Origin of the sequence: Devosia sp. Root413D1 (genome assembly GCF_001425235.1) — a bacterium.
In the GTDB taxonomy this organism is placed as follows: Bacteria; Pseudomonadota; Alphaproteobacteria; order Rhizobiales; family Devosiaceae; genus Devosia_A.
Genome location: NZ_LMEA01000011.1, coordinates 607,424 through 664,734, shown reverse-complemented (window position 1 = coordinate 664,734; position 57,311 = coordinate 607,424). Strand labels below are relative to the sequence as shown.

At 66.1% G+C, this 57,311-nt stretch carries 51 protein-coding genes (1 of these 51 cut by a window edge); 33 read left to right on the top strand and 18 right to left on the bottom strand.

The features are described from left to right. From xdhA to ASC89_RS20555, 10 genes are all read left to right on the top strand, one after another. Nucleotides 1-893, top strand: partial view of a xanthine dehydrogenase small subunit gene (gene xdhA / locus ASC89_RS20600; protein ID WP_055880897.1) — the 3' portion only. It extends 571 nt beyond the left edge of the window; 893 of the gene's 1,464 nt are visible here — the last part of the coding sequence; the start codon falls outside the window, past its left edge; it ends in the stop codon at nt 891-893. Further along, nucleotides 890-3,220, top strand: coding sequence for a xanthine dehydrogenase molybdopterin binding subunit (xdhB, locus tag ASC89_RS20595; protein ID WP_056001294.1), 2,331 nt, complete (start codon nt 890-892; stop codon nt 3,218-3,220). Before xdhA ends, xdhB begins: the two co-directional genes overlap by 4 nt. Nucleotides 3,221-3,362: 142 nt before the next feature. After that, nucleotides 3,363-4,244, top strand: coding sequence for a xanthine dehydrogenase accessory protein XdhC (gene xdhC / locus ASC89_RS20590; RefSeq protein ID WP_056001291.1), 882 nt, complete (start codon nt 3,363-3,365; stop codon nt 4,242-4,244). Beyond that, on the top strand, nt 4,231-5,796 hold the full coding sequence (locus ASC89_RS20585) for an ABC transporter ATP-binding protein (protein WP_244488520.1): 1,566 nt from the start codon (nt 4,231-4,233) through the stop codon (nt 5,794-5,796). The genes xdhC and ASC89_RS20585 overlap by 14 nt, the downstream gene beginning before the upstream one ends. Further along, entirely contained in the window at nt 5,786-6,880 is a 1,095-nt protein-coding gene (locus ASC89_RS20580; protein WP_056001288.1) for an ABC transporter permease, read from the top strand. The genes ASC89_RS20585 and ASC89_RS20580 overlap by 11 nt, the downstream gene beginning before the upstream one ends. 3 nt (nt 6,881-6,883) lie before the next feature. Continuing rightward, a complete protein-coding gene (locus tag ASC89_RS20575; protein WP_056001285.1) occupies nt 6,884-7,819 on the top strand; it encodes an ABC transporter permease in 936 nt (311 codons plus the stop codon). 29 nt (nt 7,820-7,848) lie between these two features. Beyond that, nucleotides 7,849-8,934, top strand: a complete 1,086-nt coding sequence (locus tag ASC89_RS20570; RefSeq protein ID WP_056001282.1) for a BMP family ABC transporter substrate-binding protein — start codon at nt 7,849-7,851, stop codon at nt 8,932-8,934. 235 nt (nt 8,935-9,169) lie between these two features. Beyond that, a complete protein-coding gene (locus ASC89_RS20565; RefSeq protein ID WP_056001279.1) occupies nt 9,170-10,390 on the top strand; it encodes a urate hydroxylase PuuD in 1,221 nt (406 codons plus the stop codon). A gap of 2 nt (nt 10,391-10,392) precedes the next feature. Next, complete coding sequence (guaD, locus tag ASC89_RS20560) at nt 10,393-11,727, top strand: guanine deaminase (protein WP_156384731.1); 1,335 nt, start codon at nt 10,393-10,395, stop codon at nt 11,725-11,727. A 257-nt stretch (nt 11,728-11,984) separates the two neighbouring features. Then, a complete protein-coding gene (locus tag ASC89_RS20555) occupies nt 11,985-14,144 on the top strand; it encodes a malate synthase G (protein ID WP_056001276.1) in 2,160 nt (719 codons plus the stop codon). 354 nt (nt 14,145-14,498) lie between these two features. Here ASC89_RS20555 and ASC89_RS20550 read toward each other — a convergent pair whose 3' ends face one another. Beyond that, complete coding sequence (locus tag ASC89_RS20550) at nt 14,499-16,142, bottom strand: CocE/NonD family hydrolase (RefSeq protein WP_056001273.1); 1,644 nt, start codon at nt 16,140-16,142, stop codon at nt 14,499-14,501. Further along, nucleotides 16,139-17,851, bottom strand: coding sequence for an adenine deaminase (gene ade, locus ASC89_RS20545; protein ID WP_056001270.1), 1,713 nt, complete (start codon nt 17,849-17,851; stop codon nt 16,139-16,141). Before ade ends, ASC89_RS20550 begins: the two co-directional genes overlap by 4 nt. A 120-nt stretch (nt 17,852-17,971) precedes the next feature. Here ade and ASC89_RS28535 point away from each other — a divergent pair, with 120 nt between their 5' ends. Continuing rightward, entirely contained in the window at nt 17,972-18,145 is a 174-nt protein-coding gene (locus tag ASC89_RS28535; RefSeq protein ID WP_156384700.1) for a hypothetical protein, read from the top strand. A gap of 6 nt (nt 18,146-18,151) precedes the next feature. Next, nucleotides 18,152-19,150, top strand: coding sequence for a DNA topoisomerase IB (locus ASC89_RS20540; protein ID WP_056001267.1), 999 nt, complete (start codon nt 18,152-18,154; stop codon nt 19,148-19,150). 176 nt (nt 19,151-19,326) lie between these two features. On the opposite strand, the gene ASC89_RS20535 is transcribed toward ASC89_RS20540, so the two are convergent. After that, entirely contained in the window at nt 19,327-21,510 is a 2,184-nt protein-coding gene (locus tag ASC89_RS20535; RefSeq protein WP_082533497.1) for a bifunctional diguanylate cyclase/phosphodiesterase, read from the bottom strand. 115 nt (nt 21,511-21,625) lie between these two features. Continuing rightward, on the bottom strand, nt 21,626-22,870 hold the full coding sequence (locus ASC89_RS20530; protein ID WP_056001264.1) for an ROK family transcriptional regulator: 1,245 nt from the start codon (nt 22,868-22,870) through the stop codon (nt 21,626-21,628). 344 nt (nt 22,871-23,214) lie between these two features. On the opposite strand from ASC89_RS20530, the gene ASC89_RS20525 reads away from it, so the two are divergent. From ASC89_RS20525 to ASC89_RS20505, 5 genes are all read left to right on the top strand, one after another. Continuing rightward, nucleotides 23,215-24,219, top strand: a complete 1,005-nt coding sequence (locus tag ASC89_RS20525) for a substrate-binding domain-containing protein (RefSeq protein ID WP_407065080.1) — start codon at nt 23,215-23,217, stop codon at nt 24,217-24,219. 98 nt (nt 24,220-24,317) lie between these two features. After that, a complete protein-coding gene (locus ASC89_RS20520; RefSeq protein ID WP_056001261.1) occupies nt 24,318-25,433 on the top strand; it encodes an ABC transporter permease in 1,116 nt (371 codons plus the stop codon). Beyond that, nucleotides 25,430-26,293: an ATP-binding cassette domain-containing protein gene (locus ASC89_RS20515; protein ID WP_082533496.1), complete on the top strand. Its 864-nt coding sequence runs from the start codon at nt 25,430-25,432 to the stop codon at nt 26,291-26,293. Before ASC89_RS20520 ends, ASC89_RS20515 begins: the two co-directional genes overlap by 4 nt. Continuing rightward, complete coding sequence (locus ASC89_RS20510) at nt 26,290-27,336, top strand: NAD(P)-dependent alcohol dehydrogenase (protein ID WP_055880857.1); 1,047 nt, start codon at nt 26,290-26,292, stop codon at nt 27,334-27,336. Before ASC89_RS20515 ends, ASC89_RS20510 begins: the two co-directional genes overlap by 4 nt. Nucleotides 27,337-27,528: 192 nt before the next feature. Then, on the top strand, nt 27,529-28,311 hold the full coding sequence (locus tag ASC89_RS20505) for an SDR family NAD(P)-dependent oxidoreductase (RefSeq protein WP_056001258.1): 783 nt from the start codon (nt 27,529-27,531) through the stop codon (nt 28,309-28,311). A gap of 295 nt (nt 28,312-28,606) precedes the next feature. Here ASC89_RS20505 and ASC89_RS20500 read toward each other — a convergent pair whose 3' ends face one another. After that, nucleotides 28,607-29,953: an MFS transporter gene (locus ASC89_RS20500; protein WP_056001254.1), complete on the bottom strand. Its 1,347-nt coding sequence runs from the start codon at nt 29,951-29,953 to the stop codon at nt 28,607-28,609. A gap of 175 nt (nt 29,954-30,128) precedes the next feature. Here ASC89_RS20500 and soxR point away from each other — a divergent pair, with 175 nt between their 5' ends. The 3 genes from soxR to ASC89_RS20485 are packed head-to-tail and all read left to right on the top strand — an operon-like array spanning nt 30,129 to nt 31,389. Further along, nucleotides 30,129-30,593: a redox-sensitive transcriptional activator SoxR gene (gene soxR, locus ASC89_RS20495; protein WP_056001968.1), complete on the top strand. Its 465-nt coding sequence runs from the start codon at nt 30,129-30,131 to the stop codon at nt 30,591-30,593. Between the two features lie 55 nt (nt 30,594-30,648). Beyond that, the gene (locus ASC89_RS20490; RefSeq protein WP_056001250.1) at nt 30,649-31,167 is read left to right on the top strand and encodes an MgtC/SapB family protein; all 519 of its coding nucleotides are present in this window, start codon (nt 30,649-30,651) and stop codon (nt 31,165-31,167) included. A gap of 27 nt (nt 31,168-31,194) precedes the next feature. Beyond that, a complete protein-coding gene (locus ASC89_RS20485) occupies nt 31,195-31,389 on the top strand; it encodes a DUF3008 family protein (RefSeq protein ID WP_056001248.1) in 195 nt (64 codons plus the stop codon). 165 nt (nt 31,390-31,554) lie between these two features. On the opposite strand, the gene ASC89_RS20480 is transcribed toward ASC89_RS20485, so the two are convergent. Both ASC89_RS20480 and ASC89_RS20475 read right to left on the bottom strand, forming a co-directional pair. Then, nucleotides 31,555-32,055: a hypothetical protein gene (locus tag ASC89_RS20480; protein ID WP_156384699.1), complete on the bottom strand. Its 501-nt coding sequence runs from the start codon at nt 32,053-32,055 to the stop codon at nt 31,555-31,557. A gap of 653 nt (nt 32,056-32,708) precedes the next feature. Continuing rightward, nucleotides 32,709-33,125 carry a response regulator gene (locus ASC89_RS20475; protein WP_056001242.1) on the bottom strand — a complete coding sequence of 139 codons (417 nt, stop codon included), beginning with the start codon at nt 33,123-33,125 and terminating at the stop codon, nt 32,709-32,711. Between the two features lie 297 nt (nt 33,126-33,422). Here ASC89_RS20475 and ASC89_RS20470 point away from each other — a divergent pair, with 297 nt between their 5' ends. Both ASC89_RS20470 and ASC89_RS20465 read left to right on the top strand, forming a co-directional pair. Next, nucleotides 33,423-35,168 (top strand): tetratricopeptide repeat protein, encoded by a 1,746-nt coding sequence (locus tag ASC89_RS20470; RefSeq protein WP_156384698.1) that lies wholly within the window; start codon nt 33,423-33,425, stop codon nt 35,166-35,168. 33 nt (nt 35,169-35,201) lie between these two features. After that, nucleotides 35,202-36,203, top strand: a complete 1,002-nt coding sequence (locus tag ASC89_RS20465; RefSeq protein ID WP_056001236.1) for an MDR family oxidoreductase — start codon at nt 35,202-35,204, stop codon at nt 36,201-36,203. Nucleotides 36,204-36,345: 142 nt separating this feature from the next. Here ASC89_RS20465 and ASC89_RS20460 read toward each other — a convergent pair whose 3' ends face one another. The 4 genes from ASC89_RS20460 to ASC89_RS20445 all read right to left on the bottom strand — a co-directional run bounded on the left by ASC89_RS20460 (nt 36,346) and on the right by ASC89_RS20445 (nt 40,354). Then, the gene (locus ASC89_RS20460) at nt 36,346-36,678 is read right to left on the bottom strand and encodes an SMR family transporter (protein ID WP_156342787.1); all 333 of its coding nucleotides are present in this window, start codon (nt 36,676-36,678) and stop codon (nt 36,346-36,348) included. 142 nt (nt 36,679-36,820) lie between these two features. After that, the gene (gene murD, locus ASC89_RS20455; protein WP_056001225.1) at nt 36,821-38,140 is read right to left on the bottom strand and encodes a UDP-N-acetylmuramoyl-L-alanine--D-glutamate ligase; all 1,320 of its coding nucleotides are present in this window, start codon (nt 38,138-38,140) and stop codon (nt 36,821-36,823) included. Further along, on the bottom strand, nt 38,130-39,458 hold the full coding sequence (locus ASC89_RS20450) for a hypothetical protein (protein WP_056001222.1): 1,329 nt from the start codon (nt 39,456-39,458) through the stop codon (nt 38,130-38,132). The genes murD and ASC89_RS20450 overlap by 11 nt, the downstream gene beginning before the upstream one ends. Nucleotides 39,459-39,460: 2 nt before the next feature. Further along, the gene (locus tag ASC89_RS20445; protein ID WP_056001219.1) at nt 39,461-40,354 is read right to left on the bottom strand and encodes a metallophosphoesterase; all 894 of its coding nucleotides are present in this window, start codon (nt 40,352-40,354) and stop codon (nt 39,461-39,463) included. Nucleotides 40,355-40,439: 85 nt separating this feature from the next. Here ASC89_RS20445 and ASC89_RS20440 point away from each other — a divergent pair, with 85 nt between their 5' ends. Next, nucleotides 40,440-40,931, top strand: a complete 492-nt coding sequence (locus ASC89_RS20440; protein WP_244488508.1) for an NUDIX domain-containing protein — start codon at nt 40,440-40,442, stop codon at nt 40,929-40,931. A 91-nt stretch (nt 40,932-41,022) separates the two neighbouring features. Here the strand turns inward: ASC89_RS20440 and ASC89_RS20435 are convergent, their stop codons facing one another. Then, on the bottom strand, nt 41,023-41,412 hold the full coding sequence (locus ASC89_RS20435; protein ID WP_055880823.1) for a nuclear transport factor 2 family protein: 390 nt from the start codon (nt 41,410-41,412) through the stop codon (nt 41,023-41,025). A 68-nt stretch (nt 41,413-41,480) separates the two neighbouring features. On the opposite strand from ASC89_RS20435, the gene ASC89_RS20430 reads away from it, so the two are divergent. Further along, nucleotides 41,481-42,065 (top strand): TetR/AcrR family transcriptional regulator, encoded by a 585-nt coding sequence (locus ASC89_RS20430; RefSeq protein WP_055880822.1) that lies wholly within the window; start codon nt 41,481-41,483, stop codon nt 42,063-42,065. Between the two features lie 177 nt (nt 42,066-42,242). On the opposite strand, the gene ASC89_RS20425 is transcribed toward ASC89_RS20430, so the two are convergent. After that, nucleotides 42,243-42,755, bottom strand: coding sequence for a putative immunity protein (locus tag ASC89_RS20425; protein ID WP_055880819.1), 513 nt, complete (start codon nt 42,753-42,755; stop codon nt 42,243-42,245). Nucleotides 42,756-42,844: 89 nt separating this feature from the next. On the opposite strand from ASC89_RS20425, the gene ASC89_RS20420 reads away from it, so the two are divergent. Next, nucleotides 42,845-43,825, top strand: coding sequence for an alpha/beta fold hydrolase (locus ASC89_RS20420; protein WP_082533535.1), 981 nt, complete (start codon nt 42,845-42,847; stop codon nt 43,823-43,825). On the opposite strand, the gene ASC89_RS20415 is transcribed toward ASC89_RS20420, so the two are convergent. Then, nucleotides 43,775-45,373 carry a winged helix-turn-helix domain-containing protein gene (locus tag ASC89_RS20415; RefSeq protein ID WP_055880816.1) on the bottom strand — a complete coding sequence of 533 codons (1,599 nt, stop codon included), beginning with the start codon at nt 45,371-45,373 and terminating at the stop codon, nt 43,775-43,777. The two genes, ASC89_RS20420 and ASC89_RS20415, sit on opposite strands and share 51 nt — an antisense overlap. 178 nt (nt 45,374-45,551) lie before the next feature. On the opposite strand from ASC89_RS20415, the gene ASC89_RS20410 reads away from it, so the two are divergent. Beyond that, nucleotides 45,552-48,251, top strand: coding sequence for an autotransporter domain-containing protein (locus ASC89_RS20410; protein ID WP_162247973.1), 2,700 nt, complete (start codon nt 45,552-45,554; stop codon nt 48,249-48,251). Nucleotides 48,252-48,253: 2 nt separating this feature from the next. Here ASC89_RS20410 and ASC89_RS20405 read toward each other — a convergent pair whose 3' ends face one another. Further along, nucleotides 48,254-48,826, bottom strand: coding sequence for a TetR/AcrR family transcriptional regulator (locus ASC89_RS20405; RefSeq protein WP_082528194.1), 573 nt, complete (start codon nt 48,824-48,826; stop codon nt 48,254-48,256). A gap of 51 nt (nt 48,827-48,877) precedes the next feature. On the opposite strand from ASC89_RS20405, the gene ASC89_RS20400 reads away from it, so the two are divergent. The 6 genes from ASC89_RS20400 (at nt 48,878) to ASC89_RS20375 (ending at nt 53,777) form a co-directional block, all read left to right on the top strand. Next, entirely contained in the window at nt 48,878-49,573 is a 696-nt protein-coding gene (locus ASC89_RS20400; RefSeq protein WP_055880811.1) for a DUF4336 domain-containing protein, read from the top strand. A 389-nt stretch (nt 49,574-49,962) separates the two neighbouring features. After that, complete coding sequence (locus ASC89_RS20395; protein WP_055880808.1) at nt 49,963-50,523, top strand: GNAT family N-acetyltransferase; 561 nt, start codon at nt 49,963-49,965, stop codon at nt 50,521-50,523. 144 nt (nt 50,524-50,667) lie between these two features. Further along, on the top strand, nt 50,668-50,952 hold the full coding sequence (locus ASC89_RS20390) for a hypothetical protein (RefSeq protein ID WP_055880805.1): 285 nt from the start codon (nt 50,668-50,670) through the stop codon (nt 50,950-50,952). Nucleotides 50,953-51,024: 72 nt separating this feature from the next. Next, nucleotides 51,025-51,822 (top strand): ADYC domain-containing protein, encoded by a 798-nt coding sequence (locus ASC89_RS20385; RefSeq protein WP_055880803.1) that lies wholly within the window; start codon nt 51,025-51,027, stop codon nt 51,820-51,822. 90 nt (nt 51,823-51,912) lie between these two features. Beyond that, nucleotides 51,913-52,581 carry a CoA pyrophosphatase gene (locus ASC89_RS20380; protein ID WP_055880800.1) on the top strand — a complete coding sequence of 223 codons (669 nt, stop codon included), beginning with the start codon at nt 51,913-51,915 and terminating at the stop codon, nt 52,579-52,581. Beyond that, complete coding sequence (locus ASC89_RS20375; protein WP_056001211.1) at nt 52,578-53,777, top strand: CCA tRNA nucleotidyltransferase; 1,200 nt, start codon at nt 52,578-52,580, stop codon at nt 53,775-53,777. The genes ASC89_RS20380 and ASC89_RS20375 overlap by 4 nt, the downstream gene beginning before the upstream one ends. A gap of 171 nt (nt 53,778-53,948) precedes the next feature. Here ASC89_RS20375 and ASC89_RS20370 read toward each other — a convergent pair whose 3' ends face one another. Next, nucleotides 53,949-54,137: a DUF1059 domain-containing protein gene (locus tag ASC89_RS20370; protein ID WP_055880795.1), complete on the bottom strand. Its 189-nt coding sequence runs from the start codon at nt 54,135-54,137 to the stop codon at nt 53,949-53,951. Between the two features lie 172 nt (nt 54,138-54,309). Between ASC89_RS20370 and ASC89_RS20365 the strand changes: the two genes are divergently transcribed. Beyond that, nucleotides 54,310-55,485 (top strand): HD-GYP domain-containing protein, encoded by a 1,176-nt coding sequence (locus tag ASC89_RS20365; protein WP_162247972.1) that lies wholly within the window; start codon nt 54,310-54,312, stop codon nt 55,483-55,485. Here the strand turns inward: ASC89_RS20365 and ASC89_RS20360 are convergent, their stop codons facing one another. Both ASC89_RS20360 and ASC89_RS20355 read right to left on the bottom strand, forming a co-directional pair. Next, entirely contained in the window at nt 55,486-56,655 is a 1,170-nt protein-coding gene (locus tag ASC89_RS20360) for an AAA family ATPase (RefSeq protein ID WP_055880789.1), read from the bottom strand. It abuts the gene before it with no gap. A gap of 98 nt (nt 56,656-56,753) precedes the next feature. Further along, complete coding sequence (locus tag ASC89_RS20355) at nt 56,754-57,185, bottom strand: hypothetical protein (protein ID WP_055880787.1); 432 nt, start codon at nt 57,183-57,185, stop codon at nt 56,754-56,756. Between the last annotated feature and the right edge of the window lie 126 nt (nt 57,186-57,311).

The following is a 57,311-nucleotide window of genomic DNA, read 5'->3' as shown; positions in this document are numbered from 1 at the left end:
GGCGGCGCGTGGAAATCGGCGAAGGCAGGGGCCGGCTGATCGTGCCGGCTTCGGCCGACGATCTCGCCGAGGTCTATGCTGCCAACCCTCAGGGGACGCTGGTGTCGGGCGCTACCGATGTCGGGCTCTGGGTGACCAAGTTCATGCGCGATATCGGGCCGATGATCTTCATCGGCGATATCGCTGAGCTGCACGGCATCGAGGCAAGCGAAAGCGCGCTGAAACTCGGGGCAGGGGTGACCTATTCCGCCGCCACCGCCGCGGTGACGGGGAGTTTCCCGCAGCTTACCGAACTCTGGATGCGCATCGGCGGCCAGCAGGTGCGCAATATGGGCACCATCGGCGCCAATATCGCCAATGGCTCGCCGATCGGCGACACGCCGCCGCCGTTGATCGCGCTCGGCGCCTCGATCACGCTGAGGAAAGGCGAGACCCGCCGGGAGGTGAAGCTCGAGGATTTCTTCATCGCCTACGGCAAGCAGGACCGGCAGCCCGGCGAGTTCGTCGAGGCCGTCACCATCCCGTCGCTTCCCGAGGGCGAGCAGTTCGCCTGCTACAAGATCACCAAGCGCAAGGACGAGGACATCTCGGCTCTCTGTGGCGCCTATCGACTGAAGCTCGAGGGCGGCAAGGTCGCCGCCATCACCATCGCCTATGGCGGCATGGCGGCAACGCCGAAGCGGGCCAAGGCGGTGGAAGCGGCGCTCGTGGGCAAGGCGTGGACTGTGGCGACAGTCGAGGCGGCAATCCCGGCTTTTGCCGAGGACTACCAGCCCCTCACCGATATGCGCGCCTCGGCGGAATATCGCCTGCTGGCGGCGCAGAACCTGCTCCGCCGCTTCTTCCTCGAGACCACCGGCGAGGGCGAGCGGCTGACGAGGGAGGTGGCATGAACAAGCAATCCCCCATCACCACCTCGCCGCTGCATCTCTCGGTCAAGCATGACTCTGCCATCAAGCAGGTGGCCGGCCGCGCTGACTATATCGACGATCTGGTCGAGCCGGAGGGCACGCTGCACGCCTATCTCGGGCTTTCCACCAAGGCGCATGCCGATATCGCCTCGATGAACCTCGATGCGGTACGCGCTGCCCCCGGCGTGGTGGGCGTCCTCACCGGCGAGGATATTCCGGCCGAGAACGACGTCAGCTCGGTGCATAAGCATGACGAGCCGGTGTTCGCCACCACCCGGGTGGTCACCTGGGGCCAGCCACTGTTCGCGGTGATCGGCGAAACGCGCGAGGCGGCGCGGCGGGCGGCCAAGCTCGCCAAGATCGAGTATCGCGAGCTGCCGCATGTCACCGATGTGGATGCGGCGGTGGCGGCGGGCGGCAAGCTCGTCACCGAGCCCTTGAAGCTCGAACGCGGCGATGTCGAAGCCGGCTTCGCGGCTTCACAGCATCGGGCCAGGGGCCGGGTGCGGATCGGCGGGCAGGAGCATTTCTACCTCGAAAGCCAGGCGGCGCTTGCCATCCCCGGCGAAGACGACGAGATCACGCTGCAGGTCTCGAGCCAGCACCCGACCGAAATCCAGGTGATGGTGGCGCAGGTGCTCGGCGTGCCGCATGCCGCGGTGACGGTGAACATGCGCCGCATGGGCGGCGGCTTCGGCGGCAAGGAAACCCAGGGGAACCTGTTCGCCGTGGTGGCCGCAGTCGCGGCCAAGAAGCTCAACAAGGCGGTGAAGATCCGCCCGGACCGCGACGACGATTTCCAGATCACTGGCAAGCGCCACGATTTCGTCGTCGACTACGATGTCGGCTACAATAGCGACGGCAAGATCCAGGCGGTGACCGCCACCTATGCGGCACGCTCGGGCTATTCGGCCGACCTCTCCGGCCCGGTGACCGACCGGGCGTTGTTCCATTGCGACAACGCCTATTGGTACCCGACGGTGAAGGTGAACTCGCTGCCGCTGTTCACCAACACGGTGTCGAATACCGCCTTCCGCGGCTTTGGTGGCCCGCAGGGGATCATCGCAGCCGAGCGCTGGATCGAAGACATCGCCTATGCGCTGGGCAAGGACCCCCTGGAGATCCGCAAGGCCAATTTTTACGGCACCGACAACAACAACGTGACGCCCTACCACCAGGTGGTGGAGGACAATGTCATCCACCGGGTGATCGAGGATCTCGAGCAGAGCTCCGACTACCAGGCGCGGCGCCAGGCGATCCTTGCCTTCAACAAGACCAGCAAGGTCTTGAAAAAGGGCATCGCCATGGTGCCGGTGAAGTTCGGCATCTCGTTCACCGCCACCTGGCACAACCAGGCCGGGGCATTGGTGCATGTCTATCGCGATGGCTCGATCCATCTGAGCCATGGCGGCACCGAGATGGGACAGGGGCTCCATATCAAGGTGATGCAGGTGGTGGCCGATGCGTTCGGCGTGCCGGTCGAGCGGGTGCAGATCACCGCCAGCAATACCGGCAAGGTGCCCAACACCTCGGCGACGGCGGCCTCCTCCGGCACCGATCTCAACGCCATGGCGGCGCTCGATGCGGCCAACCAGATCAAGGCCCGGATGGCGGCGCATGCGGCCTTCATCTACGAGGTCGAGCCCAAGGACGTGCAGTGGGAGTTCGGCGGTATCCGGGCCGGCCAGCAGTTCGTGCCGTTCGATGAGTTGGCGACGTCCTGCTGGATGAACCGGGTGCAGCTGAGCGCCGCTGGGTTCTACAAGACGCCGAAGATTCACTGGGATCGCACTACCGGGCGCGGCCACCCGTTCTATTATTTCGCCTATGGCGCGGCGGCGTCGGAGGTGACCATCGACACGCTGACCGGCGAGTATCAGGTGGATCGCTCGGACGTGCTCGAGGATGTCGGCCGCTCGCTCAACCCGGCCATCGATATCGGCCAGGTGGAAGGCGGCTTCATCCAGGGGATGGGCTGGCTCACCACCGAGGAACTGTGGTGGGACGGCAAGGGCCAGCTGCGCACTCACGCGCCGTCGACCTACAAGATCCCGCTCGCTTCCGACGTGCCGCGCATCTTCAACGTGCGGCTGGCCGAATGGAGCATCAACAAGGAGCCGGCGATCGGACGGTCGAAGGCCGTCGGCGAACCGCCGCTGGTGCTCGGCTATTCGGTGGTCGAAGCGCTGTCGATGGCGGTGGCATCGGTGGCCGATTACAAGGTCGCCCCGCAGCTTGATATGCCGGCAACGCCCGAGCGGGTGCTGATGGGGGTTGAGCGGATGCGGCGGGCGAGGGCGAGTACGTGAGCCCGGTGCTCGCCACGCACCCCCTCCCAACCTCCCCCGTCGAGGGGGAGGTGCCGCATCGAGTTTGCGGCTCGATCTCACTCCAACCACCAGCCGGCACCCTCCCCCTCGCGGGGAGGGTTGGGGAGGGGGAGGCCCCACGATGACTCTCTCCCCAGCCACCCTCAGATCCTTCCTCTCCGCCAATCCCGCGGTTATCGTCGCTGAACTCACTGCGGTGCGCGGCTCGTCGCCGCGTGAGGCCGGGACGTTCATGCTGATCTCCGAGGACGAGCAGGTCGGCACCATTGGGGGTGGGGCGCTCGAGTATATGGTGATTGACAGGGCGCGGCAGGTGCTGCGGGCCGGTGAGCATGAGGACAGCCTCGATATTCCGCTCGGGCCCGAGATCGGGCAGTGCTGCGGCGGTCGGGTGGATGTGGCGTTGAAGCGGGTGACGGCGGCTGAGACGCGACGTCTGGTCGAAAAGCTCGAGGCCGAGGTGGCGGCGCGGCCGCATGTCTATCTGTTCGGTTCCGGCCATGTCGGGCATGCCCTGGCCCGGGCGCTGTCGGCGCTGCCGCTCAAGGTGCATGTGGTCGATACGCGGCCGGACGAGCTCACCAACCTGCCCGACAACGTCGAGACCCACGCCGTGGCGATGCCCGAGGCGGTGGTGCGCTCGGCCCCCGCGGGCAGTGGCTTCGTCATCCTGACGCACGACCACGCGCTCGATTTCCTCATCGCCGCCGAGGCGCTGCAGCGCGCTGATGCCCCCTATGTCGGCATGGTCGGCTCGAAGACGAAGCGGGCGCGGTTCCGGTCCTGGTACCTGGGCGAGGGCTATCCGGCGGCGCCGCTCGACCGGCTGGTGCTGCCGATCGGCGGCCAGGCGTTCCCAGAGGGGATTGGGGACAAGCGGCCCGAGGTCATCGCGGCGCTGGCGGCAGCCGAGATTCTGGTCCACATTGGCCGGCGGGAAGTCGAAGATCTGAAGGCGCGGCCGGCCACCGTAACGAAGTCGGGAGCCGCTGTTGGACAGTAGCATCGCGCCGCGTCTGCAATTGACCGGTATCACCAAGCGCTTTCCCGGCGTCCTCGCCAATGACAGCGTTTCGTTTGCTGTGCTGCCCGGCGAAATCCACGCGTTGCTCGGTGAAAACGGCGCCGGCAAGTCGACGCTGGTCAAGATGATTTACGGCATCATGCAGCCCGATGCCGGCGAAATCCGCTGGAACGGCCAAGCGCTCACCATCGGCAACCCCAAGGCGGCCCGCAAGCTCGGCATCGGCATGGTGTTCCAGCATTTCTCGCTGTTCGAGGCGATGACGGTGCTCGAGAACATTGCGCTGGGGATGGACGCCAAAATCCACGCTCGCGACCTCGAGGCGAGGATCCGCGAGGTGATGGAGCAGTACGGGCTGAAGCTCGATCCGCACCGAACCGTCTCCACCCTGTCGGTGGGCGAACGCCAGCGCATCGAGATCGTGCGGGCGCTGCTGCTCAACCCCAAACTGCTGATCATGGACGAGCCAACCTCGGTGCTCACCCCGCAGGAGGTGGAGCAGCTGTTCGTGGTGCTGCGGCAACTGGCGTCGGAGGGGTGCTCGATCCTCTACATCTCGCACAAGCTGCACGAAATCAAAGCGCTGTGCGATACAGCGACGATCCTGCGTGGCGGCAAGCTGGTCGATACCTGCGATCCCAAGGTCGAGACCTCGCGCTCGATGGCCGAAAAGATGATCGGCGCCGGGCTCAAGGAAATCACCAAGCCGGCCAGCCGGTCGCTGGGGCCGGAGAAGCTGGTGGTCAGCCGGCTGTCGATCCCCGGCGCCGGGCCGTTCGGTATCGCGCTCAAGGACATCAACTTCACGGTCCGCGGCGGCGAAATCTTCGGCGTGGCAGGCGTCGCCGGGAACGGCCAGAATGCCCTGCTGCTGGCGCTGTCGGGCGAGGTGCTGTCGGGCGATGCGGAGGCCATCAGCATCGATGGCGCACCGGTCGGGCAGTTGCAGGCGAAGTCACGGCGGCTCAAGGGGCTGGCCAGCGTGCCGGAAGAGCGCAACGGGCATGCCGCAGTGCCGGAATTCAGCCTCGCCGACAATACCATCCTCACCGCCCGCGACCGCCTCGGCATGGTCAGTGCCGGACTGATCAAGGCCGGTGCGGCCAAGACCTATGCCGGCGAGGTGATCACCGCCTTTGCCGTCAAGGCGCTGGGGCCGGGCGCAATGGCGGGTTCGCTCTCGGGCGGGAACCTGCAGAAATACATCATGGGTCGGGAAATCCTCCAGAAGCCCGCCGTGCTGGTGGTCAGCCAGCCGACCTGGGGCGTCGACGCCGGGGCGGCGGCGGCGATCCATCAGGCGATCGTCGACCTCGCGGCTGCGGGTTCGGCGGTCGTGGTGATCAGCCAGGATCTCGATGAGCTGCTGTCGCTGTGCGACACGCTGGCGGTGATCAACGAGGGGCGGCTGTCGCGACCGATAGAGGTCGCCGGCGCCGATATCGAGGAGATCGGCCTGCTGATGGGCGGCATCCACGGCGAGGCGCCGACCACCCCGACTGCTGAGCTGGAGCTGGCCGATGCGCATTAAGCTAGAAAAGCGCCAGGAGCCGAGCAAACTGATGCAGGTGGTGACGCCCATCGCCTCGGTGCTGCTCACCATGCTGGTCGGCGTCGTGGTGTTCGACCTGCTCGGTATCGACGGGCAGCGGGCGGTGATCGATATCTTCCTGACGCCGCTGCTCGCCTCTTACAAATGGCAGGACGTGGCGGTGAAGGCCGCGCCGCTGATCATCATCGCGCTTGGCCTCTCCATCGGCAATCGCGCCAATGTCTGGAACATCGGCGCCGAGGGGCAGTACATCATCGGCGCGCTTTGCGCAGCCGGCGTCGGCATTGCCGCCGGCACGGCCGGCGGGCCGATCATCATGGTCACCATGATCCTTGCCGGCATGGTCGGCGGCAGCGCCTGGGCCTCAGTACCGGCGGCACTTCGGACCCGCTTCGGGGTCAACGAAATCCTTTCGAGCCTGATGCTCACCTATGTTGCGCTGCAGGTGTTGAGCTACCTGGTCGGCGGCCCCTGGAAGGACCCGAACGGCCGCAATTTTCCGGCCACCGCGCCGCTGCAACCGGACCAGACGCTACCGATCCTCTTCTCCGGAACCACGGTTCACCTCGGTGTCGCCATCGCCGTCGTGCTGCCCTTCGTGTTCTGGCTGCTGATGTCGCGCTCGGTGTTCGGCTACCAGATCCGTGTCGTCGGCTCGGCGCCCAATGCGGCGCGCCATGGCGGGTTCGACGGCAATCAGACGGTCTGGCTCGCCATGCTGATCGGCGGCGGCATGGCAGGGCTCGCCGGCGCGCTGGAATTCGCCGGGTCGCTGAAGGCGATCAATCTCGGCTTTCCCTCCGGCTACGGCTTCACCGCCATCATCGTGTCGTTCCTCGGCCGGCTGCATCCCATCGGCTGCCTGATCGCCGGCATCGTGCTCGCCGTCACCTATGTGGGCGGGCAGGTGGCGCAGACCACGGTGCATATCCCCAACGCCACCGCCGGCATCTTCCAGGCGATGATGCTGTTCTTCATCCTCGCGAGCGACATTTTCGTGCGCTATCGCGTGCGCTTCATCCCGTCGGCCAAGGCCGTCGTGCAGCCGGCGCCGGGGGAATAGGCCATGGATTTCCTCATCGCGGCCATCATCACCATCGTCGGCATCTCCACCCCGATCCTGTTGGCCGGGCTTGGCGAGCTGGTGGTCGAGAAGTCCGGCGTGCTCAACCTCGGCGTCGAAGGCATGATGCTGGTCGGCGCCATCGCCGGCTTTGCCGCTACCGTCCTCACCGGCAACCCGTGGCTGGGGGTGATCGGCGCCGCCATTGCCGGCGCGCTCGCCGCGTCGCTGTTCGGCTTTTTCGTCCTGACGCTCAATTCGAACCAGGTGGCGACCGGGTTGGCGCTGACCATTTTCGGCACCGGGCTCAGCTCGCTGATCGGGCTCAGCTTCGTCGGCCGGATCGTGCCGCAGTTCGGCTCGGTGTTTCCGCCCGAGCTGGCGCGCGACCCGCTCCTCAAGGTGGTCTTCGGCTATTCGCCGGTGGTGTATTTCGCGCTGATCATGGTGTTCGCGGTCGGCTGGTTCCTCAAGTCGACCCGCGCCGGGCTGATCCTCAGGGCCGTCGGCGAGAACGACCTCAGCGCCCATTCGATCGGCTATTCGGTGATCGGGGTGCGCTACGCCGCGGTGGCCTTCGGCGGGGCCATGGCAGGGATCGGCGGGGCGTATTTCTCGATGGTGATCACCCCGATGTGGGCTGAGCGGATGACCGCCGGGCGTGGTTGGATCGCGCTGGCGCTGGTGGTGTTCGCCGGCTGGCGGGCCGGACGGCTGCTGGTCGGCGCGATCTTTTTCGGCGTGCTGATGTGGATGGAGCTCAACGCCAAGGCCGGCGGCCTCTCGTTCCTGTCGTTCGCCCAGTACATCCCGTCGCAATTCTGGGCGGCCATGCCCTACCTGATGACCGTTGTGGTGCTGACGCTGATCTCCATGCGGGATCGGGTCGGCCTCAACGCGCCTGCTTGCCTCGGCAAGCCCTTTCTTCCCGCAACGTAGAAACGCCAACAACGTAACAGGAGACGTCCATGGCAAATCTCAATCGCCGCCACTTCATCGCTGCCGCAGGTGCGGCCGCCGCGGCCGTGCCGCTCGCCGGCGGCGCCGCCTTCGCCCAGGAAAAGATCAAGATCGGCTTCATCTTCCTCGGGCCGATCGGCGACTATGGCTGGACCTGGGCCCATAACAAGGGCCGCGAGGCGGTCGATGCGGCGCTCGGTGACAAGGTCGAGACGATCTATGTCGAGAATGTCGCCGAGGACGCCTCTGCCATTCCGCTGATCCGCGACCTGGCCCAGCAGGGCTGCAAGCTGATCTTCACCACCTCCTACGGCTATATGGACCAGACCATCACGGTGGCGGCCGAGTTCCCGGATGTGAAGTTCGAGCACTGCACGGGCTTCAAGCGCGCCGACAATGTCGCGACCTACAACTCCAAGTTCCACGAAGGCCGCGCCGTGCTCGGCACCATCTCGGGCAAGATGAGCAAGTCGGGCACGCTCGGCTATCTCGGCTCGTACAAGGTGCCCGAAGTGGTGCTGGGCGTGAACTCGTTCCTGCTCTCGGCGCAGAAGCAGAACCCCGATGCCAAGCTGAAGCTGGTGTTCATCGACAGCTGGTTCGACCCACCGAAGGAGGCCGCGGCCACCGAGACGCTGATCAACCTCGGCTGCGATATCGTCACCACCCACACCGACAGCCCGGCGGCGCTGCAGATTCTCGAGCAGAAGGGGCTCTATGGGTTCGGTCAGGGCGCCGACATGTCGTCGTTCGCGCCGAACGCCCACCTCACGGCGATCGAGGACATCTGGGGGCCGTATTATGTCGAGCGCGTGCAGGCGATCGTCGACGGCACCTGGGCGTCAGCCGACACGTGGGACGGCATGAAGGAAGGCACCGTGGTGATCTCGCCCTATAACAAGGCGGTTCCTGCCGACGTCGTGGCGCTCGCCGATGGCGTGCAGGCCGGCTACAAGGACGGCACCTTCGACATCTTCACCGGCCCGATCTACGACCAGGACGGCAACCTCAAGGTCGAGGAAGGCAAGGTCATGACCATGGCCGAACTCGCCGTCATCGACTGGTTCGTCAAGGGCGTCGAAAGCGCTGCGTAAGCAGGCTATGAAACGGGAAGGGGCGGGCGCGAGTCCGCCTCTTTTCACGACCTGAGTTGGCGGAGAGAACCCCTCATCCGCCCTTCGGGCACCTTCTCCCACAAGGGGAGAAGGCAACGACCGAGAGTTCTCGGTTCTATCGCCTTCTCCCCTTGTGGGAGAAGGTGGCCGAAGGCCGGATGAGGGGTCCCGCGACGTCAGTCGCGCGGCCGAGCGAAGCGAAGGACGACCAACGATGACCGACTACGCAATCTTCTGGGAATGGCTGAGTTTCGCGGTGCGCTGGACGCATGTGATCACCGCCATCGCCTGGATCGGCTCCAGCTTCTACTTCATCGCGCTGGACCTGGGGTTGCGGAAGACCCCGAGCCTGCCGCCCCTGGCGCATGGCGAGGAGTGGCAGGTGCATGGCGGCGGCTTCTACCACATCCAGAAGTACCTGGTGGCGCCGGATTTCCTCCCCGAGCACCTGACCTGGTTCAAGTGGGAGAGCTATTTCACCTGGATTTCCGGGTTCATGCTGCTGGTCGTCGTCTATTATTTTGGCGCCGACCTGTTCCTCGTCGACCGGCATGTGCTGGATCTGCAGGCCTGGCAGGCGATCCTGATTTCGCTCGGCTCGATCGTCCTCGGCTGGGTGCTCTACGACATGCTCTGCAAATCGCCGATCGGCAACTCGACCGGCGGGCTGATGGTGGTGCTGTTCGCCATCCTCACCGCGATGAGCTGGGCCTATACGCAGGTGTTCACCGGCCGCGCCGCCATGCTGCACATGGGCGCCTTCACCGCGACCATCATGGCGGCCAACGTCGCGATGATCATCATCCCCAACCAGAAGATCGTGGTGGCGGATCTCAAGGCCGGGCGGGTGCCCGACGCCAAGTATGGCAAGATCGCCAAGCAGCGCTCGCTGCACAATAATTACCTCACCCTGCCGGTGATCTTCTTCATGCTGTCGAGCCATTACCCGCTGGCCTTCGCCACGCCGTGGAACTGGCTGATCGCCTCGCTGATCTTCCTCGAGGGCGTGCTGATCCGGCACTTCTTCAACACCAGGCATGGCCGCAAAGGCAACCCGACCTGGGTGTGGCCGCTGGTGATCGTGATTTTCCTCCTCTGCGCCTGGCTGTCGAGCGGGCCGAAGCTGCCGACCGGGGCCGAGACCGTGGCGTCGCCGCAGGCAACGCTCTTGATGCAGTCGCCGCATTTCAAGGCGGCGTCCGAGGTGGTGCAGGGCCGCTGCAGCATGTGCCACACCGCCGAGCCGGTGTGGGAGGGCATTGCCGAGGCGCCCAAGAACGTCATTCTCGACAATGACATTGCCATCGCCAACCACGCCGAACAGGTGGCGATCCAGGCCGGCTATTCGCACGCCATGCCGCCGGGCAACGTCACCGACATGACCGACGACGAGCGGGCGTTGCTGGTGGCGTGGTTCCGCGGGGACGGGCAGTGATTATCCCATCTGACGAGGTAGGCTTCCGCATCCTGCGCGGCCGCGTGCTGACCTTTGTCAGTGAGCCGCAAGGACGAGATGACCACGGCAGCTATCGCTATATCGAGAATGGCTTCGTGGTCGTTGATGCCCATAGTGGCAAGATCCTGATGGTGGACGAGTGGCGAGACGACCAGCCTCCTCCATGGTCCGACGCCAAGATCGAGATCATCGATCACCGTCCGAACCTGATCCTGCCCGGGTTCATCGACCCGCATATCCATTTCCCGCAGATGCAGGTGATCGGCGCCTATGCGGCGGCGCTGCTCGAGTGGCTCAACACCTACACCTTCGTCGAGGAACAACGCTTCGGCGACGAAGTGCATGCGACCCGCATCGCCTCACGGTTCTTCGACGAGCTGGTCCGGCACGGCACCACCACGGCGGCGGCCTATTGCTCGGTGCACCCGCAATCGGTCGATGCGTTTTTCGGCGAGGCCGAAAAGCGCAACATGCTGATGGTGGGCGGCAAGGTGATGATGGATCGCAATGCGCCGCCGGGCCTGCTCGATACGCCGCAGTCCGGCTACGACGACACCAAGGCCGGCATCGCCAAATGGCATGGGCGGGGCAGGGCGCACTATGCCATCACGCCGCGCTTCGCCATCACCTCGACGCATGAGCAGATGGCGATGGCCGAGGCGCTGGCGCGGGAGTTTCCGGACCTCCACATCCAGACGCATGTCTCGGAAAACCTCGCCGAGATCGCCTATGCCAACGAGCTCTACCCGAACTATGGCGACTATGTCGGCATCTACGAGAAGTTCCACCTGCTCGGCCCCAAGACGCTGCTCGGCCACTGCATCCATCTCAGCCATCGCGAAACCGAGGTGATTTCCGAGACCCGTTCGGTGGCGGTGTTCTGCCCGACCTCGAACCTGTTCATCGGCTCGGGCCTGTTCGACTATGAGCGCCAGCATGAGCGTGGCGTGCGCATCGCGACCGCCACCGATGTCGGCGGCGGCAGCTCTTACTCGATGCTCCGCACCATGGACGAAGGCTATAAGGTGATGCAGCTGCGCGGCCAGCGCCTGACCCCGTTCCGCTCGTTCTTCCACATGACGCTGGGCAATGCCCGGGCGATGAGCCTCGAGGGCCGCATCGGCTCGCTCGAGCCGGGGAAAGAGGCCGATATCGTGGTGCTCAACTCCAGCGCCACGCCGCAGATGGCGCTCCGCATGGAGACCTGTGGCTCGCTCGAGCAGGAGCTGTTCCTCCTGCAGACCTGCGGCGACGACCGGGCAGTGGTCGAAACCTACGTGATGGGCAAGCCGATGAAATCGGCACTCGCCGCCTGATCCGAAGGTGACGGCGATTGCGCTGTTTGGGGGATTGCGCTGGGGTGCTGCGGTGGGCATGACGGTTACAACGGCGCGAGCTGACCCTCACCCCTGTCCCCTCCCCGCAAGGGGGAGGGAGACGCTCACACCGGCGTCAGTGTTTTGGTCTCCCTCCCCCTTGCGGGGAGGGGACAGGGGTGGGGGTCGACGCGCGCTGGCGCGGCGGTATATCCCACTGGTTCCCGCCTGCGCGGGGAATGAACGAAGGAACTGACATGGCTGACTACATCGAGAAATCCGGCCTGAAGGTCGATCGGCTGCTGGTGGATTTCGTCGAGCAGGAAGCCATTCCAGGCACCGCCGTATCGGCCGAGCAGTTCTGGAGCGGCCTCGCCGGGTTGGTGCGGGATTTCGCGCCGCGCAACCGCGAGCTCTTGGCGATCCGCGACCGGATCCAGACCGAGGTTGATGACTGGCACAAGGCCAACGGGCCGGTTGGCGCTGACCCGGCGAAATACCAGGCGTTCCTCAAGCAGATCGGCTACCTCGTTGCCGAACCGGTCGATTTCACCATCGAGACCAGCGGGCTCGACCCGGAGATTTCCTCGATCTGCGGCCCGCAACTGGTGGTGCCGGTGTCGAACGCGCGCTATGCGCTGAACGCCGCCAATGCCCGCTGGGGCAGCCTCTATGACGCGCTCTACGGCACCGATGCGATCTCGCGCGAGGGCGAGCTGGCGCCCGGTAAGGGGCTGAACCCGGCGCGTGCTGCAGCGGTGGTGGCGCGGGCGGCCGAGTTCCTCGATGCCTCATTCCCGCTGGCTTCGGCCAGCCATCGCGACGTCACCGGCTATCATGTGGTCAAGGACGGCGAGCGTCGCGTGTTCGTCGTCGATACCGCGGCCGGCCGTGTGAACCTCAAAGACCCCGCGCAATTCGTCGGCTATGGCGGGACGCAGGAGCGCGGCGAGCTGGTGCTGCGCCACCATGGCCTGCACGTCATCCTGATTATCGATCCCAAGAGCCCGATCGGGGCGACGCACAAGGCGGGCCTGAGCGACCTGATCGTCGAGTCTGCGCTGACCACCATCCAGGACTGCGAGGATTCGGTGGCGGCGGTGGATGCCGAGGACAAGGTCGGGGTCTATCGCAACTGGCTCGGGCTGATGAACGGTACGCTGAGCGAGACCTTCGAAAAGGGCGGCAAACCGCTCACCCGCAAGCTCAATGCCGACCGGCAGTACAAGGATGTCAGCGGCCAGCCGCTCACGCTGAAGGGCAGGGCGCTGCTGCTGGTGCGCAATGTCGGGCACCTGATGACCACCAAAGCCGTGCTCGACCCTCAGGGACAGCCGATCGGCGAAGGGCTGATGGATGCGGCGATCACCGCGCTCTGCGCGCTCTCGGACAAGGTCAACTCGACCACCGGCGCCATCTATGTGGTGAAGCCCAAGATGCACGGGCCGGACGAGGTCGCCTTCGCCTGCGAGATATTCGGTGCGGTCGAGAAGGTGTTGGGGCTGAAGCCCGAGACCATCAAGATCGGCATCATGGACGAGGAGCGCCGCACCTCGGCTAACCTCAAGGCCGCCATCCATGCCGCCCGCAAGCGGGTGTTCTTCATCAATACCGGCTTCCTCGATCGCACCGGCGATGAGATCCACACCTCGATGCTGGCTGGCCCCGTTCTCCGCAAGGACGACGTCAAGGCCGAGAAGTGGATCCAGTCCTATGAGGATCGCAACGTGCTGATCGGGCTTGCCGCCGGCTTCTCCGGCAAGGCGCAGATCGGCAAGGGCATGTGGGCGCGGCCCGACGACATGGCGGCGATGCTGGCGAGTAAGGCCGCGCACCCCAATGCCGGCGCCAACACCGCCTGGGTGCCGTCGCCGACCGCGGCGACGCTGCATGCGCTGCACTACCACCAGATCGATGTGTTCGAGGCGCAGAAGCGCCGGCACAACCAGGCGACACCCGGCCTTGGCGAGTTGTTCTCGATGCCGGTGCTGGACAAGTCGACGCTCGACAAGGCGGCGGTGCTGCGCGAGCTCGACAATAATGCGCAGGGCATTCTGGGCTATGTGGTGCGTTGGGTCGACCAGGGGGTCGGCTGCTCCAAGGTGCCCGATATCAACAATGTCGGGCTGATGGAGGACCGCGCCACCTGCCGCATCTCCTCGCAGGCCGTGGCCAACTGGCTGAAGCACGGGCTGGTCAGCGAAGCCGAGGTGCGCGCCTCGTTCGAGAAGATGGCAGCGGTGGTCGATGGCCAGAACGCCGGCGACCCGCTGTACCAGCCGATGGCTGGGCATTTTGGCACGTCGATAGCCTATCAGGCGGCGCTGGATCTGGCGCTCGAGGGCGCGGTGCAGCCGTCGGGGTATACCGAGCCGATCCTCCATGCGGCGCGGGAGCGGGTTAAGGCGGGGGTGTAGTTTCGGCTACCTCTACCTCTGAGAAGAGGCTGATGGCCCACCGCCGTTTCATCACACTCGGTGTCATCCCAGCGAAAGCTGGGACCCATTCATCCACTTGCGCTGCGGCGAGTTGGGTCCCAGCTTTCGCTGGGATGACAGCCGGTGGGTGTGGGGAGTTTGGTGGTTGAACCCACTTCCCTTCTCCCCTCAGGGGAGAAGGTGGCGCGAAGCGCCGGTTGAGGGGTGAAGCGGCTCAACAAGCGCTCTCTGAAAAGCTGAACCCCTCACCCAAGTTCCGCCACGGACCTTCGGTCCTAGCTCCACTACCCTCTCCCCTCAGGGGCGAGGGGTCTGACTGCGGGCCTTAGCGACCTAAACCCGATCCAGCTCCACCACCGGCAGATGAATGGCGCTCGGATGCGCCGGATCGTGGAAGATTTCGATATCGGCCGAAGCCAGATGTGAGGCTTCGCCGAGCGTCTCGTCGGTGCCGGTGTTGCGGGCGTAGCGAGGGTGGGCGCCGCTGGCGACGATGACGCGCAGCCGGTGGTTGCGGTTGAAGCGGTGGGTGGTGGCGTGCATGCGGAAGTTCAGCTTCCAGATATCGTCGGCGACTGCCGGATCGGCCGAGGTCTTGCGGATGATGCCGTCGCAGATATTGGTCGACAGGCCCTTTTCGTCGACATCGCAGAGCCGCACGAAGAAATCGGTGTTGGGGAGGGTCGAGCGCGCATGGAGCGCGATGCGCACCTGGCCGAGGATGGTGATGGGGTTGAACAGCGGCTCGGAGGTATAGACCAGCACGTCGTCGCGCTTTTCGAGCGGCGCATTGTCGACCGGCCCGGCGCCGTTGAAGGCGAACATGGCGCCGCCGACCGACGGGGTCGGATGGGCGGGATCATAGGTGTAGGTATCGGGCGCCGAGGCGCGGACCGGGCGCTGCGACAGCACTTTTTCGGGGTGGATGTGCCAGATCTGGTTGTCCGCCTGCACCGGCGGGTAGCTGTCGAACTCGCGCCATTCGCCGAGCCCGGAAATGTAGAGCCGCACCGGCTTGGCGCGGAGGCTCGTGGCATCGCCGAGCAGCTTGGCGTTCATCCACTCGAGCGTCTGCTTGACGCTCTCCATCTGCAGGTCGGGGCTGACGTGGAACCAGGGGCCAACCGTCAGCTGCGGGGTGTGGCCGGCATCGACGAGCGTCGCGTAATCGCGCAGCAGTTGGTCGAGCATGAAATCGTACCAGCCCGAGGTGAAGCTCACCGGCGGGGTGCGGGCTCCGATGCGGTGGGTGTGGTCGAGCGGCTGCCAGAAGGCGTCGTTGCCGATCGCCTCGTCCATCCAGCGGCGCCAGAACGGCACCTCGCGGCCGGTGACGCGCTTATCGGCATCGCGCAACGGCAGCTTCATGGTGGCGCGGAGCGTGGTGCGTTCGATGCCGCCGGTGAACATGCGCTGCGCGGTGCGCATCGGGTTACCGCGGAGGCCCTCGACCGTCTGGATCCAGCTCAGCCACAGCCCGACCGCCAACCCGCCGCCAGGAAAGACGATGGAGCGGAATTCGGCGCTGGTGACCTTGATCGCCATGGCGGATTGTTTGGGCAGCGCGTCGCAGATCGCCCATTGCGCATAGCCGAGATAGCTCGGGCCAGAGGTGCCGAGGCGGCCATCGAACCAGGGCTGCGCCTTGATCCAGTCGATGGTGGCGAGCCCGTCGTCGCGCTCGTGCCCGAACGGGTCGAACTCGCCTTCTGACTTGTCGGTGCCGCGGCAGGCCTGCAGCACGACATGGAAGCCGCGCTCGGCATAGACTTCGCCGATGGTGGCAAAGCCGGAGAGCCCATAGGGCTCGCGCATCAGGATGGTGGGGTGCTTGCCGGGCAGCTTGGGCGCGAAATGCTCGGTCGCCAGCGCCACGCCGTCATACATCGGCACCCGGATGTTGCGGGTGCGGACGATGCCGCATTTGCGCCTCGGGAGCTTATAGAGGTCGGCAAGAAACCGGCTGGCAAAGCTCATTTGACGAAGTCGAACTTGTCCACGTCGAACAGCCCCCGGTCGGTCATCTTCAGATGCGGGATCACCGGCAGGGCGAGGAAGGCCACCTGCAGGAACGGCTCGGGCAGGGTGCAGCCGAGGTCGTAGGCGGCCTGGCGCAGGTGATGCAGCTTATCGGCAACGGTCTCGAAGCTGAGGAGACTCATCAGCCCGGCAATCGGCAGCGCCAGCTCGGCGGTGACGCGGCCGCCATCGGCGACGGCGAAACCGCCGCCCAGCTCGATCAGCCGGTTGACCGCCACGGCCATGTCTTCGTCATCGGCGCCGACGACGGTGATGTTGTGGCTGTCGTGGCCGACCGACGAGGCAATGGCGCCGCGCTTCAGCCCGAACCCCTTGGTGAAGCTCAGCGCCACGTTGCCGTTGATGCCGTGCCGTTCGATCACGCCGATCTTGATCACGTCGTTCTCGATGTCGGGCAGGGTGCCCTTGTCGGAGACTTCCAGCGTCGCCGTCTCGCGATAGGTGAGGATCAGCCCCGGCCGCACCGCGATCACCGGGGTTTCGTTCTGCCGCGGGTTGGGCGGCACGATGAAGGTCGAGGGGCCGACCCGCTGCGCCTTCATCGAGGCGAGGCCGACCGGCGGCACCGGCTGGCGGGCCTCGAACAGCTCGGGTCGCACCAGCCGCCCAGCGGTGATCACCTCGGCGACCTGGCAGCCCTCGAGATCGTCGAGCAGCGCGATATCGGCGCGATAGCCGGGGGCGACGAGGCCGCGATCTTTCAGTCCGAAGATGCGGGCGGCCGAATGCGAGGCAGCGCGATAGACGTGATGCAGCGGTCGGCCGCGGCCGATCAGCCGGCGGATCGAGGAATCGAGATGGCCTTCTTCGAGCGTATCGAGCGGGTTGCGATCATCGGTGCAGAGCGCGACATAGGCCGAGGTATTGGCATCGAGGATTTCGGCCAGGGCCTCGAGGTCCTTCGAGACCGAGCCCTCGCGGATCAGGATCGCCATGCCTTTGCTGAGCTTCTCGCGCGCCTCCACGGCGGTGGTCGACTCGTGGTCGGTGCGGATGCCGGCGGCGAGGTAGCCGTTGAGCGCGAGGTCGGTGACCAGCGGGGCGTGGCCATCGATATGCTCACCCTGGAACGCCACGAGCTTGGCGATGATCCCCGGATCGGCCGCGAGGACTCCCGGATAGTTCATCATCTCGGCGAGGCCGATGACCTGGCGGTGGTGGCGGAACTTCTCGAGGTCGGCGATCTCGAGTCGCGCCCCTGAGGTTTCGTGCGGCGTTGCCGGCACGCAGGAGCTGAGGTTGACCCGGATATCCATCACGGTGCGCTCGGCGCACTCGAGGAAATAGCGGATGCCATCGGCGCCGAGCACGTTGGCGATCTCGTGCGGATCGCAGATCACCGTGGTGACGCCGTGCGGCAGCACGCAGCGATCGAACTCGAACGGAGTCACCAGCGAAGATTCGATGTGCAGGTGCGTATCGATGAAGCCGGGCACGGCGAAGCGGTTCTCGCCCTCGATCAGCGTCTTGCCGTTGTAGTAGCCGTAGGTGCCGACGATGCGGTCGGCGACGATGGCGATGTCGGTGTGGGTGACCGAACCGGAGATGACGTCCAGGAGGCGGACGTTCTTGATCACCACATCGGCCGGAACCTCGCCGGCCCCCGCCTTGATCATGCGGGTGAGGAGCTCTGGTGAAATGGTCATGACGCGGCCGTGATCTGCATGTCCCAACGTCTTCGTTCAGCCGGTCACGGTCAAGTGGGGACGGAACTGCTCGGCGCCGGGGGCGTTGGTTTTCACATTCTTCTGCAAGCGAGTAGCGCCATGCGAACCTATGATGCCGAGAAGTCGACGAACGAAGTTCGCCAAGGGAGCGGGCGGCTGATGAATCTCCGGGTGCTGATCTGGTCGGTGCTCGGCATCATCCTCGCCTTCGGCCTGATCTACCTGGTGTTCTATGCCATGGCCCCGCCGCCCAACACCACGACGGGGGTGTGAGCGAGGGTGGTTAGGCTGAAGCGGGTCAGCCGCGACGAGCTGACGATACGCCGACGCCGGCACGGCCGCACCTTCGGCTATGTCGACGAGAACGGCGAGCTGATCCGTGAGGAAGAGATTCGTGAACGGGCTCGTAGCCTCGCCATCCCGCCGGCCTGGACCGAGGTGCGGATTGCCGCTGACCCGCGCGCCCATATCCAAGCCTGTGGCACCGATGCCGCGGGGCGGCTGCAATATATCTATCACCCGGACTGGGAAGCCCGCCGGCTTAGACACAAGCACGAACAACTCGGGTTGTTGACTGCGGCCTTGCCGCGCATCCGACGACGGGTGCGCGACGACCTCGAGGCCGAGGCGGGCAGCAAGCAACTGGCCCTGGGGCTCGGCGTGGCGCTGATCGACCGCACGGCGATGCGGGTCGGGCGCGAACGCTATCTCGATGCGCACGGCACGCGCGGCGCCGGCACGCTCTACAGCCGCGACGTGGTTGTCGCGGGCGACGAGGTGCAGGTGAGGTTTCCGGCCAAGAGCGGCAAGAGGGCGAGCTACAGTTTCGCCGATGCACGGCTCGCGGCGGCGATCGACAAGGTGAAGTCGATCCCCGGGCGCCGGCTGCTGATGTATCGCGACGAGGACGGCAAGCCGAAGGCGCTGCGCACCGACGACCTCAACCGCTACCTGCGCGAGGTGGCGGGCGTGACGGTGACGGCCAAGGATTTTCGCACCCTCCATGCCAGCGCCATGGCGGCGGAAGCCCTGGCCAAGCTGGAGCCGGGGGAATCGGTGACGGCGCGAAAGCGCCAGATGGCCGAGGTGACGAAGCAGGTCGCGGCGTTCCTGCAGAACACGCCGGCGATCAGCCGGGCAAGCTATGTGGCACCATGTCTCTACGCGCTGTTCGACAAGGGACGGCTGGCCGAGCTCTGGGCCGCGGGCGGCGACGGCACAAACGGCGTCCGCCAGCGCGAGGTACGGCTGGCGGCAGTGCTGGAGGCGGCGGGGTAGGGGGCTTCGCGTCCCCTCTCCCCTCTGGGGAGAGGGTTAGGGTGAGGGGTAGCCAAGCGCACCGACTGAGCGGTTACGATGCGCAGGAGGCTTGGTTCCGAGCGCTTGGCGCCCCTCTCCCCAGAGGGGCGAGGGGGCGGTGTGGCGCTGCCCGTGGTCCCCAGCCCGCTGCCCGCTCAAGCCACCCTTGGCAACGGCTCGGCGAAGCGGGCGTCGATGTCGTCGAGGGTCAGCGGCTGGGAGAACAGGTAGCCCTGAAAGGTGTTGCAGCCCATGCGGATGAGGGCCCGGAACTGCTCCTCGGTCTCGACGCCCTCGGCGGTGACCTCGATATCCAGCGCATGGGCCAGCGTCACCATGGCCTGGACGATGGCGTCCGACGCATTGGCGGTCGACAACTGGGCGATGAAGGAGCGGTCGATCTTGATGCGATCGACCGGATAGCGCTTCAAATAGCTGAGCGAGGAATAGCCGGTGCCGAAATCGTCGAGCGCGATGCGGATCCCCGCGGTGCGGAAGCTGCGGATGGTGTTGGCGGCAGTCGACTCGTCGTCGAGCAGGATGCCCTCGGTGATCTCGATCTCGAGATCGGCCGGCCGCATGCCGGTTTCGGCCAGCAGCGTCAAGACGCGCTCGGCAAAGGTCGGGTTACGCAGTTGCGCCGGCGAGATATTGACCGCAATGGTGCGGCCGGGCCAGCGCGCGCCGAACTCGGCGGCGCGGCGCAGCACGAACTCGCCCAACTGCTCGATCAGCCCGGTGCTCTCGGCAATGGCGATGAAGCGCGACGGCGGGATCATGCCGATCTGCGGATGGGTCCAGCGCAGCAAGGCCTCGGCGCCGACGATCTCCTCGGCATCGCCGCAGAGCGGCTGGAACGCCACCCAGAGCTGACCGGGGTTGCTCAGCGCCTCGCGCAATTCGGCTTCGATGACGTGCCGGTTCTGCACCTGCTCGTCCATCGCCTCCTCGTAGAAGGCGGCACGGTTGCGCCCGGCGGATTTGGCTTCGTAGAGCGCAATGTCGGCTTTACGGCTCAGCTCGTGGCTGTCGCGCTGGCCTGATGTGGCCACCACGATGCCGATCGAAACCCCGACAAAGGCGTCGCTGCCCTGCACCCGGAACGGTTTGGCGATGGTGTCGACGATGCGCTGCGCCAGCGCCGCGACCTCGACCGTGCCGGCATAGCAGGTGTGGAGAATGGCGAACTCGTCGCCGCCCAGCCGCGCCAGCACGTCGGTGGGGCCGAGTACGGCACGCAGGCGGTCGGCCACGGCGCGGATCAGCTCGTCGCCGGCATGATGCCCCAGCGTATCGTTGACCTGCTTGAAGCGGTCGAGGTCGAGCATCAGCAGCGCCGTCGGCGGATCGCGCAGCTTGATGGCGTCGAGCCGGCCGTTGAACTGGCGGTCGAAGCTCAACCGGTTGGGCAGCCCGGTCAGTGCGTCCTCGGTGGCCTGCCGTTCGGCGTCGATGCGCTTGAACTCGAGGGCCCTGAGCGCCCGCCGCAGCCGATAGAGCAGCAGCGAGACCAGGAGCGAGACGAAGACGAAGGCCAGGATCAGCACCGGCGCGGTGCGCTGCAGCAGCTCCTGGCCCGGCCGATAGGGCAGCCATTCGAAGAAGGCGACGATCCGGCCGGCACGATTGGTGACCGGGAAGGCCTCGATATCGGCGGCCGCAGAGGTGACGGTGGTGAAGCGGCCCACCTCGGTCATGTAGCGGTCGATCATCCTGAGCTCGAAATCGATGTCGAGCCTGACGATGGTGACGAGAACCGCCTCGCGACCGGCCGACTGCGCCAGGTTGCCGGAATCGGAGACCAGCGGCATGACGCTGGCGATGGCCGGGCGGCCATCGACCAGTACGTAGTCGGCGACATGCGGCGGCACATCCAGGTAGCCGGCGGCAGTGAGTTTTCGCAGGTCGTCGACCAGCGGCTGCAACGCGGCGCGCCGGCTGTCGAAGCTGGCGGTGCCACGGGTCCGCCCATCGATCGCGGCATAGATCGGAGCGTCGTCCGGGGCGAGCACATAGCTCTCGTCGTGCCCGAAATACTCGAACATCCACTTGCCGATATTGCTCTCGAGCCAGTTTTCGTCGTGGTCGCGCGCGGCGAGCACCGCGTCGTCCCAGATCGCAACGCTCTGCTGTTCGCGGGGCGTGAAGGTGCGCTGCGCCTGTACGGCGTGGATGACGCGCTGCGCCTGGCGGCTGACGGCGTTGTCGTCGATCTCGGCGGCCGACCACAAGAGGAAGCCGCCCAGCAGCGTCGCGGCAATGGCGAAAACCACGACGAACGCGGCCAGCACCAGCATCGAGAATGTGCGTCTGAACTTGGCGCGACGAGTATTGAGCATCGGGTCTTGCGGGGCAGGGACTATGTCACTGTGCCCGGCAAGCTTTTCGAACTCGTTACCCGTTTGACGTCGCGGCGAGATTTGATCGGATCAAGTCACCGCCGGCTTCGCTATTTCAAGCATTGTCCTTGAACAGCACTTCACGATCCTGGGTGAAGTTGGCGAGCAAGGGCAGCGAGGCGCCGCCCATGGCGCGCGCCGCATTGCCGATGCTGCCCGGCAGCAGGCGGAACGGCGACAGGCCCTGCCGGTTGATCCGGCCCACGGCCGCCTCGGTGCGGGCGATGATACGGCTGCGCACATGGGTGGGGAAGGCGCCATCGATCAGCACGGTTTCGACGTCGATCACCGCGATGGCGGCGACGATCGAATAGGCAAGGCTTTCGGCCACCTCGTCGATCCAGCGGTCCAGCGCCTCGCCCAGGTCGTCGCCCCAATCATCGGGCGATTGCCAGAGGATCTCGGGGTTGCGGCCGATGGCCAGCAGCTCGCGCTCCAGCACGTAGATCGAGGCGACGTTCATCAGTTGTGGGGTGCGTCCCGGCGGCACGACGTGCCCCGGGTCGGGCGCCGGCATCGAGCCGAGCGCTCCGGCATTCTGGGTGCGCCCGGGGAACAGATGCCCGTTCAGCACCAGGCCGCCACCGATGAACGAGCCGATGAAGACATAGAGGTAGTCGATGTGGTCGGCGCCGCTGCCGAACATCAGTTCGGCGGCGCAGGCCGCGGTGATGTCGTTGGCGAAATACACCGGCCAGGGACAGATCTCGGCCATCATGGCGCGCACATCGACCTGTCGCCAGGCATCGATCTCGGGCTTGGGCGCGCCGATCTCCTCGTGCCAGGTCCACATCTCGTAGGGGGCGGCGATGCCGAGGCCGGCGATGCGGGCGGTCAGCGCCGCCGGCAGCCCGCTGAGCAGTTCGTCGATGCCGGCGCGGGCGAACTGGCGAACGCTGTCGGGGGTAGGGTAGGGGTAGGTCTTGTGCAGGAGCTTGAGGATCTGGCCGGTGAAGTTGATCAGGTAGAGATCGACGCTGCGCCGGCCGATCTTCAACCCGAAACTCAGCGCCCCCTCGGGGTTCAGCGAATAGGGCACCAGCGGCTGGCCCACCTTGCCGCGCAGCGGCTTGCCACGCAGCAGCAGCCCGTCGGCTTCCAGCGCATTGGTGATGATCGAAATGGTCTGCGGCGAGAGCCCGGTCATGCGCGCGATGTCGGCCTTGGGCAGGTCGCCGTGGCGACGGATCAGCGACAGCACCAGGCGCTCGTTGTAGAGCCGTACGCCGGTCTGATTGGTGCCGCGACTGGCGGCGCCAGGCTTGCGGGCGGCTTCCCTGCTTGTCGGCCCGGTGACCACGACTCCCGACCTCGCAACTGCATTTGTTGACAATTCGTCCGTTCTCCGTCGTGCGCACAAAAGCCACGCCGGAGCCGAAACGGCAATCGATTACATGGGGTTCTCACCCCCTCCCGAACGAAAGGATTATCCCTCATACCCCCTCTGTCAATTAATAAATCAAGTGGATTAATTTATTGACAGGCCGCAAAGGTTGCGCTGAATATCGCCTCCGGTTCGGGGAGGAGCGTCTCGCGGAGGCGGCTCGACGACCCTGATCCAACGGTCCTGAGGAGCGGCGAAACGCCGGTGGACCGGAATGACAATTATCGAACTCTTGGGAGGACTACATGGGACTTAGCTATCTGAAGCTGGCGCTTGCCAGCGCTGTCGTCGCCGGCGGCCTGATGAGCGGCGCCGCGCTGGCTCAGGACGTTACCGTTGGCCTGATCACCAAGACCGAGACCAACCCGTTCTTCGTCAAGATGCGTGAAGGCGCCGAGGCCAAGGCCAAGGAGCTTGGAGTGAAGCTTATCGCCTGCGCGGGCAAGTTCGACGGCGACAATGACGGGCAGGTCGCCTGCATCGAGAACCAGATCTCGGCAGGCTCCAAGGGCTTCGCCATCGTGCCCTCGGATTCGAAGGCCATCGTGCCGACCATCCAGAAGGCGCGTGACGCCGGTCTCAAGGTGATCGTGCTCGATACTCCGCTCGATCCGATGGACGCCGCCGACGCGACGTTCGCCACCGACAACCGTAAGGCCGGCATGCTGATCGGCCAATGGGCCGCCGGAACGCTGGGCGACAAGGCCAAAGATGCAGTGATCGTGGCGCTCGACCTCGCCACCAACCAGCCGACTGTCGACTACCTGCGCGACCAGGGCTTCATGGCCGGCTTCGGCATCGACGTGAAGGACCCCAACAAGTACGGCGACGAGGACGACGCGCGCATCTGCACGCACGAAATCAGCCAGGGCGACCAGGAAAAGGGTCGTACCGCGATGGAGAACGCGCTGCAGAAGTGCCCGAACGTCAACGTCGTCTACACCATCAACGAACCGGCGGCAGCGGGCGCTTACGAGGCGCTCAAGGCAGTTGGCAAGGATGACGGCTCAGTGCTGATCGTCTCGGTCGACGGCGGCTGCCCGGGCGTCGCCAACGTCAAGTCGGGCGTGATCGGCGCCACCAGCCAGCAATATCCGTTGAAGATGGCCTCGATGGCTCTCGACGCGATCGTCAGCGGCACCATTCCGGCGATCGACCCGAATATGGGCTTCCTCGACACCGGCGCGACACTGGTGACCGACAAGCCGGTGGCAGGCGTCGAGTCGATCGACACCACCAAGGGCGCCGAGCTTTGCTGGGGCTGATCGGCCTGGTTTGAAGCAACGGGTTCCCGCACCGGCGTTTGTCGCCGGCGCGGGAACCGACGGTTCCGACAACTTGTCCTTAGGGGAGAGGGGACACGATGAGCGACGACGCCGCCGGCTCGGCAACGGCTGAAACTGGTCTGAAGGGGGGAGCGACCGAAGTTGCGGCCTTCGAGGAAGACCGCAAGGGCATCATCCGGACCATCCAGGGGATACTGCACGAATACCCCACCTTGATCCCGCTGATCGTGCTGCTGGTCAGCAGCGTGATCTTCGCCATCGCCGCCCCCGGCAAGTTCCTCTCGCCGCTCAACCTTTCGGTGGTGCTGCAGCAGGTGACCATTGTCGCCATTCTGGGCATGGCGCAGACGCTGGTAATCCTCACGGCGGGCATCGACCTCAGCGTCGGCCTGATCATGATCCTCTGCTCGGTGGTGATGGGCCGCACGGCTGTCTATTTCGGCGTGCCGGTCTGGATCGCCTTTCCGCTCGGCCTCCTCGCCGGCCTCGCCTGCGGCTACCTCAACGGGCTGCTGGTCACGATGCTGAGGCTGCCACCGTTCATCGTGACGCTCGGCACCTGGAGCATTTTCGGGGCGCTCAACACCTTCTATTCGAACAGCGAGACTATCCGCTCGCAGGACATGGAAGCGGCAGCGCCGTTCCTGCTCTGGCTGGGGAAACTGTTCAAGCTCCACGATATCGGGCTGTTCTTCGGGCTCGACCTGCCATGGCTGCGCGGCTGGGTGGTCACCTATGGCTCGGTACTGATGATCGTCCTCGCCATCGTCCTCAGCTACATCCTCGGGCGTACCGCCTTCGGCCGGCATGTCTATGCCACCGGCGACGACCCCGACGCGGCGCGCCTCTCCGGTATCAACACCAATCGCGTGCTGCTGGCCGTCTATGCGCTGGCGGGTCTCATCTGCGCCATCGCGGCCTGGGTGCTGATCGGCCGCATCGGCGGCGTCAGCCCGCAGGCCGGGCAGACCGCCAATCTCGACTCGATCACCGCCGTGGTGATCGGCGGCACCAGCCTGTTCGGTGGGCGCGGCTCGATTGTCGGCACGCTGTTCGGCGCGCTGATCGTGGGGGTGTTCCGCAACGGCCTGGCGCTCTCCGGCCTTGCCCTGCTGTGGCAGGATTTCGCGGTTGGCGTGCTGATTATCGTTGCCGTCACCATCGACCAGTGGATCAGGAAGATCTCGGCATGAGCGAATTGACCAATATGAGCCTGCCGACGGGCAATGCCGGGGATATCGTGCTCGAGGGCAGAGGCCTCAACAAGCGCTATGGCCGGGTGGTGGCGCTCGACAACGCCGATTTCGACCTCCGCCGCAATGAGATCCTGGCGGTGATCGGCGATAACGGCGCCGGCAAATCGACACTGATCAAGGCGCTGTGCGGCGCCGTGATCCCCGATAGCGGCGAGATCCTGCTCGATGGCCAGCCGGTGCATTTCAAATCGCCGATGGACGCCCGCAACTCGGGCATCGAGACCGTCTACCAGAACCTGGCGCTCAGCCCGGCGCTGTCGATCGCCGACAACATGTTCCTTGGCCGCGAGCTGAGAAAACCCGGCTGGACCGGATCGCTGTTCCGGCGGCTCGACCGGACGAAGATGGCGAGGATTGCCCGCGACAAGCTGAGCGAACTGGGCCTGCTCACCATCCAGAACATCAACCAGTCGGTCGAAACGCTCTCCGGCGGCCAGCGCCAGGGCGTGGCAGTGGCGCGCGCCGCGGCGTTCGGCTCGCGCGTGGTGATCATGGACGAGCCCACCGCGGCGCTCGGCGTCAAGGAGAGCCGGCGCGTGCTCGAATTGATGCTCGACGTCAAAAAGCGCGGCTTGCCGATCGTCCTCATCTCGCACAACATGCCGCACGTGTTCGAGGTCGCTGACCGCATCCACATCCACCGGCTCGGCAAGCGCATCGCGATCATCAACCCCAAGCAATTTTCGATGTCGGACGCGGTGGCGATCATGACCGGGGCGATGAAGCCCCCGGTCGAAGGCGCCACCGGCCCGACGCACCACTACAAAGTCGGCGAGGAAGCCTCACAGGTCCAATGACGAAAATGCGTGCACTCGTGCTCGAAAAGCAGCACGAACTGAAACTCCGCGACATCGAGCTCCCCACCGAGGTCGGCCCCGGCGAAGTCAAAATCAAGCTCCACACCGTGGGCGTCTGCGGCTCCGACGTGCACTACTACACCCATGGCCGGATCGGGCCGTTCGTGGTCAACGCGCCGATGGTGCTGGGGCACGAAGCGGCCGGCACGGTGGTCGAAGTCGGGGCAGGGGTCAGCAACCTCAAGGTGGGCGATCGGGTCTGCATGGAGCCGGGGGTCCCCGACCCGAATTCCAAGGCGTCGCGGCTGGGGATGTACAATATCGATCCGGCGGTGACCTTCTGGGCGACGCCGCCGATCCATGGCGTGCTGACGCCGTTCGTGGTGCATCCGGCCAACTATACCTTCAAGCTGCCCGACAATGTCAGCTTCGCCGAGGGCGCGATGGTCGAGCCGTTCGCCGTCGGCATGCAGGCGGCGACCAAGGCGAAGATCACTCCGGGCGATACCGCCATCGTCATGGGCGCCGGCCCGATCGGCACAATGGTCGCCCTGGCGGCGCTGGCCGGCGGCTGCTCGCGGGTGATCATCACCGACCTGGCGCAGCCCAAGCTCGATATTGCCGGACAGTACCAGGGCATCATCCCGGTCAATATCAAGGACAAGAACCTGCTCGACGAGGTCAACCGGCTCACCGAGAACTGGGGCGCCGACGTGGTGTTCGAGTGTTCCGGCAGCCCGCGCGCCTGGAAGGGTATCGTCGACGTGGCCCGTCCCGGCGGCACGATCGTCGTGGTCGGGCTGCCGGTCGAGCCGATCGATTTCGACATCGCCTCGCTGTCGGTGAAGGAAATCACCATCGCCTCGGTGTTCCGCTACGCCCACCAGTACGAGCGCGCCATCGCGCTGATGGCCTCGGGGCGGGTGGATCTGAAGCCACTGATCTCGGCGACGTTCAGCTTCGAGGATTCGATCAAGGCGTTCGACCGGGCGGTGGAAGCGCGGCCGACGGATGTGAAGCTGCAGATTTTGATGGACGCTTAGGGCTCGGAGAAAGGCCCCCTCAGCCGGAGCACTGATGCGCTCCGACCTCTCCCCCAAAGGGAGAGGTGGCGGTTGCGGCACGATGGTGCCTCACGTTCACCTCTCCCTTGGGGGACGCGGTAGCGCCCCGAGGGAGAGGTCGCCGCGCACCGGCGGGTGAGGGGTCTTTTCTATCTTGAATGGGGGAAACACATGGACCTCGGTCTGAAATCCAAACTCGCCGTCATCACCGGCGGCAGTGTCGGCATCGGCCTCGCGGTGGCCGAGGGCTTTGCGGCTGAGGGCGCAAATGTGCTGATCACGGCGCGCGGCTCGGAGCGGCTGCATGCCGAGGCGTCGCGCATCGGGGCGAAGTACCATGTCGAGGCGCATGGGGTGGCGGCCGATGTCGCCACCGCCGAGGGCTGCGCCAAGGTGGTGACGGCGGCAGCCCAGCTCGGCGGCGCCGATATCCTCGTCAACAATGCCGGCACCGGCTCGAACGAGACCATTGCCGAGGCCGACGACGCCAAGTGGCAATATTACTGGGATCTGCATGTGATGGCCGCGGTGCGGCTGGGCCGCGGGCTGGTGCCGCAGATGAAGGCACGGGGCGGTGGCGCCATCCTCCACAATGCCTCGATCTGTGCGGTGCAGCCCTTGTGGTACGAGCCGATCTACAACACCACCAAGGCAGCGCTGATGATGTTTTCCAAGACCCTCGCCAACGAGGTGGTGGGCGACAATATCCGCGTCAACACGGTGAACCCGGGGCTGGTGCGGACGCCCGACTGGGTGAAGACGGCCAAGCAACTGGCCGGGGAGGACGGCTTTGAAGCGCACCTGCAAAGCGTCGCCGACGAAGCCGGCGGCATGAAGCGCTTCGCCACCCCGGAGGAGATGGCGAACTTCTTCGTGTTCCTGTGCTCGGAGAAGGCGAGTTACTCGACGGGGTCGACGTATTTCGTCGATGGGGGCTGGTTGAAGACGGTTTAGGGGGGCTTCAGGCCTCGACGGAAGGGGGGCTGCCCCTCACCCCGACCCTCTCCCCAGAGGGGAGAGGGGGCGATGAGGCACCGGCAGCGCAAAATGCGTCCCCTCTCCCCTCTGGGGAGGGTCAGGGTGAGCGGCAGTTTGCGACTTGCCATGACCCGTCAAAAATTTTCGCGGTGTCGGTCGATCACGCCCAGCGCGATGATCGCCGACACCGCGAGTCCGACCGGGAGCGCAGGCAGCATCGCGCCCTCGGCCAGTCGGGATGCCGCGGGGCCTGAGCCCGGCGGCAAGTTCGCTATTCCGCCGGCTGTGCCGCTGCGGGGAGGCGGGCCTCGGTCCGGGCGATGCTGAAGCCGATCGGCACCACCAGGATCGCGACGATGATGAAGAGGCCATAGAGCCAGTTGGCCGCGGCGATCGGGGTCGGGTTCGCCGATGCGAGGCCGGCGAGGTTGACGATCAGCCCGCCCAAAGCCGCGCCCAGGCCCGAGGCGAAGAGCTGGATGGTGCTCAGCGCCGCCGAAGTCACGTCATGCTCGCCATCGGGCGCCGCCTGCATCACCCGTGGGGTGAGCTGCGTCCACGCGGTGCCGATGCCGACGCCCATGATCAGCAGCGACAGCCCGATCGGGATGATGAAGCCGAGGCTCGAAGTCGGGTTCTGGTGGCCGACGAACAGCGCCAGACCGACAGCGGAGACCAGCACCAGTACCGGGCCGAACGCGATGATCATGCGGGCGCGGCCGTCGGTCCAGCCGGCGGTGAGCATCGAGCTCGAGCTCCAGCCGACGGCGACCAAAGCCACCATGTAGCCGGCGGTGAGCGGGCCGAGGCCGTGCAGGGTCTGCATGAACAGCGGGATGAAGATGTCGCTGGTGATCGCCATCTGCAGCAGCACCATGGTGCCGAACAGCGAGGCGAGGAGCGTGCCGAAGCGGAAGGTGCCGGTGGGGAACAGCTTCTGGCTGGCGTTGCGCTCGATCAGCCCGAACACCACCAGCGCCAGGATGGCGAGCGCGGTCAGGCCGCCGGCGACGACGATATCGTGCGACAGCGCGCCGGCGGTGGAGAGCGCCAGGACGGCGACGATCATCAGGCCGATCTGGCGGATCGGCAGACTGGTCATGCCGGCCTCGCTGCTCCTTGCCGGCACCACCTTGACGGCGAGGAGGCCAACCAGAGCCGCGAACGGCACGAGGATGAAGAAGGCCCAGCGCCAGATGCCGAGCTCGGCGAAGATGCCGCCGATCGAGGGACCGACCAATGTGGCGATGCCCCAGATGCCCGAGGCGAGCGCAAAGGCGCGAGCCCAGAGGTGTTCGGGGAACACCAGCCGCACCATCATGAAGGTCAGCGCAGCGAGGAGACCACCGCCAAAGCCCTGCAGGGCGCGGCCGAGCAGCAGGATCGGCATCGAGGGCGCCAGCCCGCAGATCAGGCTGCCCAGCGCGAACATGGTGGCGGCGATCAGGTAGTTCTGCCGCGGGCCGAGCCCGAACGGCCGCACTGCCGCAAAGATCGAAGCGACGATCGAGGCGACGATGAACACCGTCGTCACCCAGGCGAACAGGTCGAGCCCGCCGATTTCGGCCACCACTGAGGGCATCAGCGTCGAGCCGATATAGACTTCGATGGCGTTCATGCCGACGCCGCCGGCAAACACCACCACGGGCAAGGCGTTGCCGCCGCTGAATATCTCGCCCCAACCGTTCTTCGTCGCCGCCATCTCGTCCACCACTGCCTTAACTGTCGCGCAGCCTCTGGCCGCATCGGGAGGTCACTGCTACAACCTCAACCTAACTTCAGGTAAAGAGGAAATCGCGATGTCGCGCGAACTTTCTGTGGGGCAGGTGTCCGAGCGCAGCGGTTTTGCCGTGTCGGCCCTGCATTTCTACGAAAAGAAGGGGCTGATCCGCAGCCACCGCACTTCCGGCAACCAGCGGCGCTACGATCGCGACGTGCTGCGTCGGCTGGCCATCGTCCGGATGGGCACGGAACTGGGCATCCCGCTCGCCGAAGTGGCCGAGGCCCTGGGGCACGTGCCGGTGGGCCACACCCCTTCGGCGGCAGATTGGCGTTTGATGTCAGAGCTCTGGCACGAAAAGCTCGACAGGAGAATCGTGCTGATGACGCGCATGCGTGACGAGCTCAATGGCTGCATCGGCTGCGGGTGCCTGTCCACCAGCAGCTGCCCGCTGATGAACTCCGGCGATCACCTGGCCGAGGAGGGCAGCGGGCCACGCCGGCTGATGCGCGAGGGCGGTGAGAGCTACAGGAGCTGACGGGAACCGGGGAGGGGGCTGGCCGTTGAGGGGAAGCGTCAACAGGACCCCACACATGGATCTCGTCACCAGCCTCGGCTACGAGCCGACTCACACCCCGCACCAGATCATCCTCATCCGCCTGCTGATCGCCTCGGTGCTGGGCGGATTGATTGGCTGGGAGCGCGGCTCGCAGGCCGGCACGGCGGGGTTGCGGACCCATATCCTCGTGGCGCTCGCCGCAGCGTTGTTCACCACGCTGGCGTTCGAAATCTACCAGGAGGCAGTGGAGGGCGGCAGCAACAATTCCGACCCGATCCGCGCCATTGAAGCGGTCACCGCCGGCATCGCCTTTCTCGGCGCCGGTGCGATCTTCCAGCAGCGCGGCAGCGTGCAGGGGCTGACCACGGGCGCCGGGATGTGGCTGGCGGGCGCGGTCGGCGTCTGCGCGGCGCTCGGCTATTATGTGATCGCGGCCGTGGTGGCGGTGTTCGCGGTGATCGTCCTCGCCGCGATGCGCGCCTTCTCGCACCGGGTGGTCAGTGCCGAGAACGACAAGATCGGCGAGGGAACGGAGCCGCAAAAGGATCGTTGAGTCTTCCCAACGCAAGGAGGCTCCATTATGCCCGCAACCTCGAAAGCCCAGCAGAAAGCCGCCGGCGCGGCGCTCTCCGCCAAGCGCGGCGACACCAAGGTGAAAGACCTGAAGGGCGCGTCAAAGTCGATGTACAAATCCATGAGCGAGAACCAGCTCGAAGAGTTCGCTGAGACCAAGCGCAAGGGCTTGCCCGAGCACAAGGGCAAGACGAAGCACTAGCGGGCTTGCACAGAGGCCGGTGCGGGCTGACCCCCACCCCTGTCCCCTCCCCCTAAGAAAGGGGAGGGAGACCAAAACACTGATGCAGGTGCGAGCGTCTCCCTCCCCCTACTTCAGGGGGAGACAGGGTGGGGGTTGGCTTGCGCCGGCCAAGCTGTCGCGCTGTTACTCGATCGCCGTGGGCGGCGGCGGTAGCTGCGGGTCGGCGCCTTCGCCGAAGACCTGCTGGCCTTCGTTGTCCCAGATGCGGACCACCTCGCAGCTCAAGAGGAAATCCTTGGCGCACTCGGTCTTGACGATGGCTTCGAGGCTCACCTGATCCTGCTGGTCGCAGACGAACTTGTGCCAGTGCGGGCCTTCGTTGTGCTGCATGAAGATATCGGCCACCCAGCCGTGCGGATAGCACCAGAGGTTGGGTGAACACTCCTCGGGGCTGAGCCCGCTTTGCTGGACGCACTGGGCCACGGCGCAATCCATGGCGTCGGCCGCGAACGGGCCGAAGCAGACGCCGAGGCCGGCCTCCGGAGCCTGCGATACTGCGATGCCGTTGAAGGCCGGCAGCACAAAGCTGTCCACTGCTTCCTCGCCATCGACAGCTTCCTGAGCGAGCACGGGGGTGGCGAGAAGGCCCAGCACGGCCGCCGCGAACATCGACATTCTGAGCATGGGATGGCCTCCGGTTGAGCACGCGCGACAGCGCGGTGGTTCGAGGCGGTCAAGACCGCCGAGGGGAGGCCGGAGAGTGCGGTGATCCGGGCTAGACGGTCAAGACCGCGACCGGGTTCGGAAGGCCGACGGTCGGTGGCTGAGGGCGGTGAAGACCGCCAGGTACAGGGGAAGCGCGGTTGCGGTGGGAGAAGTATCCGCAACCGCGCCTTCGCCTGCTGGCCCCAGTGGCCCGCCGCAACTGGGTTACACACCGAACGGTCCGAACACACCGGAAACCGGTGCGCGAGACCCGAGAAACGGGAAGGCGGGGCAGCGTCAGGAGGTCGCGCCCCGTCTTTCCGTCGTCGTATGGCGGCCGCCGCGTGAGGGAACGCGACGGACCGCCGGTTTGGGTCGGAGCTTGGGGTCTCCGGCCCAGGACCGCCCGGATCGCCGCAGGGATATCGGCGGTCGGGCGGTAGCTCAGTCATGAGAACCAACTGGCCTCATCTAGATTTTGTCGCGCTTTCGAACCGGAAAAGTCTGCAACTTTTCCTGAAAACGCTCCGAGGGATAGAAGAGACGGAGAGCGCATTTGGGAATGCAATCGGCAGTGGCCTGCCTCAATGCAACGCGCTCCCCGCCCGGCACGTAACCTGTGGACGCAGTGATTACGTGCCAACCGCATCGAGGTGCTGATTGCGCACCCAGAAACTGACGATGGCCGCCGCTTCGCGACGGTAGGAATTGATATCGGCGTGCCGCTCGAACACCGCGTCGGCGCCGGCGGAAATAAGGGCCTCTCGCGGCTCGCGGTCGAGCGTCGGGGCAATCGCGGCAATCAGCAGCGAATGGCCGTCGCGCATGGCGCGGAGCTTCACGATAAAGTCCAGGGTGGCACTGGACGAGGCTTTGAGATCGACGATCACCAGACCCGGAATGGTCGCGAGGTCATCCTCGAGCAACCGGTGGATCTCGGCAGTCGCCAAGGCTTCGCCGTTGAGCCAGCTCACGGACGGCGCGCCATGGGCGAGCAGCATCCGGATCATCAGCCGGGCGGAATGTGAGTCGTCGTCGACCAGTGCCATAAAGGGCTGGCCGGTACCAATAGCGTCCATAATGGTTCCTTCTTGCCGCGTCGCCGCGGCAATGGCCGAAAACTCTATACGTAGTCGGTAACCCGTCGGTGGCGACGGAGCGCCGGGGGAGCTTCGTTGCGTCCCCTTACCGCCACAAGACATGCTCGCGGCGACTGCGTTATGCAGCGACAGGCCGGGATATGATGGTTTGATGACCGTGCGCATAGGCAAAGGCATGTAACAACGCCGTAACGAGGCTTGCGATTAACATGTAAATCGCCCAGATACGCAGGGGGAGGTACTCGCGTGGGCGAACCGTTGTCGCAGACAATGCCGCCCCGAGCGGAGGTCGAGGCTGCCCTGGCGCGGATCCAGGAGTGGCCCGGGCTGGCGCGTTCGCCACAACTTGCCAAGTTTCTCAACTACATAGTCGGCGCACGGCTCGATGGAAACGAGGCTGGCATCAAGGCCTATTCGATCGCCGTGGACGTATTCGGGCGGCCGCAGAGCTTCGATCCGCAGAACGATCCGATCGTGCGCGTGCAGGCCCGGCGGCTGCGGGCGGTGCTCGAAGAATACTATGCCGGCGAAGGGGCCTCCGAACCCGTCATATTTTACCTGCCGGTGGGACGTTACATCCCGGAATTTCGCACTCCATCGGGCGAACCGGCCCCGGCGGCGGCTGAATCACCTGTAACCGGTTTCACGCCGCCGATTGCTCAGGTCGCTGCTGAGAGGTCGTGGCTGGCGCGGCTCGACGACATCGTGCTGCTGGTGGTGCTGGTGTTCGTCGCGCTTGGCATCGCCCTGGTGCTGACGCAGGTGCTGGCGCCGCGCCAGGTGCGGATCGCGGTGCCGCAGCCGCCTGTGGTTTCGGTCACCGAGTTCACCTCGGTGGCGGCCCAGGCGCCTGCTGCCAGCGTCGCCGGCCTCGCGGTCGAATTGGTGACTGACCTCGGGCTGTTCCCGTTCATCGATGCCGTCTACCTGCAGCGCACCGGGCCGGCGGCGCCGCAGGCGACAGCAGCAACTTTCGAGTTGTCGGGCATCGCGCGTACCGAGGGCACCGAAATGCAGGTCACCGCCAGCCTCAAGCGTGTTGGCTCTGATGCGGCGGTATGGAGCATGACCGAGAAGGTGGCGACGGCCGAGTTTCCCACCTCGATCGATCGGCTGTCGCAGGGCTTTGCTGACCAGCTGGGCGCGGTCGACGGGCCGCTGCACACCGATGCGATGCAGTGGCTGGCCACCAATACCGATCTTGCCGGCAACGAGACCGACTACCTCTGCGGCCTGCTGTTCACCCGCTATCGCGGCAGCGCCAGGCTGGACGATGGCGAGCGAGCCCGTGCCTGCGTCAGTGGCCTGCTGCGCAGCCAGCCAGGCTCGGCGGTAGGCCTGGCCATGAGCGGCACGCTGCTGCTCGACCGCACGCTGCGCATGCAGCCGCCATCAGCGCGTGACCCCGAGCCGATTGCCGAGGCGGAGCGACAGATCGACGAGGCGCTGGCGCTGGCGCCGACCTCGAGCCCGATCTGGCGCGAATATGCCTTCTTCCTCGAATCCGTCGGCCGGTTCGGCGAGGCCGAGGCGGCGTTCACCTCGGCGCTGCAGCTCAACCCCTCGAACCTCGACGCCTATGCAGGCTACGCGCGGCTGCTGTCGCTGCGCGGCAAATCCGAGAAGGGGAAGGCCATGGCCGCCGATGCACTGCGCCGGGCCGTAACGCCACCCTACTGGTACCACGAGGCCGCTGCGGTGAACGCGCTGCGCGAGGGGAACAATGCCGAGGCGCTGCTGCAGGCAGAGGCGCTGGCGGTCGGCGATGCCGAGCTGGCTTCGGCCATCGCCGTGACGGCGGCATACCGGCTGAAGTCGGAAGATGCACTCAACCGGTCGATTGCGCAGTTGCTTGAGGTGACGCGCTTCCGTCGCTTCGGTATTCTGCCGGTGCTTCGCCAGCGGCTGGGCGATCCCGAACTGCGTGCCGAGATCGGCAACGAACTGGCCGCGGCAGGCATTGATCAGGCGGCTCTCAACGGGCCGTACTGATCGACGTTTTCGACCGTTGGTTCTGGAGTTTTCATGTCTTTTCGCGCCCTGGTCACCGAGCGGCTGGCTGACGGTGAATTGCGCAGCAGTCTCAAGGAGATCACCGATCAGCAGCTGCCGGCCGGAGAGGTGCTGGTGGCGATCGAGTGGGCCGGGCTGAACTACAAGGATGCGCTGTGCCTCACCGGGCAGGGCGGGCTAGTCAGAACCTATCCTCATGTCGCCGGCATCGATTTTGCCGGGCGCGTGGTGGAGAGCAGCGATGCCCGCTACCACCCCGGCCAGGCGGTGATCCTCACCGGTTGGCGGGTGGGAGAGCTCCATTGGGGTGGCTATGCGCAGCGGGCGCGGGTGAAAGCTGATTGGCTGGTGCCGCTGCCCAAGCGGTTTTCGACCCGCACTGCCATGATGATCGGGACGGCCGGGCTCGCGGCCATGCTGGCGGTCAACCGGCTGCAGGCCGAGGGAATCCGGGCCGGCGAGGGCGAGGTGCTGGTCACCGGCGCCGGCGGCGGGGTCGGCAGCATCGCCGTGCTGCTGCTGAGCCGGCTCGGTTACGACGTTGCCGCGGTGACCGGGCGAGCCGAGCTCGCCGAACGCCTGACCAAGCTGGGCGCCAGCCGCATCGTCTCGCGCGACGAGGTGCTGAAGCCGACCGGCAAGGTGCTCGACAAGGAACAATGGTCGGGCGCCATCGACTCGGTCGGCGGCCCGCTGCTCGGCGAAGTGCTGAAGAAGATCCGCTATGGCGGGGCGGTGGCGGCGATCGGTAATGCCGGCGGCCGCGGTTGGGACGCCAGCGTCATCCCGTTCATCCTGCGCAACATTTCGCTCTGCGGCATCGACACCGTGATGCAGCCCTTGGAAGCGCGCCGCTCGGCCTGGGACCGGCTGACCACGCTGTTCGTGCCGGCAGCGTTCGAGCCGATGCTGACCGAAGCACGGCTCGAGGATCTGCCGGGGCTGGCGGCTGAGATGCTCGAGGGGAAGATTGCCGGGCGCGTGGTGGTGAACCCGCGGGACCCGCCGACTTGAGGGGAGCCGGTGTGCTTGGCGCCCCTCACCCTGACCCTCTCCCCAGAGGGGAGAGGGGACGCATTTTGCACCGGCTGTGCCACAACGCCCCCTCGCCCCTCTGGGGAGAGGGCTGGGGTGAGGGGTGCCAAGCACACCGGCCCTAGTGCACAGCCGTCTTCGAGAACAGGTTGATGACGATCACTCCGGCCATGATCAGGCCCATGCCGATCAGGGCCGGCAGATCGAGCAACTGTTTGTAGATCAGCCAGCCCGCCAGCGAGATCAGCACGATGCCGACGCCCGACCAGATGGCGTAGGCGATGCCGACCGGCATGCTGCGTAGCGTCAGCGACAGGAAGTAGAAGGCGACGACATAGCCGACGATCGAGATCAGCGATGGCCAGAGCTGGGTGAAGCCGTCGGCAGCGCGGAGCGCGGTGGTGGCAATCACTTCAGCGACGATGGCGACCGCCAGATAAGCATAGGCGATCATCATGCGTCGACTGCGTTCGCAGCCACCCACAGGGTGATCCCCGCGAAATCGGGGACCTCCGTTTGCGGTGGTGCCGCCGCCAAGAAAACAGAGGTTCCCGCTTTCGCGGGAACGACACCGAGTGGGGGGTGAGTGACGTGCCTCACGCCTTGGCCCCGAAATAGGTGCCGGCCAGCCGGACGAAAGCGGCGCCGCGTTCCTCGAAATTCTTGAACACCTTGCCCGCGGTTTCGAGCTGGCCATAGCTCGGAGCGCCCGGCGAGAGGATCACCGTTTCGAACTTCGACTGTCGTCCGGCCAGCGCCTTGACGGCATCTTCGAGGGTTCCGGCTTCGATCACCTCGATCTCGGGCGCTGCGGCATAGGTGAGGGTGGCGAGGCGGTCGCCGGTCACCGGCAGGCAGACCAGCACAGTGACACCGCGGGGCGCGAGGAGCTGCGAGAGCTCGGAATAATCCTGGTGGCGCTCGTGACCGCCGGCGATCAGCGCGATGCGGCTGCCTTCATAGGCGGCGAGCGCCGCCTTGGTGGCTTCCGGCGTGGTCGAGATCGAGTCGTTGACGAAGGTCACATCGCCGACCTGGTGCTCTTCGAGCCGGTGCGGCAGCGGGGTGAACTTGGCGATGCCGCGCACCACGCCCTCGAGGTCGGCGCCGGCCTTCGTGGCGATGGCCGCGGCGAGCAGAGCGTTATTCAGGTTGTGCTCGCCCTTGAGGCGGGAGCGGGCTGCGGCGCCGGCGATGCGGTCGTGAATGAACGGCGCCAGCGGCGGGATCAGGCGCTTCACGTCGCGTAGCGCTTCCATCACCAGCGGGTTGCCCAGCGCGCCGACGCCCAGCGCTACCGGGAAAGGCGCGTCGCGGTCGATCAGGTTGAGCTTGTCCTGGTAATAGCGCTCGACGCTGCGGTGCCAGTCGGTGTGTTCGGGCGAGAGGTTGGTGATCGCCGCGATATCGGGAGTGAACGCCATGTCGGCGGTCTGGTAGCTCGAAAGCTCGAACACCACGATCGGGTGCTTGTCGGCAATTTCCAGCGGCGCGAGGCCGACATTGCCGGCGAGCCCGGCATCGAGGCCGGATTCAACCAGCATCAGGTGCACCAGGGTGGCGGTGGTGGATTTGCCCTTGGTGCCGGAAATCGCGATGACCTTGCGCCCGTCGCGATAGGCCTCGCCCCAGAGGTTGAGGTTGGAGGTGACGGCGATGCCGGCTTCGCGCGCCATGGCGAAGACCGGGCGGTAGCGCGACACGCCGGGGCTCTTGACGATGGTCGCAAACAGCCGCGCTTCGATGGCCTGCGTCAGGTCGGCGGGCGCGATGAAGGTGGCATCGTCGATATCGGCTTCGCCGCTGTCGACGGTGACGTACACCTTGGTGTGCGGGGAGCGGGCCTCAATGAAGGCGCGGGTGGAGCGGGCCTCGCGGCCGGCGCCGTAGAGCAGCACGGGTTCGTCAAAGCGCATGCGGGGCGACTCGCTCGAAGATGTCCTTCGGGATGAGGTGTTCTGGGCTATCGATCATGAGTTCGGCAAGAGCGTCTTCGAGGCGCCGGCTGCCATATTGAGTCAAGAGATCCGGCTTCAGCATTGAAACGATTGGCTCATCTGCCCATTGCGGCAGCTTGGTCAGGGCCCAGAGGCAGGCTGCCGCTTCCTCGATTTCGCCGACGCATTCCCAGGGCTTCTGGCCGGCGAGGCCAGTGAGCTCGCGGAACGAGCGCTCATGGGAGGGCTGGCTCAGGAGGTTCTGGCCGAAGATGCCGACCAAACGTTGCTTCTCCATGATCGGGGCGAAGATCAGGAACACGAAGTGGCACTTGGGGCACTTGCCGCACCAGAGCGGGCCGTCATGGCCGGCGAGCTTGAAGTTCTCGTTGCAGCTCGAAAACACGTGATCGAAGCGGCTCACCCGGGCGAACAGCGTGGCGATCTTCGCCTCGGAGTAGGGGCGCAGCAGCGAGAAATAGCTGAGGCTGCCGCCGGTGGCGTGCTCGAGCACTTTGGCGATCAGGTTCTCGAAATCGATCGACTTGGAATGCTGGTGGTTGGCCTCGCGCCCATCGAACTCGACATTGCCCTCGCTGGCCGAGCGCTCGTTGGAGAGAACAATCCGGTTGTAGGAGAACAGCAGCGCAGTCAGCGCCGCGATCATCGAGTTGATGGCGGTCGAGGGCACGTGGCCGTTGTAATAGCCGGGCTCCTTGCCGAGCCGGATCATCTCGGGGTCGAGCTTGCGCCCCACATAGAGCGGGGTGCGGCCGACCTTGTCGACGCTGCCGATGATCGGTCCCTTGGGGTTGACGGCGAAGGGGGTGAAATCCAGCTCCGCCGCCTCGAACAGCTGCACGCTGACCAGCGAGTCCTTGCCGCCGCCGATCGGCAGCAGGGCGCGATTGCGCAAGACAGGCGCGGCGGGGGCAGGGCCGTGATCCTCGGGGTCGTCGATCTCGATCTCGCCGAAGCGCTTCAGGTTGTTGCGGGCATAGAACTCGCCGAGGCCGTTCTCATAGACGTCGAGGGCGAAATCGTGCTCGCGCACGGTCAGCGGGAATGGGATGACGATGCGATAGGGGGCGCGCAGCTTGAAGTAGCTGACGCCGAGGACGACGGCGGTCAGCTGCAGCAGTTTGAGGAAAGCTGGCGTCGCCGCGACACTGCTATCGCTGCCGGAGGGGAAAGTCAGGACTTCGGAAAAGCTCAGCTCGCCGAGTGTGTAGCGGAACGTCGCCACACCCGTCACGGCGTCGAAGGCGGGCGGCTCGATGGCGAAGGCTTCGGTCACGTTCAGTAGATCCTGAGGCTCAGTCTCAGCACTATATCGGTCGAAAGGCGCTGAAAGCCAAACTCGCGCAAGGTGCACTGCCAGGAGGTGCCGAGGCGCTGGATCGAGAACAGGTTGTAGCGGGCCGGATCGTGCCCGCCGGTATCGCCCTGCGCGGCGCCCGCCGCCGCGACGCCGACCACCGGCACATCGCCGCGCGGGCCGGGGATGGCATAGATCGAGGATTGATGGGTGTGCCCGTGCAGCACCAGTTCAGCACCGTGCTCGGCGATGACGCGGCGAAAGGACTTGGCGCCGTAGAGCCCGAGGCGCGGATGCGCCTGCTCCTGGTTCGGCGGATGGTGGATCAGGACGACGCGGAAATAGCCGCCGTCACCGAGGAGCTTCAGGCAGCGAGCAAGGCGCGCCGCCTGGTCCTCCTCGAAGCGGCCGGCGGCGATCCAGGGCGCGGTGGGCACGGCGCTGTTGCACGAGACCACGGCGACGTCGCCGACGCGACGCACGAACGGAAAGGCGTTATCATCGACGGTCTCGCCCATGACGTAGCCATCCCAGCGGTCCATCGCCTTCTGCAGCGCGCCCTTGAGATAGGCATCGTGGTTGCCGGGGGAGACACAGACCTGTTCGGGCGGGCCGAGGGTCTCGAGCCAGTTATAGGCGGTGTTGATCTCGGCATCGAGCGCCAGGTTCACCAGGTCGCCGGTGACGACGGTGAAATCCGGGTTCTGCTCGCGCATGTGGCGCACCAGCTTGGTCAGCCCGTCGCCGGCCATGGTGTGCTCGCGCTTGATCTTCCAGTTGAGGAAACCGGTGATCCGCTTGTTCATCAGGTCGCGCGCCCGGACGGGCGGCAGCGGGGCCAGGTGAACGTCGGACAGATGGGCGAGCGTGATCATTGCCCGGCGTAATGCCATGCGGCGCGTGGCAAGAAAATGCCCTAAATGGCTCCGGCGCCAATTGAACGTCAGCGGGAGCATCCCCATGAGCCGAACCACCAGCAGAACCATGAGCCGCTGGCAGCGCGTCAGAACCTCGGCGCACCTGTTCATCGTCGGGGTGCGCCGGCGCATGGTGCTGGGCACCAGGGCGGTGTTGCTCGATGGCGACCGGGTGCTGCTGCTGAGGCACACCTACATGCCGGGCTGGCATTTTCCGGGCGGCGGGGTCGAGCCGGGCGAAACCGCCGAGGAGGCGGCGCGACGCGAAGCCGAAGAAGAAACCGGCCTTCGCGTCGAGGGCCCGATGCGGCTGCTCGGGCTCTATCTGCAAAAGCACGAGGCGACCAACCGCGACCACGTTGCGGTCTATGTCGGGCGCAGCTTCAGCGAGGTGAAGCCGTTCCGGCCGAACAGCGAGATCGCCGAGATCGGCTGGTTCGAAATGGACGCGCTGCCCGAGGGGATGAACCCCGGCACAGCCCGGCGCATCGCCGAGATCGCAGCAGGGACGGAGGAACTGCCGGGGCTGTGGTAGGGGGCGGCGGGGTTGTGCTCAACCTAAATAGCCGGGGCAGGGGCACCCAAAGTTGCCCCACGCACGGTGTGGAGAGATCGGGGCTAGAACATCATGAGCCTGCCACCTCGGGCAGCGGCGCGGCCTGGCCCGGGGATTTCGCGTAGCCCAGCGCCTCGACGATCCGGCCGTCGCGCACCCGCATGACGTTGACGCCGCGGACCGAGCCGCCGTTGCCGAAGTTGAAGCGCCAGCGGATGGTGGCGTTGTCGCCCATGACGACGGTGTCCTCGACATCGAACCAGGCCACCGGGTCAGTGGCGATGGCCTGCCAGAAGGCGAGGCAGGCGTCGTAGCCCTCGTAACGCGTGCCGTTGGGCGCCGGCTGGATCGACTCCATGACGCAATCGGGGGCGATGAGGTCTTCAAGGAGTTTCGGCTGGTGCTCGAGGAACGCCTGATTGAAGCGGCGCATGATTTCGGCGGTTTCGGTCGACGGCATTTCGCTCTCCGTACAGACAGGTCTGTCTATGTGTTGAACCATACAGACCTGTCTGGTAGTGTCAAGCCATGGCGAAGAGCGATTCCTCCACTGACCCCGCGTCCGCGCCGCTGCCGGCGCGGCGGCGGCTGCTCGATACGGCGACGCGGCTGTTTTATGCGCTGGGCATCCATGCGGTGGGCATCGACCGCATCATCGCGGAAGCCGGTGTGGCCAAGGCGACGTTCTACAGCCACTTTCCGTCCAAGGACGACTTGGTGGTCGCCTATCTAGAGGAGCAGGACCGGATCGGCCGCGCCGCCGTTGCCGCGCTGCCGAAGCTACCACCGCGCCGGATGCTCTCGGCAATCCTCGGGCGCATCAGCACTGCCGGCATGGCCGGGGATTTTCGCGGCTGCCCATTCCTCAATGCGGCAGCCGAATACACCGACCCGGTCAGCCCGGTGCGCCGGGCGATCGATGCCCGCCGCGCCTGGTATCACGGCGTGCTGCGCGACCTGCTGGCGGCGGATGGTGATCCGGCGCCGGAGGTGACGGCTTCGCTGCTGGTGGCGCTGTCGGATGGGTTGCTGGAAATCGCCTATCTCGATGATCCCAGGAGCGTGCCGGCGCTGATCGAGGCAGGGTTGGCGAGGCTGTTGGTGGCACGCTGAGGCAATGGGGCCACCCCATGGTGGAGCAATAGCCACCACTCGCTCCACCCACTCGGTGTCATCCCAGCGAATGCTGGGACCCATCTAACCGCTTGCACTGTGGCGAGTTGGGTCCCAGCTTTCGCTGGGATGACAGCCGGTGGGGGTGGAGGCAGGCAGTCCGCCAGCGAGCAGCCGCTAATCAAACACCGACCAGCAGATGGCGTTGCGTTGCTGCTGGTCGTCGAGCACCAACGCGCGGATTGCGTCGGGCAGCTGCGCGCGCTGCCACGCGCACTCCTCGCGCCGGGCCTGCTCCCGCTCGGCCTCCGGTGCTGCGGCCTCAGCGGCGCGGATGGCATAGGCGGCCGCACCCAGATCATGTGCCGCGACATGCGCCACGGCGACGGCCTGGCCGGCCGACAGTGCCGCGAATTTGGCGGCTCCGGTGAGTTCACGCCCGGCGGCGTTGGCGACGAAGGCCATGCTGTGCGCCTGTTTCATCGCCACTTCGCCGCGGATCCAGGCGTGGGTCAGCTCGATCGCCCGGCGGGGCCGGTCGTCGCCGGGGCAGGCGGCTTCGAAGTGGTGCAGCACATGGGTGGCGCAGTCCGCCGCCCAGCGGGCGAGCAAGTGGTGACCGGCATCAGTCAGCGTGCCGCCGCGCCGGATGGTGACGAGCCGCGGATCGCGTTCTTTGCTGAGGATCATCCGTCTGCCTTTGTCTCGCGCTGATGGAGCCAAGCGGCGCTGCCTGGCGTTAGCCCGGCATCATGGATAACCGGGAAAGGAGTTTGAAGATGACACCCCCAACTCGTCAACGGCTTCGCCTCAAGGGAGGCACCGAGCTGTCGTTCCTTGTCGCCGGCGAGCCGTCAAAGCCAGCCGTGGTGCTGGTACACGGCTTTCCCAACGCGGCGCGGATGTTCGAAACAGTGATGACCGAGCTCTCGGGTGAGGCCTACCTGATTGCGCCGGACCTGCCGGGCTATGGCGAATCCGAGCCGCTGGCGTCACCATCGCTCAGCGGCTTTGGCGATGCGATCGCCGAACTGCTCGACCGGCTCGATGTCGGGCCGCGCTATCTCTACGTGCATGATTTCGGCGCGGCGGCGACGTTGCACATGGCGATGCAGGCGCCCGAACTGGTACGCGGGCTGATTATCCAGAACGCCAATGCGCACCGCACCGGGTTCGGCCCGCTCTGGGCGAACTCGCTGGAGTTCTGGGCCCATCCGACGCCGGAAAATACCGCCGAGGTGATGTCGGTGCTCAGCCTCAAGGGGATGCGCGACCAGTATGTCATGGGCGTGCCGCCGGAAGTTGCGGCGCAGATCCCGGCAGCCGAATGGGAAGAGGATTGGCGGGTGATGAACCTGCCCGGGCGGATGGACACCCAGCGAGTGCTGCTGCGAGATTACGGCCGCTATGCCGAGCGCTTCGACGAGATCGCCGAGTACCTCAAGAGCTACCAGCCGCCGGCGCTGATGCTGTGGGGGCGGCATGATGCGTTCTTCGATATCGCCGAAACGCTGTCCTGGATGCAGGACCTGCCGCGGATGGAGGCCCACATTTTCGATGGCGGGCACTTGCTGCTGGAAACCCACGCGGACGTCGCGACGCCGCTGATCGGCGCGTTCATCCGGCGCACCGAGCAGCAGCTCGGCAGCAGCAAGCAGCAGCTCGGCAGCAGCAAGCAGCAGCTCGGCAGCAGCAAGCAGAACGTACACTCAGCGCTCGGGCAGTCCGAGCTCCACCAGCACGGACATCACCCGGGCTGACGCTTCGAGGAAAGCCGGGCTGACATTGCGCGCCGGCGGCTCGACATTGGCGGCGGTGGAGCCGGGCCGCAACAGCATGCCGGCCGCGAACGCCGCCCTGGCGTCGGCGGTGCGGCCGAGGCGCTGATAGGCGGTGGCGAGCATCAGGTGCGTGCGGCCGGAGGCGGGCGTGACGGCGATCGAGCGCTTAAGCCAGAGTGCCGCTTCGGCGTCCCGACCGAGCAGCACATTGACCCAGCCGATGCCCAGCAGCCAGGTCCAGCGCGACACTGTCGGCGTGTCGTAACGATAAGCTTGTTCAAAGCTCATGAGCGCATCCTCGAAGCGTCCGAGAAACACCTGCGCGAGGCCTGTCTGGTAGAGAGCCGAGCCATTCCAGGGGTCGAAGCTGGTGGCGCGGGCGCAGGCAATCAGGCTTTCGACGAACTCGTTGGTGGCCGCGAGGAACCGGCACTGCGCTTCAAGCACGGCGATGGAGCGTGGGCGCAGCGCTATGGCGCGCCTGAGCATCGCCTCACCGTTCGCCCGCGCCGCGGCGGCTTCGGCTTCGTCGTACCAGACCATCTGGATGCCCCGGGTCTGCAGGCCCGCAAGCGCCACCTGCAGGTCGACATTGTCGGGCGCCGTGGCGAGGGCGGTCTTCAGCATCAGTTGCGCTACGGCGAAGCGCTCGCGCGAGGTCTGGTTGATCGAGGCCGAAGCCTGCTCGATGGCAACTCGGACGCCTGGCGGCGGCTCGGCTGCGCCGGCAGTGCCGCCCTCCAGCACCTCGTTGAGCCAGCGGGCCAGCCGGTCGCCAGCGCCGGCGGCGAGGCGGATCTCCTGCAGCTCGGGCTCGAGCGCAGTATCGACGCTCGCGGTGGCGACGGACTCGACCACACCGGTCGCCGTGCGAACGGCACGGAGCTTCAGCGTCCAGGCGCTGGCGGTCCTGAGCAGTTCGCCGCGCACCTCGAACTGGGCGGGGGTGCCGGCGCCAGGCGCCAGCACCTGCAGGTTGTCGATGCGGGCGAGGCCATCGACCAACTCGTCGGTCACCCCGGCCGCCAATGCGCCGCCGTCGCCGGCGGCGCTGGCATCGAGGATCGGCACCACGGCAATGGTCGGGGGTGGCGGCGCCATCAGGGTCGCCAGGGCAAATCCCGCGATGCCGATGACGGCAGCGACGGCCGTGATCAGCACAAGGCCGCCGCTTGACGGCTGGGCGCGTCGCGCGAAGGGCTGAGGTGTCGGCGTTGAGCCTTCCTCCAGCGCCGGCACGAACAGGTAGCCGCGACCGGAGACCAGCTTGATGATCTGGCGCTGCTCGTCGCCGAGTGCGGCGCGAATCTCGCGGATGCACTGGAACAGCCCGTCCTCGCCGACATGGACGTTCGGCCAGACCGCTTCCATCAGTTCCTGCTTGCTCAATACGCGGCCGGCGTTGGCGACGAACAGGCGAAGCATCTCGAAGGTCTTGGGACGCAGCCGGACCAGTGCGCCATCGGGACCGCGCAGCTCGGCACGCTCCTCGTCCAGCTCAAATCCGGCAAACCGGGTCGTCGCCATGCCCCAAACTCCCGGCGCACTCGATGCCTTGCCGGTCCTGCTATTGCAAGCGCCCCGAGCAAAAGACGCGAATTTCAGAAAAATTTCAGAATGCCGCGTCTGCGCTTTCAGGACTCGGTTCGGAGGCAATGAGAAGAGGAGGCGCGGCTCTATTTTCGGGCTGGCGCAGGGGGCAGTCATGTTCAACCAATGGTCGGCGAACACAGGGGCGGTGCGTGCGTTGCGGCGCGCGTGCAGCCTGTCAGCGCTGCTTTTGGCGGCGACGGCGCTCAGCGCGTCGCCGGCGAGGGCCGTGGACCCTAGCGCCGCGCAGTGGGTCAATCCCGACTCGGGCGACTGGCTGGACCCAGATAACTGGGATCTCGGCAGTGTTCCGACTTCGGTTCATAGCTCGTATATCCACGGTGGTGGCACGGCCCAGGTTACGGGTGGCGCCAACGCTTTGAGCGGCCAAGTGATCATAGGCACGGGCCTCGGTAGCGGCGTCGTCGAGGTGAGCGGCTCCGGGTCCACTCTCACAACCGTGGACAATATCTATCTGGCTGTCTTTGGTTCCGGCACGCTTGCCATCAGCGATGGCGGCGAGGTGAGCATCGGCGGCACCGCTTATGTCGGCCAAGGTTATGACAGCACCACGGGCGGTATCGGCCTCGTCATGGTGGCCGGCCCGGGGTCGGTCCTGAGTGCCAACGACCTCAAGGTAGGCTTCAACGGCAAGGGCACGGTCGAGGTCAGCAAGGGGGGCACGCTAAGCGCGGCAAGCTCCGAGGTGGGTTCCCTGGCTGAAGGGGACGGCAAAATCGTGATCGATGGCCCCGGCTCGAGGCTGCAAACCGAGTTCCTCCGGGTCGCCGTTGACGGCGACGGCGCCGTCGAGATCAGGGGCGGCGGTACCCTCAGCAGCACGTGGGCCTCGGTCGCCAGCGGCGCAGGAACGATCGGCCAGGTGGTGGTCGACGGCCCGGGTTCGAGCTGGACCAATACCGGCAGCCTCGACCTCGGCGGCATGGGACAGGCGGACCTCACCATCAGCAATGGCGGGCGGTTCAGTGCGGACAACATCAATATCGGTACGGCGGGCAAGCTCAACATCGGCGCGGCCGCGACCAGCGCGCCCGTCGCCGCCGGGACGCTCAAGGCCGGCAGCATCTCGCTGACCGACGGGGAAGCGAGACTCATCTTCAACCACAGCAGCGCGAACTATGAACTGGACACCGACATCTCCGGCATCGGAGTCATCGAGCTGCTGGGCCCCGGCAAGACGGTGCTGACCGGCAACAGCCGTGACTTCACCGGCGAAATCAGCGTCGTCGGCGGCGAACTGATGGTCGATGGCTGGCTCGGCGGCGACATGACCTCGAAGGGCCGGTTGAGCGGCGAAGGCGTCGTCCGCAATGTCAGCGTGGTCGGAGGCGGGGTGATCGCCCCGGGCAAAGATCGGATCGGCACGCTGGCGGTGGAGGGCAACCTCTACATGGCCCCGGGCTCGACCTATGAGGTGGAGATCGACTCCGGTTCCAGCGACCTGATCCAGGTGATGGGGATCGCCTATGTCGAGGGGGCGGACATCGCCATCAAGCGTGGCGTGGGGCCGCTGGCACTGGGGGGAGGCGGTTACACCATCCTCAGCGCTGACGGCGGCTTCTATGACGGCTTCGGCGACATCATCTCAGACTATGCCTTCGTTACGCCGTCGATCGCCGTCACCCGTGTAGGCAGCTCCGACCTGGTTGGGCTCAAGTTCACCCGCAACGATCTGGCTTTCACCGAGGTCGCGAAAACGGCGAACCAGTCGCAGGCCGCGGCGGCAGTCCAGGCGCTTGATATCAACAATGCCACCTACAGGACCGTTCTCAGCCTCAACCAAGCCGAAGCGCAGACGATGTTCGATGTGCTCTCGGGTGAGGGGCATGCGACGCTGAAGGGCGTGCTGATGGACAATGCCGGGCTGGTGTCGGACGCGCTGGTGCAGCGGCTGGATGCAGCGCGGACGCTCGATGGTTCCGGCGCCGTCAGCGGCTATGCCGCGCTACCGGCACTGCCGGAGGCGGGCGGCGGCAACGCGATGTGGGGCGAGTTCTATGGTGGCTTCGGCAAACTCGGCAGCGACGGCAACGCAGCCGAGGCCGAACAGGCCAGCGGCGGGCTGCTGCTGGGGGCCGACGCGGCCGTCGGCGACTGGCAGATCGGCCTCGCGGCGCAGCTGGGACAGACCAACGTCTCGATCGCTGATCGCGCTACCGAGGCGACGACCGCCGACATCGGCGCCGGGTTCTATGCCGGGACGAACTGGGGCGACACCGGGTTCTCGCTCGCCGGCACCGTGACGCAGCACGCCATCTCGACCAGCCGCGAAGTGGGGCTGGGGCTCAACGAAACACTGACGGCCGAGTACGGCGCCACCACTGGCCAGGTGGTCGCCGAGCTCGAGCATGAGTTCGATCTCGGCGCCGCGAGCCTGACGCCGTTTGCGCGGCTGGGCCATGTCGTCCAGGCGACCGAGGCCTTCCAAGAGACCGGCAATGGCGGCGGCGCAGCCCTGTCGGGTGAAGCCGACGTGGTCAACCAATCCTTCGCCACGCTGGGTCTGCGTGGCGCGTATCAATTCGTGGTGGGCCAGGGTGGTCTTGCGACATTCAGCGGTGGCATCGGCTGGCGTCGTGGTTTTGGTGAGGCGCCCACCGCGCATCTTGGGTTCAACGGCGGCTCGCCATTCGTTATCGCAGCCACCCCCGCCGCCGCGGACTCGTTACTGCTCGAGGCGGGGTTCGACCTCGACCTGGCCGAGGGGCTGGATGTTTCCGCGAGCTATACCGGCGATCTCACGGTCGACGGCCAGTCGCATGCTCTGAGGGCCGGGCTGGGCGGGCAGTTCTGAGGCTAGGTACTGCCGATGCCCTCGACGACGAGGCGGATGATGCGGCGGATATCCGCCTCGCTGAACCTGCCGGTGGCGAGCGCGGTGAGCATGGCCTGCCCGTAAATGCCGAGCAGGACGAGCGCCATGAAGTCGGGACCCTCGTCCCGGCGGATGACGCCCTGCTGCTGGCCAAGGACCAGGATGTCGCGGATGAGGCGCTGGAACGAGGGACGATCGGGCGGTGGCGCCACCGAGGGGCGCTCGGCGGGGCTCAGCGCCAGGCGGGCGAGCGAAGGGTTGGCAAGGCACCAGCCGGCGCTGTCGAGGAACACTGCGGCCAGCAGTGGCAGGACGTCCTCGTTGGCGGCGATGCGGGCCCGATAGCCGGCGTCGCCGGCTTCGACCCGGGCGATCAGCTGCAGGGCAATCTCATCCTTGGAGCTGAACAGATTGTAGAGCGTCTTGCGGGTCAGCCCGGCCCGCGTCGCGATCTCCTCCATCGAGGTGTTGGCAAAGCCCAGCGCGCGAAACGCCTGGTCGGCAGCCTCGAGGATCAGGGCACGGGAGCGGTCGGTTCGCTTCGGGGTTGTCATAAGTACACAGTAGTGTAATTTTATACGGGTGTGAAGATGCGGGATTATGAGATGTGGGAAGCGTTTGGCCCGGAGATCTGGATTGTCGATGGGCCGGTGGTCACCGCCGCGGCCGGCTTTCACTATCCCACCCGCATGACCATCATCCGGCTCGGCGGCGGCGACCTGGTGATCTGGTCGCCGGTCGCGTTGACGGCGCAACTGCGCGGCGAAGTGGAGGTGCTGGGCAATATCCGTTACCTCGTGGCGCCCAACTCGCTGCATGACAGCTTCATTGCCGACTGGCATCGCGCCTTTCCGGTCGCCCAGGTGCTGGCGGCGCCGGGTGTCCGCGAGAAGCGAGCCGACCTCAGGTTCGGGGCGGATCTCGGCAATACGCCGGTACCCGGCTGGACCGGCGAGATCGAGGTCGTCCTGGTGCGCGGTAACCGGATCACCACCGAGGCGGTAGCCTTCCACCGGCCGAGCGGCACAGTGATCTTTACCGACCTCCTGCAACAGTTCCCGCCCGGCTGGTTCAAGGGCTGGCGCGCCCTGGTGGCGCGGCTTGACCTGATGCTGGCGGACGAGCCCTCGGTGCCGCGGAAATTTCGTGTCGCCTTTTCCGACAAGCGCGCCGCGCGGGCAGCGCTCCGCCGCATCCTCGCCTGGCGCGCCAGCAACGTGCTGATGGCGCATGGCACGCCGGTCAGACGGGACGGCCACGCCTTCCTCAGGCGGGCTTTTGCGTGGCTGGTGAAGTGGTGAGGGAAGGGCCCCGAACTGACCCTCGAATGGTCGTTTCGGCGTCAAACCAGCGACACAAACCCGTCCCTACATGGCTTGACGTTTGTCGCGCTTTCGAACCGGAAAAGTCTGCAACTTTTCCTGAAAGCGCTCCGGTGAACCGGTAGCGCCTGCAAGGCGTTGTGACGCGGGCGGGCAGAATCTGCGGAGGCGGTCTTGAAATTTGACTGCAGGTCCATAATTTTGCGTGGACGCGTTGGCCGACACGATGCTAATGCGCTTTTCAGACGTCAGGAGGCGTCCAGGATGGAGAAGGCTTTTCAGGTGACCCGACGACCGTAATCGGTCGGCAGCCGGCTTAAGTGGGCCGGTACGTTTGTCCTCGTCTTGTTTGTTCCTGGACCAGTCACATGATCGCGCCTTCCGTCTCCGTCGCTGCTGAAGCAGCGCCTCCGCAACTCGGCCTGCCCACCATTCGCTTTGCTACTCCTGCCGACGATCAGTTCGTCGAGGATCTGCAGGCGCTTGCCTTCGGCCCGGGCCGCTTTGCCCGGACGGCGTTCCGGGTGCGCGAGCGCTTCCCGATCGACACGACGCTCAGCCTCATCGCCGAAGTGAACGGGCAGGCCTGCGGTTCGGTGTGGATGACCCCGATCAGCGTCGGCGGCATTGACGGCTACATGCTTGGCCCACTAGCGACGCACCCGGATTTCCGCAAACGCGGCGCCGGCAAGCTGCTCGCCAAGGAAGTCTCCCGCATCGCGCTGGAGCGCGGCAAAGGCAGCTTCGTGCTGCTGGTCGGCGACCGCGACTATTATTGCCCGCTCGGCTGGGTGCCGACGCAACTGGGCGCCATCGAGTTCCCCGGACCGGTCGATCCGAGCCGGGTGCTGGTCTACTCCAACGACCCGACGATGGCCGTGCGGCTCGCCGGCCCGATCAAGGCGTTCGGCGCCGGCAAGCGCTCGTAGCAAGGGGAACGGCTGGCCCTTCGGGGTCGGCTGCCGCTTGAACGAGGCCGTCAGCAACGGTTCATTTCAATCGAGCTAGGTCGCCGCATCGCAACGGCGCAACGCCGGACAACCGGCCCGCCTTCCTCATTTGAAAGAACTGCAATGATCCGTGCATCTCTTGTTCTCGCTGCCCTGCTGCTCGCGTTCTCGGCGAGTGTTCCGGCTCATGCCGGCATTGCCGACAATGGCACCACCATCAACGGCATTGACCCGAACGGCATCGACCCGAATGGCATTGACCCGAATGGCATTGACCCGAATGGCATTGACCCGAACGGCATCGACCCGAATGGCATCGATCCGAATGGCATCGACCCCAACGGCGCCAACACCACGGGTGCGTTGGTCAAGCCGATGAAGCTGATCGCGGTCGAACTGGCCAACTGATCGACGACGCCGGGGACGAACGGTCGTCCCCGGCGAACACCATCGCTCCCCCGAACGCGAAGCCCCCCTTTCATGTCCCTGACATCGCTCTGTGCGCTGCTCTGCACCCTGCTGTCCATTGGACCTGCCACCGCACAGACGCCGCCCGCGCCGACCGTTACCGCGATCGAGGCCGCGGCGGGCAGTTTTCGGGCGACCCTGTCGGATGGAACGACGCGGCAGGGGACGGAACTGATCGGCATGGTGCTGACCTATTCGGATGGCGACACCACCATCCGGGTCAAACTGAAGGGCGTACGCCCCGACCCGCGGGACGCCACCGGCAGGCTGCAGCTCAACGACCTGCGCTATGCCGATACCGACAAGCCCTATTGCCTGCCATCTGCCGACGGGCTGCGCGAGGGCTACGCCATCGCCGGACGTGCCGCCGACGATGGCACCATCCACCCGGCCGAGCCGGGCGAGTTCGTGCTCGCCTGCACCTCGGGCGCACAGGGCAAGTGCCTGCGCTTCGGCTATCGGCCATGGGAGGTCGGGCCGGACGGTGTCTCTAACGCGGATCGCTACAACGCCTGCATCCACATGATTCGCGCGGACTATTGCGGCGACGGTACGGCGACCACCAATGACGGCACGCTCATCGACATGTTCGACGATGCCGGCATCCAGCAGGCGGAGCGGAAGCCCGGCTTCAGCTTCGAGGCGGCGTGGACGCCGGAAGGCGCGGCCTGTGTGGCGCATGTGCGGATTCGTGAGAACATCTCGCTCGCGGATCTGGCTCGGACCTGTCCGCGCCTCGCCGGCAAGCTCGGCCCCGAAGCCTGCAGCGAGGGCGCTGTTTCGGCAGACGTCTACAACCTGTCGAAGTAGGCCGCGGGCGGGCGGCCGCCGCCACGGTTGTTGATTTGTCGCATGACCTTAGCGGAAAAGTCTGCCAGTTACCGGGGGAGACGTTCTGGAGTGCCGGCCCTGATTGACGACGCGCTGATCACGAGAATCGCCGGCCGGCTGCTGCGCGAACCGGAAGCGTTCGACGCGGCGGCCGGCATGCTGCCCGATTGGGTGCCTGATACGCCGCCCGGCCGCCCGCCGGTGCCGGCGGCGGTGCTGATCGCGCTGGTCAGGCGCCCCGAGGGGTTGTCGATCCTTTATACCGAGCGCTCGCCCGAGCTCCGCTCGCATTCGGGGCAGATCGCTTTCCCGGGTGGCAAGGTGGATCCGACTGACAAGGACGCGGCCGATGCGGCGCTGCGCGAGGCCTGGGAAGAGGTGCAGCTCGACCGCGGCGAGGCCAAGGTGCTGGGCTTCATGCCGCTCTACTATACCGGCACCAATTACCTGATCACTCCGGTGGTGGCAGTGGTGGAGCCGAGCCGGCCCTTCATCCCCAATCCGGGCGAAGTCCGCTCGGTGTTCGAGGTGCCGCTCGATTACCTGATGACGCCGGGCAGCTACACGACCTTCCACATCAAGCGCGGTGGCCGCGAGCACTCGACCTGGCAAATCGAGCATAGCGGGCTTGTCATCTGGGGCATAACAGCGAACCTTACGCGACGCTTCCACGATCTGGCCTTAAGCCCTGAAAGGGATTGGAGCCCAGAGCAGGACCTGAGCCCGGAGGGCGGTTGAACAAGCTGGGGGACATCGACGAACGCCTCAAGCGCGCCGACTGGCTGATGCGGCCGGAAACGCAGCGCATGATGGCTTTGCTCGATGGCGCGGAGGGCCGGACCCGGGTGGTGGGCGGCATCGTGCGCGATACGCTGCTGGAGCTGCCGCGCGCCAACTCCGACATCGACATGGCCACCGAGCTGAGGCCCGAGGAGGTGATCCTCAGGGCCGAGCGGGCGCGGCTTTCAGCCTATCCGACCGGCATCGAGCACGGCACGGTGACGCTGCGGCTCGATCGGCTCACTGCCGAAGTGACGACGTTGCGCGAAGATGTCGAGACCGACGGACGGCACGCCGTGGTGCGCTTCGGCACCGATTGGCGGCAGGATGCGCTGAGGCGCGATTTCACCCTCAATGCCCTTTATGCCGGCATGGACGGTACGCTGTTCGATCCGCTGCACGGGGTGGAGGACTGCCTTGCCCGCAAGGTGCGGTTCATCGGCAAGCCGGCCGAGCGGATCGCCGAGGACCGGCTGCGGGTCTATCGCTTCTTCCGCTTTTCGGCGAGCCATGCCGGCGAGCAGTTCGACCCGGACGGGCTCGCCGCCTGTGCCGCGGCGGCGGGGACGCTGGGACGGCTGGCGGCAGAGCGGGTCGGCGCCGAGATGCGCCGCATGCTGGCGCTGCCGCGCATCGCCAATACGCTGAAGGCGATGCGCGAAGCGCAAATCCTGCCGTTGCCCGAGGCAATGATCAGGCTGCTCTACGGCTACGAGCGGCGGGCGCGGAAGCCGGAATACACGGCGCGACTGGCGATCCTGATGTCGGAAATCGGCGCGGAGCGGTTGCAGGCGATGTGGCGGCTGTCGAACGAAGATATCGGCACCGCCGAGGCGATCCTTTCGGCGGCGCGGCTGATCGCCGAGTTCAAGCTGAACGAGGCGGCCTACCGGCATCCCGGCGCACTGGCAGACGGCATCGACGTCGCGGCGACGCTGTCGAACTGGGGCGAGGCCGGCAAGCTCGCCGTTCTCGAGCAGCTGCAGCGACTCGACGTGCCGCACTTCCCGATCCGCGGCAGCGACCTCCTCAACCTCGGCATGTCACCTGGGCGGGAGCTCGGCGAAGCGCTCGAGCGGCTCGAACGGGCCTGGATCGAGAGCGGTTTTGTGCTCGATCGCGCGGCGCTGCTGGGGATGGTGAGGCGGGGGTAGGGCTTCCGTTCTCCAGGGCCGGTGTGCTTGGCGCTCCTCACCCTGGCCCTCTCCCCAAACGGGCGAGGGGACGCGAGGTGAACCGGCGGTGCCACACCGCCCCCTCGCCCCTTTGGGGAGAGGGTTGGGGTGAGGGGTAGCCAAGCGCGCAGCCCTCAGGAACTACCCGCCCTAGTGTACCGCCTCGCCCTTTTCGTGCACGCGGGCCTTGATCTCGTCGACCATGTTGGGGCGGATCAGCTCTTCGCCATGCGCGCTGCGCAGGTGCTCGGCGGCGCGGCGGACGATTTCCGCGGTGTCCTCGGCCTGGGTGTGCCAGGTGCAGCCGGGAACCAGGGTGCCACATTCGAACGATTTCATGATCATGCTCCATCGTTGGTGGCAGGACATAAGGCGCCAGGAATGCGGCAGCGGCAGGGCCACGGTTTACATGGCGATCCGCGGTCAATTGCATTCAAAGATTCACGAAACATCTACGAATGTACGGCGTGATGATCGCGACCAGCCAAGATTATCGCCGACGATGGGCAAAGTGCCGCAAATAGCAGAGCCAGCAGCAACGTCAGAGCCGAAGGGCCTGGGCACGGTGGTGTTCGTGTGCGATCCGCATTGGGAGGGGCACGGCAAGGCCATGGCGGGACAGCTCGGCGCGCCGGTGCGTCTGCTTTCGGAGCTGACCCACCGCGACCTCGCCGATGCCGAGCAGGTGGTGGTCGATGCGGACCTGCGCGACATGGATTCGGTGGGCAGGCTCAAGCATGCGCTCGACCGGGTGCCGGCGATCAAAGCGCGGACGTTCCTGATCGATGAGGGCGGCAGCGAGCGCTTGCTGCGGGTGCAGGCCAATGCCCTGGGGGCGACGCGCCACATGGTGCGGAAGTTTGCCCTGGCGGAGCTCCGCCGCGAGTATTCGGTGACCGGCCGGGCGCGCCGCTCCGCGGCGGCGGAGGCAGCGCTCAGGGCCGACACGGGTGGCGTGTCGATCGCCGACGCCGAACGCTCGCTCGAGGTGCTGTTCGAGGGCATACTCAGCGACGCGCCGATGTCCATGGAAGCCGTGTCACAGGCCGCGGCAGGCGTCCTGGCCAGCGTCAAGGCGGTTGGCGCCGATGCCTGGCTCGCCTCGGTGCGCCGGCACCATGAGGGGACGTTCCAGCATTGCCTGTTGGTCACCGGCGTCGCCGCGGGGTTCGCCAAGGGAGCGAAGCTCGGCGGTGGGCAGGCGGCGGCGCTGATGAATGCTGCGCTGCTGCACGATGTCGGCAAGGCGGTGATCCCGCGCCACATCCTCGATAAGCCCGGCAAGCTCACCCCGGAAGAGTTCGAGGCGGTGAAACTGCATCCCGGCGCCGGGTTCGACTATCTGAGCAAGCACGGCACGGTGTCGCCGCTGGTGCTCGACGCGGTGCGGCACCATCACGAAGCGCTCGACGGCAGTGGTTATCCGGACCAATTGCGCGGCGCTGAGATCGGGCCGCTGACGCGTATTCTCACCGTCTGCGATATCTTTGCGGCGCTGATCGAGACCCGGCCCTACAAAGAGACGCGGACGCCGCACGAGGCGATCAGCATGCTGGTCGACATGAGCATCAGCAGCAAGGTCGACTATGCGGCGGTGCGGACGCTCGGCGATAGTTTTGGGATCTCGCTGCCGGCGCAGTTCGGCGACGTGGTGCGCGGCTTCGCCGTCACCCGGCCGCGCGGCTGATCACTCATCATCGAACACGCCGAGCGCGCTGAGGCCGCGGATGGCGGTGCCATCCTCGGTGCGGATCACTTCGCGCGGCACGATGCCGCTCTCCTCGGCAATGGCGTCGGCGAGCGGCTGCGAATGGGTGACGACCCAGATCTGCGCGCGCTCGGCGGCCTTGACGATGGTGCGGGCCAGCGCCGGCAAGAGGCTCGGATGGAGGCTCGCTTCGGGCTCGTTGAGGGCGATGAAGGGCGGCAGCCGGTAAGAGAGCAGGGCGCCCATCAGGGCGAGGAACTGCAGCGTGCCGTCCGAGAGTTCGTGCGCCCAGAAGGTGCGCTTGGGCGTTTCGGGGAAGATCATGCCGAAGCGCGCGAACTCTTCGGGCGGTGGCACGACCAGTTCGGCGCCGGGGAAAGCGGCACCGATCGTCGCATCGAGGTCAATGGTTTCGCCCCGAACATGGCGCAGGGTCGCCAGCACCGATGCGAGGTTTCCGCCGCTGGACGCCAGCATCGGTGAAGTGATGGCGCGCGACGGCCGCCGCAGCGCCGAGTCGGGATCGGTGCGGAAGCCGTGGAAGAAGCGCCAGTTGCTCAGCTCCTGTCGCACCACGGCGATCTCCGGGTAGCCGCCGCGCACGGTCGAAAGCGCCGTCTCGCTGGCCAGCGCCCGCTCGTCGATCAGCTCGCGCTGACCGCCGGCGGCGCGGGCGAATACCGCGTTGTTCTTCCGTTCGAGCAGGGCGACGGGGCGCTTGCCCTGCCGCAGCTCGACGGTTTCCTCCTTGATCTGCGCTTCGGTTGGAAAGGCGGCGGAATCGGGGGTGGGGAAACCCAGCTCGATCCGGTAGGTGGGCAGAAACTCGTCGAGCTCCAGCCGAGCTTCCAGCGTCAGGCGGTTACGACCCTCGTGGGCGCGATACCCGTCGGTGCGGTACATCGGATCGAAGCTGCCATCGGCGGAGAGGTTCCTGCCGCCGGCCCAGAAGATCGAGCCGAGGCCACCTTCGCGGGCGATTTCGTCGGCCAGGGTGCCCCTCGCGGCGGCGTGCAGCAGCTCGAGCGAGCGGTAGAGGTTGGTCTTACCGACGCCGTTGCCGCCGGTGAGGACGGTGAGCTGGCGCAACGGCAGGCGCAGCTTGCGGACCGAGCGAAAACCCTTGATCTCGACATCGGTCAGCGTCATCGGCCCGGCTTCGCTCCTCTCGCGTGGCAGAGGTGTAGCGCGGCCAGCGAAGGGATAGAAGCGGTGCGCGGGTCAGGGCCCGCGCACCGCTTGTGGCCTCATGAAACGTAGAGCTGCACCGCGCCATTGCCGGCGGGAGCGATGTCGACGACCTGGTTGACTGCGATGTGGTTGCGGGCCAGGAGCTGCATCGCCGCTGGATCGGCCTTCAACGCCTCACGCAGCAGGTGGATCGACTGGTCGCTGGCGTTGAGCGCGTCGAACGCCTTCGTGGCATCGCCACCATCATTCCAGGCGGTATCGAACTTCACCACCGAGACGGACCTGGCGTGCAGCAGGTCGGCAATGTTCTGGCGGTTGAACACCTGGACCTGCGGATCGAAGCTATCGACCGACATGCCGCTATTGGGCTTGGCGAGGGAGAATGCCGGGGCGGAAGCGAAGGCCGGGGCGGCGGCGATCAGGATTGCCGCGGCGGCAGCCGTGGCTCCCAAGCCCTTGAGAATATTGCCCTTGAGAACGTTGTTCATTTTTGAACTCCACAAGCAGCGAAGCTGAAGCGCGGTTCCGTTGCGCTGGCTGGAACCGTTCGAGGGTGCGATTTTGCACCGGCCCCTAGCATCTAGGAGCAGCCCGGGACCGCCGGTAGTTTCCGG

Bases quoted from the DNA above. Each gene is read 5' to 3' on its own strand.
- xdhB (WP_056001294.1), top strand. From the start codon at position 890: ATGAACAAGCAATCCCCCATCACCACCTCGCCGCTGCATCTCTCGGTC.
- xdhC (WP_056001291.1), top strand. From the start codon at position 3,363: ATGACTCTCTCCCCAGCCACCCTCAGATCCTTCCTCTCCGCCAATCCC.
- ASC89_RS20580 (WP_056001288.1), top strand. From the start codon at position 5,786: ATGCGCATTAAGCTAGAAAAGCGCCAGGAGCCGAGCAAACTGATGCAG.
- ASC89_RS20575 (WP_056001285.1), top strand. From the start codon at position 6,884: ATGGATTTCCTCATCGCGGCCATCATCACCATCGTCGGCATCTCCACC.
- ASC89_RS20570 (WP_056001282.1), top strand. From the start codon at position 7,849: ATGGCAAATCTCAATCGCCGCCACTTCATCGCTGCCGCAGGTGCGGCC.
- ASC89_RS20565 (WP_056001279.1), top strand. From the start codon at position 9,170: ATGACCGACTACGCAATCTTCTGGGAATGGCTGAGTTTCGCGGTGCGC.
- ASC89_RS20555 (WP_056001276.1), top strand. From the start codon at position 11,985: ATGGCTGACTACATCGAGAAATCCGGCCTGAAGGTCGATCGGCTGCTG.
- ASC89_RS20550 (WP_056001273.1), bottom strand. From the start codon at position 16,142: ATGAGCTTTGCCAGCCGGTTTCTTGCCGACCTCTATAAGCTCCCGAGG.
- ade (WP_056001270.1), bottom strand. From the start codon at position 17,851: ATGACCATTTCACCAGAGCTCCTCACCCGCATGATCAAGGCGGGGGCC.
- ASC89_RS28535 (WP_156384700.1), top strand. From the start codon at position 17,972: ATGCGAACCTATGATGCCGAGAAGTCGACGAACGAAGTTCGCCAAGGG.
- ASC89_RS20535 (WP_082533497.1), bottom strand. From the start codon at position 21,510: ATGCTCAATACTCGTCGCGCCAAGTTCAGACGCACATTCTCGATGCTG.
- ASC89_RS20520 (WP_056001261.1), top strand. From the start codon at position 24,318: ATGAGCGACGACGCCGCCGGCTCGGCAACGGCTGAAACTGGTCTGAAG.
- ASC89_RS20515 (WP_082533496.1), top strand. From the start codon at position 25,430: ATGAGCGAATTGACCAATATGAGCCTGCCGACGGGCAATGCCGGGGAT.
- ASC89_RS20510 (WP_055880857.1), top strand. From the start codon at position 26,290: ATGACGAAAATGCGTGCACTCGTGCTCGAAAAGCAGCACGAACTGAAA.
- ASC89_RS20505 (WP_056001258.1), top strand. From the start codon at position 27,529: ATGGACCTCGGTCTGAAATCCAAACTCGCCGTCATCACCGGCGGCAGT.
- ASC89_RS20500 (WP_056001254.1), bottom strand. From the start codon at position 29,953: ATGAACGCCATCGAAGTCTATATCGGCTCGACGCTGATGCCCTCAGTG.
- ASC89_RS20490 (WP_056001250.1), top strand. From the start codon at position 30,649: ATGGATCTCGTCACCAGCCTCGGCTACGAGCCGACTCACACCCCGCAC.
- ASC89_RS20485 (WP_056001248.1), top strand. From the start codon at position 31,195: ATGCCCGCAACCTCGAAAGCCCAGCAGAAAGCCGCCGGCGCGGCGCTC.
- ASC89_RS20480 (WP_156384699.1), bottom strand. From the start codon at position 32,055: ATGCTCAGAATGTCGATGTTCGCGGCGGCCGTGCTGGGCCTTCTCGCC.
- ASC89_RS20475 (WP_056001242.1), bottom strand. From the start codon at position 33,125: ATGGCACTGGTCGACGACGACTCACATTCCGCCCGGCTGATGATCCGG.
- ASC89_RS20465 (WP_056001236.1), top strand. From the start codon at position 35,202: ATGTCTTTTCGCGCCCTGGTCACCGAGCGGCTGGCTGACGGTGAATTG.
- ASC89_RS20460 (WP_156342787.1), bottom strand. From the start codon at position 36,678: ATGATCGCCTATGCTTATCTGGCGGTCGCCATCGTCGCTGAAGTGATT.
- murD (WP_056001225.1), bottom strand. From the start codon at position 38,140: ATGCGCTTTGACGAACCCGTGCTGCTCTACGGCGCCGGCCGCGAGGCC.
- ASC89_RS20445 (WP_056001219.1), bottom strand. From the start codon at position 40,354: ATGATCACGCTCGCCCATCTGTCCGACGTTCACCTGGCCCCGCTGCCG.
- ASC89_RS20440 (WP_244488508.1), top strand. From the start codon at position 40,440: ATGAGCCGAACCACCAGCAGAACCATGAGCCGCTGGCAGCGCGTCAGA.
- ASC89_RS20435 (WP_055880823.1), bottom strand. From the start codon at position 41,412: ATGCCGTCGACCGAAACCGCCGAAATCATGCGCCGCTTCAATCAGGCG.
- ASC89_RS20430 (WP_055880822.1), top strand. From the start codon at position 41,481: ATGGCGAAGAGCGATTCCTCCACTGACCCCGCGTCCGCGCCGCTGCCG.
- ASC89_RS20425 (WP_055880819.1), bottom strand. From the start codon at position 42,755: ATGATCCTCAGCAAAGAACGCGATCCGCGGCTCGTCACCATCCGGCGC.
- ASC89_RS20420 (WP_082533535.1), top strand. From the start codon at position 42,845: ATGACACCCCCAACTCGTCAACGGCTTCGCCTCAAGGGAGGCACCGAG.
- ASC89_RS20415 (WP_055880816.1), bottom strand. From the start codon at position 45,373: ATGGCGACGACCCGGTTTGCCGGATTTGAGCTGGACGAGGAGCGTGCC.
- ASC89_RS20410 (WP_162247973.1), top strand. From the start codon at position 45,552: ATGTTCAACCAATGGTCGGCGAACACAGGGGCGGTGCGTGCGTTGCGG.
- ASC89_RS20405 (WP_082528194.1), bottom strand. From the start codon at position 48,826: ATGACAACCCCGAAGCGAACCGACCGCTCCCGTGCCCTGATCCTCGAG.
- ASC89_RS20400 (WP_055880811.1), top strand. From the start codon at position 48,878: ATGTGGGAAGCGTTTGGCCCGGAGATCTGGATTGTCGATGGGCCGGTG.
- ASC89_RS20395 (WP_055880808.1), top strand. From the start codon at position 49,963: ATGATCGCGCCTTCCGTCTCCGTCGCTGCTGAAGCAGCGCCTCCGCAA.
- ASC89_RS20390 (WP_055880805.1), top strand. From the start codon at position 50,668: ATGATCCGTGCATCTCTTGTTCTCGCTGCCCTGCTGCTCGCGTTCTCG.
- ASC89_RS20385 (WP_055880803.1), top strand. From the start codon at position 51,025: ATGTCCCTGACATCGCTCTGTGCGCTGCTCTGCACCCTGCTGTCCATT.
- ASC89_RS20370 (WP_055880795.1), bottom strand. From the start codon at position 54,137: ATGAAATCGTTCGAATGTGGCACCCTGGTTCCCGGCTGCACCTGGCAC.
- ASC89_RS20360 (WP_055880789.1), bottom strand. From the start codon at position 56,655: ATGACGCTGACCGATGTCGAGATCAAGGGTTTTCGCTCGGTCCGCAAG.
- ASC89_RS20355 (WP_055880787.1), bottom strand. From the start codon at position 57,185: ATGAACAACGTTCTCAAGGGCAATATTCTCAAGGGCTTGGGAGCCACG.